51 protein-coding genes (1 of these 51 only partly in view) are annotated in these 57534 nt (G+C 63.6%); 30 read left to right on the forward strand and 21 right to left on the reverse strand.

The features are described from left to right. Positions 1-404: 404 nt before the first annotated feature. Positions 405-1544: an MFS transporter gene (locus tag AC0L23_RS26155; RefSeq protein WP_085384016.1), complete on the forward strand. Its 1140-nt coding sequence runs from the start codon at positions 405-407 to the stop codon at positions 1542-1544. 6 nt (positions 1545-1550) lie between these two features. Here AC0L23_RS26155 and AC0L23_RS26160 read toward each other — a convergent pair whose 3' ends face one another. After that, positions 1551-2540 carry a Bug family tripartite tricarboxylate transporter substrate binding protein gene (locus AC0L23_RS26160; protein ID WP_085384015.1) on the reverse strand — a complete coding sequence of 330 codons (990 nt, stop codon included), beginning with the start codon at positions 2538-2540 and terminating at the stop codon, positions 1551-1553. Between the two features lie 287 nt (positions 2541-2827). Between AC0L23_RS26160 and AC0L23_RS26165 the strand changes: the two genes are divergently transcribed. Beyond that, positions 2828-5668 carry an ATP-binding protein gene (locus AC0L23_RS26165; RefSeq protein ID WP_085384014.1) on the forward strand — a complete coding sequence of 947 codons (2841 nt, stop codon included), beginning with the start codon at positions 2828-2830 and terminating at the stop codon, positions 5666-5668. Positions 5669-5691: 23 nt separating this feature from the next. Here the strand turns inward: AC0L23_RS26165 and AC0L23_RS26170 are convergent, their stop codons facing one another. The 3 genes from AC0L23_RS26170 to AC0L23_RS26180 all read right to left on the reverse strand — a co-directional run bounded on the left by AC0L23_RS26170 (position 5692) and on the right by AC0L23_RS26180 (position 9362). After that, positions 5692-6630 (reverse strand): aldo/keto reductase, encoded by a 939-nt coding sequence (locus AC0L23_RS26170; RefSeq protein ID WP_026234005.1) that lies wholly within the window; start codon positions 6628-6630, stop codon positions 5692-5694. Positions 6631-6723: 93 nt separating this feature from the next. After that, the gene (locus tag AC0L23_RS26175) at positions 6724-8220 is read right to left on the reverse strand and encodes an MDR family MFS transporter (RefSeq protein WP_085384013.1); all 1497 of its coding nucleotides are present in this window, start codon (positions 8218-8220) and stop codon (positions 6724-6726) included. Next, positions 8217-9362 carry an HlyD family secretion protein gene (locus AC0L23_RS26180; protein WP_085384012.1) on the reverse strand — a complete coding sequence of 382 codons (1146 nt, stop codon included), beginning with the start codon at positions 9360-9362 and terminating at the stop codon, positions 8217-8219. The genes AC0L23_RS26175 and AC0L23_RS26180 overlap by 4 nt, the downstream gene beginning before the upstream one ends. A 47-nt stretch (positions 9363-9409) precedes the next feature. Between AC0L23_RS26180 and AC0L23_RS26185 the strand changes: the two genes are divergently transcribed. Continuing rightward, positions 9410-10138, forward strand: coding sequence for a TetR/AcrR family transcriptional regulator (locus tag AC0L23_RS26185; protein ID WP_244561210.1), 729 nt, complete (start codon positions 9410-9412; stop codon positions 10136-10138). Positions 10139-10187: 49 nt separating this feature from the next. Here AC0L23_RS26185 and msrA read toward each other — a convergent pair whose 3' ends face one another. The 6 genes from msrA to AC0L23_RS26215 all read right to left on the reverse strand — a co-directional run bounded on the left by msrA (position 10188) and on the right by AC0L23_RS26215 (position 15340). Then, entirely contained in the window at positions 10188-10703 is a 516-nt protein-coding gene (gene msrA, locus AC0L23_RS26190) for a peptide-methionine (S)-S-oxide reductase MsrA (protein WP_085384010.1), read from the reverse strand. Positions 10704-10874: 171 nt separating this feature from the next. Further along, a complete protein-coding gene (locus AC0L23_RS26195) occupies positions 10875-11297 on the reverse strand; it encodes an OsmC family protein (RefSeq protein WP_018460340.1) in 423 nt (140 codons plus the stop codon). 111 nt (positions 11298-11408) lie between these two features. After that, a complete protein-coding gene (locus tag AC0L23_RS26200) occupies positions 11409-12257 on the reverse strand; it encodes an enoyl-CoA hydratase/isomerase family protein (RefSeq protein WP_018460341.1) in 849 nt (282 codons plus the stop codon). 62 nt (positions 12258-12319) lie between these two features. Continuing rightward, positions 12320-13633: an epoxide hydrolase family protein gene (locus AC0L23_RS26205; RefSeq protein ID WP_018460342.1), complete on the reverse strand. Its 1314-nt coding sequence runs from the start codon at positions 13631-13633 to the stop codon at positions 12320-12322. 264 nt (positions 13634-13897) lie between these two features. After that, on the reverse strand, positions 13898-14635 hold the full coding sequence (locus AC0L23_RS26210; RefSeq protein WP_085384009.1) for a VOC family protein: 738 nt from the start codon (positions 14633-14635) through the stop codon (positions 13898-13900). A gap of 33 nt (positions 14636-14668) precedes the next feature. Then, a complete protein-coding gene (locus tag AC0L23_RS26215) occupies positions 14669-15340 on the reverse strand; it encodes a sensor histidine kinase (RefSeq protein ID WP_085384008.1) in 672 nt (223 codons plus the stop codon). Between the two features lie 329 nt (positions 15341-15669). Between AC0L23_RS26215 and AC0L23_RS26220 the strand changes: the two genes are divergently transcribed. From AC0L23_RS26220 to AC0L23_RS26235, 4 genes are all read left to right on the forward strand, one after another. After that, on the forward strand, positions 15670-18513 hold the full coding sequence (locus AC0L23_RS26220; RefSeq protein ID WP_085384007.1) for an ATP-binding protein: 2844 nt from the start codon (positions 15670-15672) through the stop codon (positions 18511-18513). A gap of 118 nt (positions 18514-18631) precedes the next feature. After that, on the forward strand, positions 18632-19339 hold the full coding sequence (locus tag AC0L23_RS26225) for a hypothetical protein (protein ID WP_085348991.1): 708 nt from the start codon (positions 18632-18634) through the stop codon (positions 19337-19339). Positions 19340-19523: 184 nt separating this feature from the next. Beyond that, positions 19524-20225: a type 1 glutamine amidotransferase domain-containing protein gene (locus AC0L23_RS26230; RefSeq protein ID WP_085384006.1), complete on the forward strand. Its 702-nt coding sequence runs from the start codon at positions 19524-19526 to the stop codon at positions 20223-20225. A gap of 122 nt (positions 20226-20347) precedes the next feature. Then, entirely contained in the window at positions 20348-21304 is a 957-nt protein-coding gene (locus AC0L23_RS26235; protein WP_473357514.1) for an alpha/beta fold hydrolase, read from the forward strand. Between the two features lie 49 nt (positions 21305-21353). Here AC0L23_RS26235 and AC0L23_RS26240 read toward each other — a convergent pair whose 3' ends face one another. Further along, positions 21354-24236 carry an ATP-binding protein gene (locus AC0L23_RS26240; protein WP_085384005.1) on the reverse strand — a complete coding sequence of 961 codons (2883 nt, stop codon included), beginning with the start codon at positions 24234-24236 and terminating at the stop codon, positions 21354-21356. Positions 24237-24590: 354 nt separating this feature from the next. Between AC0L23_RS26240 and AC0L23_RS26245 the strand changes: the two genes are divergently transcribed. Beyond that, the gene (locus AC0L23_RS26245) at positions 24591-25574 is read left to right on the forward strand and encodes a helix-turn-helix domain-containing protein (protein ID WP_473357515.1); all 984 of its coding nucleotides are present in this window, start codon (positions 24591-24593) and stop codon (positions 25572-25574) included. A gap of 83 nt (positions 25575-25657) precedes the next feature. Here the strand turns inward: AC0L23_RS26245 and AC0L23_RS26250 are convergent, their stop codons facing one another. After that, entirely contained in the window at positions 25658-27979 is a 2322-nt protein-coding gene (locus tag AC0L23_RS26250) for a molybdopterin guanine dinucleotide-containing S/N-oxide reductase (protein ID WP_085384003.1), read from the reverse strand. Positions 27980-28266: 287 nt separating this feature from the next. On the opposite strand from AC0L23_RS26250, the gene AC0L23_RS26255 reads away from it, so the two are divergent. After that, the gene (locus AC0L23_RS26255) at positions 28267-28728 is read left to right on the forward strand and encodes a RidA family protein (RefSeq protein WP_473357529.1); all 462 of its coding nucleotides are present in this window, start codon (positions 28267-28269) and stop codon (positions 28726-28728) included. On the opposite strand, the gene AC0L23_RS26260 is transcribed toward AC0L23_RS26255, so the two are convergent. The 4 genes from AC0L23_RS26260 to AC0L23_RS26275 all read right to left on the reverse strand — a co-directional run bounded on the left by AC0L23_RS26260 (position 28725) and on the right by AC0L23_RS26275 (position 33399). Next, entirely contained in the window at positions 28725-29933 is a 1209-nt protein-coding gene (locus AC0L23_RS26260; protein ID WP_473357516.1) for a multidrug effflux MFS transporter, read from the reverse strand. The genes AC0L23_RS26255 and AC0L23_RS26260 overlap by 4 nt on opposite strands. A 180-nt stretch (positions 29934-30113) precedes the next feature. Continuing rightward, on the reverse strand, positions 30114-31289 hold the full coding sequence (locus AC0L23_RS26265; RefSeq protein WP_018460355.1) for a helix-turn-helix transcriptional regulator: 1176 nt from the start codon (positions 31287-31289) through the stop codon (positions 30114-30116). 316 nt (positions 31290-31605) lie between these two features. Beyond that, positions 31606-32397 (reverse strand): methanethiol S-methyltransferase, encoded by a 792-nt coding sequence (mddA, locus tag AC0L23_RS26270; protein WP_473357517.1) that lies wholly within the window; start codon positions 32395-32397, stop codon positions 31606-31608. 204 nt (positions 32398-32601) lie between these two features. Next, complete coding sequence (locus AC0L23_RS26275) at positions 32602-33399, reverse strand: class I SAM-dependent methyltransferase (protein WP_473357518.1); 798 nt, start codon at positions 33397-33399, stop codon at positions 32602-32604. 209 nt (positions 33400-33608) lie between these two features. Between AC0L23_RS26275 and AC0L23_RS26280 the strand changes: the two genes are divergently transcribed. Both AC0L23_RS26280 and AC0L23_RS26285 read left to right on the forward strand, forming a co-directional pair. Continuing rightward, complete coding sequence (locus AC0L23_RS26280) at positions 33609-34559, forward strand: AraC family transcriptional regulator (RefSeq protein WP_473357519.1); 951 nt, start codon at positions 33609-33611, stop codon at positions 34557-34559. A 642-nt stretch (positions 34560-35201) separates the two neighbouring features. Beyond that, entirely contained in the window at positions 35202-35984 is a 783-nt protein-coding gene (locus AC0L23_RS26285; protein ID WP_085348983.1) for a Crp/Fnr family transcriptional regulator, read from the forward strand. On the opposite strand, the gene AC0L23_RS26290 is transcribed toward AC0L23_RS26285, so the two are convergent. Both AC0L23_RS26290 and AC0L23_RS26295 read right to left on the reverse strand, forming a co-directional pair. Then, complete coding sequence (locus AC0L23_RS26290; RefSeq protein WP_473357520.1) at positions 35959-36921, reverse strand: glycosyltransferase family protein; 963 nt, start codon at positions 36919-36921, stop codon at positions 35959-35961. The two genes, AC0L23_RS26285 and AC0L23_RS26290, sit on opposite strands and share 26 nt — an antisense overlap. 12 nt (positions 36922-36933) lie before the next feature. Continuing rightward, positions 36934-37221 carry a hypothetical protein gene (locus AC0L23_RS26295; protein WP_446480060.1) on the reverse strand — a complete coding sequence of 96 codons (288 nt, stop codon included), beginning with the start codon at positions 37219-37221 and terminating at the stop codon, positions 36934-36936. A gap of 354 nt (positions 37222-37575) precedes the next feature. On the opposite strand from AC0L23_RS26295, the gene AC0L23_RS26300 reads away from it, so the two are divergent. From AC0L23_RS26300 to AC0L23_RS26370, 15 genes are all read left to right on the forward strand, one after another. Continuing rightward, the gene (locus AC0L23_RS26300) at positions 37576-38676 is read left to right on the forward strand and encodes an inositol-3-phosphate synthase (protein WP_085348982.1); all 1101 of its coding nucleotides are present in this window, start codon (positions 37576-37578) and stop codon (positions 38674-38676) included. Beyond that, positions 38676-39275 carry a histidine phosphatase family protein gene (locus AC0L23_RS26305; protein ID WP_018460365.1) on the forward strand — a complete coding sequence of 200 codons (600 nt, stop codon included), beginning with the start codon at positions 38676-38678 and terminating at the stop codon, positions 39273-39275. The genes AC0L23_RS26300 and AC0L23_RS26305 overlap by 1 nt, the downstream gene beginning before the upstream one ends. After that, positions 39272-40375, forward strand: a complete 1104-nt coding sequence (locus AC0L23_RS26310; RefSeq protein WP_473357521.1) for a CgeB family protein — start codon at positions 39272-39274, stop codon at positions 40373-40375. The genes AC0L23_RS26305 and AC0L23_RS26310 overlap by 4 nt, the downstream gene beginning before the upstream one ends. 2 nt (positions 40376-40377) lie before the next feature. Further along, positions 40378-41187, forward strand: a complete 810-nt coding sequence (locus AC0L23_RS26315) for a nucleotidyltransferase family protein (protein WP_377791658.1) — start codon at positions 40378-40380, stop codon at positions 41185-41187. Beyond that, the gene (locus tag AC0L23_RS26320) at positions 41184-41951 is read left to right on the forward strand and encodes a TIGR04290 family methyltransferase (protein ID WP_085348979.1); all 768 of its coding nucleotides are present in this window, start codon (positions 41184-41186) and stop codon (positions 41949-41951) included. Before AC0L23_RS26315 ends, AC0L23_RS26320 begins: the two co-directional genes overlap by 4 nt. Continuing rightward, the gene (locus AC0L23_RS26325) at positions 41948-42901 is read left to right on the forward strand and encodes a glycoside hydrolase 5 family protein (RefSeq protein ID WP_085348978.1); all 954 of its coding nucleotides are present in this window, start codon (positions 41948-41950) and stop codon (positions 42899-42901) included. Before AC0L23_RS26320 ends, AC0L23_RS26325 begins: the two co-directional genes overlap by 4 nt. Continuing rightward, positions 42889-44094 (forward strand): phosphopentomutase, encoded by a 1206-nt coding sequence (locus AC0L23_RS26330; RefSeq protein ID WP_085349003.1) that lies wholly within the window; start codon positions 42889-42891, stop codon positions 44092-44094. Before AC0L23_RS26325 ends, AC0L23_RS26330 begins: the two co-directional genes overlap by 13 nt. 209 nt (positions 44095-44303) lie before the next feature. Then, positions 44304-45416 (forward strand): NAD-dependent epimerase/dehydratase family protein, encoded by a 1113-nt coding sequence (locus tag AC0L23_RS26335; RefSeq protein ID WP_085361001.1) that lies wholly within the window; start codon positions 44304-44306, stop codon positions 45414-45416. After that, positions 45416-46480 carry a GDP-mannose 4,6-dehydratase gene (locus AC0L23_RS26340; RefSeq protein ID WP_085360999.1) on the forward strand — a complete coding sequence of 355 codons (1065 nt, stop codon included), beginning with the start codon at positions 45416-45418 and terminating at the stop codon, positions 46478-46480. The genes AC0L23_RS26335 and AC0L23_RS26340 overlap by 1 nt, the downstream gene beginning before the upstream one ends. Beyond that, positions 46477-47763, forward strand: a complete 1287-nt coding sequence (locus tag AC0L23_RS26345; RefSeq protein WP_085384000.1) for a TIGR04295 family B12-binding domain-containing radical SAM protein — start codon at positions 46477-46479, stop codon at positions 47761-47763. Before AC0L23_RS26340 ends, AC0L23_RS26345 begins: the two co-directional genes overlap by 4 nt. Continuing rightward, positions 47760-48863, forward strand: a complete 1104-nt coding sequence (locus AC0L23_RS26350; protein WP_085360995.1) for a glycosyltransferase family 4 protein — start codon at positions 47760-47762, stop codon at positions 48861-48863. Before AC0L23_RS26345 ends, AC0L23_RS26350 begins: the two co-directional genes overlap by 4 nt. Then, positions 48860-49990 carry a CgeB family protein gene (locus AC0L23_RS26355; RefSeq protein ID WP_473357522.1) on the forward strand — a complete coding sequence of 377 codons (1131 nt, stop codon included), beginning with the start codon at positions 48860-48862 and terminating at the stop codon, positions 49988-49990. Before AC0L23_RS26350 ends, AC0L23_RS26355 begins: the two co-directional genes overlap by 4 nt. After that, positions 49987-51075, forward strand: a complete 1089-nt coding sequence (locus AC0L23_RS26360; protein ID WP_085364612.1) for a CgeB family protein — start codon at positions 49987-49989, stop codon at positions 51073-51075. The genes AC0L23_RS26355 and AC0L23_RS26360 overlap by 4 nt, the downstream gene beginning before the upstream one ends. Beyond that, positions 51072-52196, forward strand: a complete 1125-nt coding sequence (locus AC0L23_RS26365) for a CgeB family protein (RefSeq protein WP_085360992.1) — start codon at positions 51072-51074, stop codon at positions 52194-52196. The genes AC0L23_RS26360 and AC0L23_RS26365 overlap by 4 nt, the downstream gene beginning before the upstream one ends. 11 nt (positions 52197-52207) lie before the next feature. Further along, on the forward strand, positions 52208-53275 hold the full coding sequence (locus AC0L23_RS26370) for a UDP-glucuronic acid decarboxylase family protein (RefSeq protein ID WP_085360990.1): 1068 nt from the start codon (positions 52208-52210) through the stop codon (positions 53273-53275). Between the two features lie 43 nt (positions 53276-53318). Here the strand turns inward: AC0L23_RS26370 and AC0L23_RS26375 are convergent, their stop codons facing one another. Next, on the reverse strand, positions 53319-53579 hold the full coding sequence (locus AC0L23_RS26375; protein WP_085348969.1) for a hypothetical protein: 261 nt from the start codon (positions 53577-53579) through the stop codon (positions 53319-53321). Positions 53580-53688: 109 nt separating this feature from the next. After that, complete coding sequence (locus AC0L23_RS26380) at positions 53689-54186, reverse strand: ferritin-like domain-containing protein (protein WP_026234016.1); 498 nt, start codon at positions 54184-54186, stop codon at positions 53689-53691. A 227-nt stretch (positions 54187-54413) separates the two neighbouring features. On the opposite strand from AC0L23_RS26380, the gene AC0L23_RS26385 reads away from it, so the two are divergent. The 4 genes from AC0L23_RS26385 (at position 54414) to AC0L23_RS26400 (ending at position 56749) form a co-directional block, all read left to right on the forward strand. Continuing rightward, positions 54414-55016, forward strand: coding sequence for a NuoB/complex I 20 kDa subunit family protein (locus tag AC0L23_RS26385; protein WP_085348967.1), 603 nt, complete (start codon positions 54414-54416; stop codon positions 55014-55016). A gap of 29 nt (positions 55017-55045) precedes the next feature. Continuing rightward, entirely contained in the window at positions 55046-55915 is an 870-nt protein-coding gene (locus AC0L23_RS26390) for an MBL fold metallo-hydrolase (RefSeq protein ID WP_166517552.1), read from the forward strand. Between the two features lie 73 nt (positions 55916-55988). Beyond that, the gene (locus tag AC0L23_RS26395) at positions 55989-56330 is read left to right on the forward strand and encodes a hypothetical protein (protein WP_247473888.1); all 342 of its coding nucleotides are present in this window, start codon (positions 55989-55991) and stop codon (positions 56328-56330) included. A 182-nt stretch (positions 56331-56512) separates the two neighbouring features. Further along, positions 56513-56749, forward strand: coding sequence for a DUF3551 domain-containing protein (locus tag AC0L23_RS26400; RefSeq protein ID WP_083926601.1), 237 nt, complete (start codon positions 56513-56515; stop codon positions 56747-56749). 109 nt (positions 56750-56858) lie between these two features. Here the strand turns inward: AC0L23_RS26400 and AC0L23_RS26405 are convergent, their stop codons facing one another. Beyond that, positions 56859-57534, reverse strand: partial view of an SIR2 family NAD-dependent protein deacylase gene (locus tag AC0L23_RS26405; protein WP_085383999.1) — the 3' portion only. It continues 185 nt past the right edge of the window; only the last 676 of its 861 coding nucleotides appear in the window; the start codon falls outside the window, past its right edge; the stop codon is at positions 56859-56861.

Below are 57534 nucleotides of genomic sequence, written 5' to 3' on the forward strand. Positions count from 1 at the left end.
AGCCTTGGGCTCACGGAGAGCAATCCGCCCTGCCCTTGGCCTCTCGCACCCGAACGCTGCCGCGTCCACCGCAAGCCCGGCTCGCGAACATGACGACCACAAGATCGCCCCTCAAGGATGAGCCGGGATGGCCAACACATACGCCGTTTCCGAATTTCGGTAAAGCGGAATATTTTCATCAGTGCGGCTTGACACCGGTGCGGGTCGGGCTGTCAAGGTGTTTCGCCCGACGGCGCAGCCCACCGGCGCGCCGAGATGCCGGTGACGAGCCAAAAGGCCTGGTGTCCGCTTGCGGCCGCCCGGGGGCCGCCTGCGACAATCCGAGTCCGCCGCGGACATAAAGACGCGACAATTGCGGGGCTTGTCGATTGCCCCTGCCCTGATTCCCCCTTCCCGGAGTTCCCATGTCTTCTGCCGACAGGCCAGCGACACGCCTTGCGACCAGACTTGCCTTCCTCGTCGCGGGTTTCGGCATGGCGTGTTGGGCACCACTGGTGCCGTTCGCGAAGGCGCGGCTCGCCGTCGACGACGGCATCCTCGGACTGCTCCTGCTCAGCCTCGGCATCGGCTCGGTCGTCGCGATGCTTCTGACCGGCGTGCTGAGTGCGCGCTATGGCAGCAAGCCGATCATCATGGCGGGCGGGATCGGTCTTGCCCTGGTCCTGCCTCTGCTGACAATCGCGAACTCGCCCGCGATGCTGGCGCTGGCACTCCTCGCATTCGGCGCCGCGCTCGGCTCCATCGATGTCGCCATGAACATCCACGCGGTTGAGGTGGAGCGCGCCGCGGGACGTCCGCTGATGTCCGGCTTCCACGCGCTGTTCAGTATCGGCGGCTTCGCCGGGGCCGCGCTCATGACCGCACTGCTCTCGCTGCAACTCGGCGCGCTCGCTTGCACGCTGATCTGCTCCGTCCTGATGCTGATCGCGATGCTTGGGGCCTGGCCGCGGCTGCTTCGCTCCGTGCAGGTGCAGGAAGGACCGCTGTTCGTGCTGCCGCATGGCGCCGTGCTCCTGCTCGCGCTGCTTTGCGCCATCACCTTCCTCGTCGAAGGCGCGATGCTCGATTGGGGCGCGTTGCTCGTCATCGGCGCGGGTCTCGTTTCCGAAGCGCAAGGCGGGATCGGCTACATCGTGTTCTCGGTCGCGATGACGATTGGGCGGCTCGGCGGCGACGCCGTCGTCGCGCGCATCGGAGACCGCACGACATTGTTCTGGGGCAGCCTGATTGCGATCGCGGGTTTCGTGGTCCTGCTCACCGCTCCCGTCGTGGCGGTCGCCATAGGCGGCTTCCTACTCATCGGCCTCGGCGCATCCAACCTCGTGCCGGTGCTGTTCCGCCGAGCGGCGAGGCAGAAGGTGATGCCAACGGGCCTCGCCGTCGCGGCGATCACGACCGCCGGCTACGCCGGCGTTCTCGCGGGCCCCGCCGGTGTCGGCTTCATCGCACGTCTTGGCGGATTGCCGGTGGCGTTCTGGCTCCTGACCGCGCTGATGGGCCTCGTCACGCTGACGGCGCGCATTGTCACGCGCGCCGATGCCTGAGCGGCTTCACAAATTGATCAGCCCGATCGATTTGATCAGGGGCGCGAGGCTTGCGGATGTGGCCTCGACGATGCGCTGGAATTTGTCCGGGCTTGAATCGTTGTCCGGCTCCATGCCCTGGGCGCGATAGCTCGCCAGAAGCGCCCTATCGGCCATGGCGAGCCGCGTCGCCTGCGCGATCCGGTCGATGATCGCATCGTCGGTGTCCTTGGGTGCGAACAGACCGAACCATCCCTCATACCGGATGCCGGACATGCCGGATTCGACGGCGGTCGGGATCTCCGGCGCGCCGCTCAGCCGCGTTTCGGTGGTGACCGCAAGCAGCCTGACTCTTCCCGCTTGGGCCAGCTGCTGCAATTGAACGGACATGACGGCAATGACGAGCGATATCTGGCCGCTGACGAGGTCGTTGGTCGCCTGCGCGATGCCGCGATAGGGCACGTGGACGATGTCCAGCGCGCCGGCCTGCTGCTTGAAGGATTCGCCGACCAGATGGTTTCCGGTGGCGATCCCCGGCGTGCCATAGGACAGCTTTCCTGGATTGGCTTTCGCATAGGTGATCAACTCGCGCAGGTTTGCGGCAGGCACCGAAGGATTGACGGCGAAAACCAGCGCGCTGTTGATCAGCCGGTAGATGGCGCGGAAATCGCCAACGGAATATCCGGGATTTGCCGCCGTCATGGGAATGATGACCTGCGTGCTGCCGTTGCCGAGCAGCAGCGAATAGCCGTCGGGCTCCTCGCGCGCGACCGCCGCGGTCCCGATGGCGCCGCCCGCGCCGCCGATATATTCGACGAAGGTCGGCCCGAGCAGCGACGGCATCCTGTCCACCCAGGGGCGCGCGATCTGGTCACCCGATCCGCCGGCTCCGTAGGGAATCACCAGGCGAATGGGACGAGACGGATAGTCGGCGGCTTGTCCGCTGCGGGGAAGCGCGGCGAGCGCCGCTGCGCCCGACAACGCGTGCACCAATTGTCGCCGCGTGAAAGAGGCCATGCTGGAAATTCCGGAAGTCGGCAGTCAATGTGGTGGCGGGACCGGCTCCCGGACCATGCCATCGCAGCAATCCGGCATCACAGTCAATGCTCCATCCGGCCGTGCCCCGGCGTCATCGCATTGTCATGTCGGCCTAACTCTTTATTTCACAAGCATTATTTCGGCGAGCCATCCGTCCGCGCAAGGCTGTCAGCCCTGCCCACTGCTTTCGACCGGTTTACTGTACGCCTCGTTCTGTTAGATCAGAAAGTAATACCTTTTGACTCCCTTCGAGGGGGCGATGGCGCGTGCCAGATCGTAGCGAAGATTCGGCCATTTCCTTTGGGCCATTTCGACTGTTTCCGAAGTCCCGGCTCTTGGAGAAGGAGGGCTCGCCGCTTCATGTCGGCGGCCGCGCGCTCGACATTCTCATCTTCCTTGCCGGACGCCCCGGAGAAGTGGTCGACAAGAGAGAGCTGGTCAAGCGCATCTGGGCCGGCGTCAATGTCGACGAGGGTAGCCTGCGCTTCCATGTCGCAGCGCTACGCAAGGCGCTCGGCGACACCGGCAAGTCGGCGCGTTACGTCGTCAACGTGCCCGGCCGCGGCTATTGCTTTGTCGCCTCGTTCGCTCAAGCAGCTCCTCCGGCCGCCCCGCTCCCGGCCGAAAGCGCCCCTCCCCGCTCCTTGCCCGCTCAGCTCACCACGATGGTCGGCCGGGAAGGTGTCATCGAGAAGATCTCGAACGGACTTTCGCTCTATCGCTTCATGACCGTCGTCGGCCCGGGCGGCATCGGCAAGACCTCGGTCGCCGTCACCGTCGGGCATCGCCGCTCCCAGGATTTCGGCGGGCGAGTCTTCTTTGTCGATTTCGGTCCGCTGAGGGATGCCAGTCACATCGCGACCACCATTGCTTCGGCGCTCGGACTGACCATCAGCGCGGAGGATCCGACGCCGGCCCTGCTGACGTTTCTGAAGACCGACCCGGCCCTGCTGATCTTCGACGGTTGCGAACATGTGCTGGATCATTTGGCGCCGCTGGTCGAGCGCATCGTTCGCGAAGCACCGCAGCTTCGTGTTCTCGCAACCAGCCGCGAGTCGTTCCGGAGCGAAGGCGAGCGAATTTTCCGGCTGTTCCCGCTGGACTGTCCGCCCGAGCGCGAAGGGCTTGCTGTCGACGAGGTCCTTGCCTACCCTGCGGCTCAGCTCTTTGTGGAGCGCATTGCGCAGAGCTCGGGCCCGTTCCAGCTCAGCGCGGAAGAGGCCCCCCTCGTCGCGAGCATCTGCCGGCGCCTCGACGGCATCGCGCTGGCAATCGAGCTCGCGGCGGGCCGCGTCAATGCTTACGGCATCGCCGGCACGGCATCCCTGCTCGACAGCCGCTTTTCGCTGCAATGGCGCGGCCGACGCACCGCCGTGCCGCGGCACCAGACACTCGCTGCGGCGCTCGACTGGAGCTACGACCTTCTGCCTGCCGCGGAGAGCGCAACGCTGCGACGCCTGTCGGTCTTCGCCGGGCCTTTCGCGCCGGAGGCGGCTGCGGCGGTCGCGTCGGGTGACGGCCTCAACGCCTCCGAGACCCTCGAAGCAATCGACAGCCTGGTGACCAAGTCTCTGATTTCGCCGTCCGGCTCGCGGACGCTGCGCTATCGGCTGCTCGACACCACGCGCACCTATGCATACGGAAAACTCAACGAGCTCGGCGAAGCCGGGCAGTTCGCGCGGCGTCATGCCGAGCATTTTCGCGATTTATTCCAGCGCGCGGAGGCCGATATTTCGACGCCGCTGCCCGAATGGCTGAGCATGTATGGCGCGGAGCTGGACAATGTGCGCGCGGCGTTGGACTGGGCCTTCGGGCCCGACGGCGAGCCGAAACTCGGGATCGCGCTGACGTCGGCCGCAGTCACGCTGTGGGTGCGTCTTTCGCTGTTCGCGGAATGCCGTGAGCGCAGCAGAACGGCGCTCGCGGCGCTCGGAGACACCGCCGACGACGACCGCATCCGCATGCAGCTGCTGTCGGCGCTCGGATGGTCGCTGATGTATGGCGAGGGCCGCGCGCGCGAGGCGCGGCCGATCCTCGAGACGACCCTCGAGCTGGCTGACAGGCTCGACGACAAGGATTTCCGGCTGCGCGCGCTCTGGGGCTTGTGCATCGACCAGTTCAATAACGGACAGTTCGGCAAGGCCCGTGCGCTCGCCGATCGCTTTGCGAACGCAGCCGCGAACTCGCCCGACAGGACCGATGTCATGCTGGGCGACCGGCTGATGGCCGTCGCGCTGCATTATCTCGGGGATCAGAACGAGGCTCGGCTGCGCATCGACCGGGTCAATGCATCGTTGCATGTGTTGGCGGAGAAGCCGAAAATCTTCCCGCTCGATCTGAGAATATCGACGCAATATTTTCGAGCTCGCATCCTGTGGCTTCAGGGTCTGGCCGATCAGGCTCAGGCCCTCACCGCCAGAAACATCGAGGAAGGCCGCGCCAACGGCCACGCGCTGACATTCTGCAGCGTGCTCGGACAAGCCGCCTGCCCGATCGCCTTCTGGTCCGGCGATTTCGACGCCGCCGAGCGTCACGGCATCGAGCTGCTCGAACACACCGAGCGCCACGCCATCCGGCTGTGGGGCCTGTGGGCACGGGCCTTCAACGCCGCAGTCATGGTCAGGCGCGGCGACGTCACGACCGGCCTGCCGCTGCTGCGCGAGGAGCTCAATCGCGCCGGCGATGCGCGCTTCCTGCCGCGCTTTCTGCCCTTGCTCGGCGAGCTCGCCGCGTGTTCCGGAGAGGCCGACCAGGTCGATCGCGGGCTCGACGTGATCGAGGATGTCCTGACCCGCTGCAACGACCGGCAGGAGCTCTGGTATCTGCCGGAGCTGATCCGCATCAAGGGAGAGTTGATGCTCAGGAACGCCCGGCATTCAGAGGATGCCGAGGCGCGCTTTCGCGAGGCCATGGACATTGCCGTCCAGCAAGGCGCGCTTTTCTGGGAGCTGCGAAGCGCGGTCAGCCTGGCGCGGTACATGATCGGGGCCGGCCAGAGCGCGGAGGCCTTGGCAATTCTGCAACGCGCATGCGGGCCGTTCACCGAGGGCGCCGGCATTGCCGAGATCCGCAGCGCCCACGATCTGATCGAGCAGCTCCGGGCTTGACGAGTCGGCTGACCGGCGCCGATTCATCCGGCCCGCGGAATGAATCCGGGCACGCCGGTCTCGACGACCGTGTTGAACCTGATGTTTGTCGTAATCTGGTCCCTCATCTCTCGCATGGCGTCTTCGGGCAAGGCCGAAATATCGAAGTTTTCCTGGATGCGCCGGGAATTGGTCGAAGTCGTCAGGAAAGCGGTGCCGCGCTGGACCGCCCACGCCAGCGCAATTTGAGCCGGCGTCCTGTGCAAGCGCTCCGCGATGGCAGTGATCACCGGATCGGCTAGCACGTTCGGCTTCATGGCGTGTCCCAGCGCTGCAAACGCCTGCAAGACAATCCCGTGCTCTCGACAGAAGTCGAGCAGGTCCCATTCGGGAAGATACGGATGCGATTCGACTTGCACCATGGCGGGCCTGATCCGCGCGATCGAAACGATCTCGCGCAGCTTGTCCAGGGTGATGTCCGACAGACCGATCGACTTGCAGTGCCCCTCGTCGACGAGGCGCTCCAGCGCCCCCCATGTCTCCGCCAGCGTAACCCCTGAATCATAGATGACCCGACCGTGCTCATCCCTCGGGTCCTGCTCGTCGCCGGGTTGAAAGGCAAAGGGCGTATGGATGATGTAGCAGTCGATCTCGTCGAGTTGCAGCCGCCGGCGACTGCCGTCGAAGGCAGGCCTGACCCGTTCCGGCCGATGATTGGTGTTCCATAGCTTCGTCGTAACGAACAGGTCCTTGCGCTGAAGCGTCCCCGCCTTGAATGCCTCCCGCAGCGCATCGCCGACCGCCTCTTCGTTGCGATAGCGCTCCGCGCAATCAAGATGTCGAAATCCGGCCTCCAATGCAGCCTTGGTGGCCCGCCTGGTCACGAGCGGATCCGGAATGAGCGTGCCAAATCCCACCGCGGGAATCGTCCCGGATTGATGAGTTAGAATTCTCGTATAACGAAGCGAATCCGACGTTGTCATGCTGATGCTCCTTTGTTTGCCCTCAGCTCCCTCAAAAGTAAGGGACGAGGTATTCGAAATTGACGATGCGATGTCATTCCACGACTCCAGGCGTTAACCGGTAGGCCGCGGCTTACGGAGAAAAAACACGAGCGGAATCATGACGAGCATGGCGAACATCAGGATCTCGAACTGGTCGATGACCGCGACGGTCGCCGCCTGACGCGTGACCATGCCGTTGAGGGCCGCAAGACCCGGCTTGCCGACCGAGCCCCCGACGTAAGCGGCGACACGATAGGGCGTGAGGTTCTTTGCGAGTGCGACATGCACAGCCTGCGTGTTGGCGTAGAAGAAGAGCTGGACGACCGCGATGCCAATGGTGCTGCCATAGAGGCGCGACAGGTTGATCAGCGCGCTGCCTTCCGGGCGGAGCTTCGGATCGAGCGTGCCGAACGCGGCCCTGGCGAGCGCGGGCAGCAACATGCCGAGACCCGCTCCCTGGAGCAGGCCGGCCTCGACGACCGGCCGCCAATCCATCGCCGGTGAATAGCCAAGCATCAGCCAGTTGGCATAGACCACCAGCGTCATTCCACCCACGAGGAACGGCCGGTAGTCGATCTGCGCCGGGACCAGGCTCGTCAGCACCAGCGCCCCCACCAGCGCGACGCCGCGAGGAACGGTCATGTATCCGGTGGTGTCGACGGGGTAGTTGAGCAATTCCTCCAGCATCGGGGACGTCAAGGCCAGGGTCGGCAGCAGCACGAAGCCAAGCGCGAAGGAGATGACCGTCGAGAGCACGAGATTGCGGTCCCTGAACAGCGCCGTGCGGAGAAAGTGCTCCTTTGTCGTCATGACGTGCACGATGAAGAGATAGAAGCCGAGCACGGAGGCGCCCGCCTCGATCCAGATTTCCGTCGAGGCGAACCATTCGAGGCGCTCCCCGCGGTCGAGCAACATCTGCAACCCGATCATGCCGACGGAGAACGTCGTCAGACCGAAGAAGTCGAAGGACCGGCTCCGCTCCGCCCGCTTCTCGCGGAGCAGCTGAGCCATCGTCAGGAAAATGAAGCCCGTCATCGGCAGGCTGAAATAGAAGATCGAGGGCCAGCGGTAATATTCGCTGAGCCAGCCGCCAATGGCCGGGCCACTGCTGATGCCGAGTAGGGAGCAGACGGTCCACGCCAGGCTCATGCGCGCATGTCGCACCGGCGATGTCGCCTCGAGCAGGATCGCCAGCGAGAGCGGTGCCAGCGGTCCGCTCGCCGCGCCCTGGAGGATTCGCGCCAGCACGAACTGAATCGACGTCGTCGCCAGCGTGTCGAGCGCGAGACCCAACACGAAGATCGTGACGGCGGCCTGATAGACTACCTTCCGACCGTAGCGTCCCGCCAGCCATTGCGTGATCGACATGGTCACGGCGCTCGCCGCGATATACGAGGAAAACACCCAACCGACCTCGTCATTGGCCATCGAGAGCGTCGCCTGAATATGGGGTAGCGCCGCGTTCGGTATCGAGATGTTGACGGCCTGCATGTAGGTCGCCATGAGGGCGGCCGCGGCGATCGCGTGATGACCGCCGGGCGCCGTGGACGATGGGAGGGGCGTACTCATTTGCCCTCCATCGCAAGCGCCGGTTGGAGCAGATGCGCCCAGCTGCGGCGATGGCCTGTATCGACCCGCGCCGTCACGCTGATGCCTGAGAACAACGGCCGGTTTGGATCGAGATCGTCGAGTTCCAAGCGCACCGGCAATCGCTGGACGACCTTGACCCAGTTTCCCGTCGCATTCTCGGGCGGCAGGAGCGAGAAGTCCGAGCCGGTCCCCGGACTCATGCTGACGATGTGTGCCTTGAACTTGCGATCGGGATAGGCATCGACGTCGATCGTCGCCTCCTGGCCAGGGCGCATATGAGTGAGACCGGTCTCGCGAAAATTCGCCTCGACCCAGACGTGCCGGCTCGACAGCAACGAGAACGTCGGTGCCCCGGCATTGACGAAGCCACCAATCTGGAGATCGTCGACCTTGGTCACGATGCCGTCGTCCGGCGCCGTCACGGTGGCGTAGGAGAGATCCAGCCGCGCACGGTCGAATTGTGCCTTGGCTGCGCGGACTGCCGGATGGCGATCGACATCACCCTCAAGCTCGCCGTTGAGTGCGACGATCGTGGTGGCGATCTGCTGCTCGACCGACGCCACGCGCTGGCGAGCGACCTTGAGATCCGTCTCGGCCCGTTCATAGACCGCGCGTGGCGTGAAGTCGGAGGCAACCAGCATCCTCTTGCGGTCGAATTCGTGCTCGTCGAACGTAGCCGTCTCTTTGGCCGACTGCAGCTCCGCCTGCTGCTGACGGTGGGTCGCCTTGAGGGATTCGATCTGGAGCCGCGCACTGCCGAGGCGCGCCTCGGCCTGGTCGACGGCAATTTGATAAGGCTCCGGGTCGATGCGAAACAGCACCTGCCCCCGCCGGACGCGCTCGTTGTCACGCACGGCTATCTCGACCGCCTGGCCGGAAACGCGCGCGTTGATGGTCACCTTGGCGGCACGCACAAAGGCGTCGTCGGTCGAGACATATTGCTCCTGCGCCAGATAGATGAATGCGCCGACCACGGCCACCGCCATCGGCAGCGCAAGCATCAGCGGCCGTCGCAGCGGCTTGCCGAGCCCTGCCCCAAACCATTGGGCGGCTGCCTCGCTCGGGCGGAAGCTGTTGCGAACGCCGAGCCCGCCGGCGATTGGCGCGAAATCGAAACGCATCGGAAGATCCTCGGGTTCAATCTATTTAATAACGCTCGTTACAAATATTGTACTCCGACGCGGCGATCAAGTCCGCGACCTTGATTTTTATAACGATCCATACAAATATGCGTGTGGAACATGGCAACCGGGGTTCTGACGATATGGCACGGAAAAAGAGCGAAACGACCCCGGCGCGCCGGGGACGCCCACCGGCCTACGACGCAGAGACGGCCTTGAAGCGGGCAACGGAAACGTTCTGGAGGACCGGTTATTCCGGTACCTCCCTGGACAAGGTCGCTGCCGCGACCGGGATGAGTCCGCCGAGCCTCTACGCGGTGTTCGGCAACAAGCATGCGCTCTATCTCGAGGCGCTCGCGCGGTATTGGGAGATCAGCCTTGCCGCGACGCGTGAGGCTCTCGCCGGGGACCATTCCTTGGACGAAGCGCTGATGCTGGTCTATGACGCGGCGCTGTCGATCTACTTTTCCGGCAAGGGAGCCGCACGCGGCTGCTTCGTGGTGGGGACGGCGGTGACCGAAGTCGCAGAAGATGCCGCGATCCGGAGCAGCGTTGCGGCGGGACTGCGCATGATAGATGCCGATTTCGAAGCCCGCTTCCGCCTCGCCCAGGACAAGGGCGAGCTGAAGCGCGACGCCGATCCGGCGGCGCTTGCCATTCTCGCTTCAGCCACGATGCACACCATCGCCATTCGCGCCCGTGCCGGCGCCCGCCGCCCGGAGCTGAGGGAGATGGCCCGAAAAGCGGTCGATGTGATCTGCGGATGCCGGCGATGATCTCGCGGATTTCAGCCATGGCTCTCCCCGGCAATAGCGACGACCAGCTTTAGCCTGCCGCGGCAGCCCCGCGCCGCGGCAACTTCCAGTCGGGGCGGATGAAGTGGCAGGTGTACCCGTCCGGATAGCGTTCGAGATAATCCTGATGCTCCGGCTCGGCTTCCCAGAACTCGCCCGCGGGCGCGACCTCGGTCACGACCTTGCCAGGCCAGAGACCGGACGCCTCGACGTCTGCAATCGTATCCCTGGCGACCCGCTTCTGCTCGTCGCTGGTATAGAAGATCGCCGAGCGATAGCTCGTGCCCAAATCATTGCCCTGGCGGTTGAGCGTGGTCGGATCGTGGATCTGGAAGAAGAACTCCAGCATGGTTCGAAAGCTGGTCTTGGCGGGATCGAAGGTGATCTCGATCGCTTCGGCATGACCTTCATGATTGCGGTAGGTGGCATTCTTCACCGCACCGCCGGTGTAGCCGACGCGGGTGGAGACCACGCCCGGCTGCTTGCGGATCAGATCCTGCATGCCCCAGAAGCAGCCTCCGGCCAGAATTGCGCGTTCCGTTGTCATTCGATGCTCCCAATTGATCCGTCTGTCCGTTCTGCATCCGTCGCATATTATGCTTTCGGCGGCCCAGCCGAAAGCCGGGCATTTGCCCATCCGGTTCCTCTCGTGGAGGCCAAAGCTTCGACGACCTCAGCTTCCCCAAGCAGAACCAGATGGACATAAATTGAGCGCGCCTTACGTCAGCTTCGCGTCGAGCGTGATTGCGGCGTTGAGCACCTTCGACACCGGACAGTTCTTCTCGGCCTCGCCCGCGATCTTGGCGAAACCAGCGTCGTCGAGGTTCGGCACCTTGGCACGTAGCGTCAGCGCCGATTTGCTGATCTTGAAGCCTTTGCCTTCCGGCTCGAGGCTGACCGCAGCTTCAGTCGTGAGCTCGTCCGGCGTGAAGCCGGCGAGTTGCAGGCCGAAGGCCAGCGCCATAGTGAAGCAGCCGGCATGGGCCGCAGCGATCAATTCCTCGGGATTGGTGCCCTTCTCGTTCTCAAAGCGGGTCTTGAACGAATAAGGCGTCGCGGCGAGCACGCCGGATTCGCTCGATAACTGACCAGTGCCATCGCGACCGGTGCCTTTCCAGACCGCTGTTGCCTTGCGGATCATCTCAATTCTCCTGGTTGATTTTTTTAGCACCGGCACTCGGTACGGTACGAAAGCGACATTGGCACGACCGCCTGTCGCCGTTCCAACCGGCCGAGCGCCGCAGCAGTTCCGCTAGCTACCGATCTGTCCGACATGGAAGCCGAGCCGGTTCTCGACATCACCGGCGCGGTGGAAGCCGCGCGACATCAGCGCCTTGATGCGGCTCTGGCTTGCCGGGCGGCTGAGCGAGGCCAGGAACGCGTCCCATTCCGGCTTGATCTCGATATCCGGTGGCAGGCTCGCAACGTCGACGAGGCGCTTGGTCTCGGCAATCGCCTCCTTGTCGAAGGACGCGATGCGCATGGCCAGCGCCTCGACGAAGCCATCGAGCTCGGCATCCGGCAACGAGCGGTTCACATAGCCGTAACGTTCGGCGAGATCGCCGTGGATATCGTCGGCGCCAAGCAGAACCTCGAGCGCGCGGCCGCGGCCCATCAGACGCGGCAACCGCGCCATCGGGCCGCCGCCGGGCACGAGGCCCGCACCGACCTCCCATTGCGACAGGACCGCCTTTTCGCGGCTGGCAAAGCGCATATCACTTGCCAGCGCCAGTTCGCTGCCGACGCCGGTCGCACGGCCCCTAATCGAGGCAATCGAAACCACCGGCGCGCGGCTGAGACGCACCAGCATGTCGGGCAGTGCCTGCAGGCCCGTCGGCCCCGGCGGGATACGAAGCGAATCCTCCAGCGGCGCGAGGAAGTCGTAATGCGTGATGAAGAAGCCTTCGACGGCGCTGTCGAACACCACGACCTTCACCTCAGGATCGGTCTCGATCGCCTTGACGACGTCATCAAGAAGCGGAAGCTGCTTGGGGCCGAAGATATTGACTGGGGGCATGTCGAAGGTGACACGCCAATACGACGGCAGCCGACGTTCCAGGCGGATTTGGTCGGTCGTGAAGGTGCGTTCGGGGCGGTTCATGATTGGATTCCTGGTCTGTGGGGAAAGAAGGGAACGCGCGGAAGTGCGCGTCCCCGCAGGTCTCAGATCGACTGACGCAGCGGTCGGAAGGCGGTGCGCATTTCCGCGCAGAACAACGCGGGCTGCTCCCAGGCGGCGAAATGGCCGCCCTTGTCGAGACGGTTGTAGTGCATCAGCCTCGGATAGGCCTTCTCGGTCCAGCTGCGCGGCGCAGCGTAGATCTCGTCCGGGAAGACGCTGACGGCGACCGGGATCTTGATGTGCTTGGGCTCGAAGAACACCAGCTTGTTCTCCCAGTACAGCCGCGCCGACGACACCGCGGTGTTGGTGAGCCAGTAGAGCGCGATGTTGTCGACCACGTCGTCGCGCGACAGCCCTTCCGTCTTGCCGTCGAACACCCGGGCGATCATTGCGGCGCTGCGCGCATCATGGTCGAGCATCCAGGACGCGAGGCCCGCCGGCGAATCCACCAGGCCATAGAGTGTCTGCGGCCGGTTGGACATCTCGATCGCGTAGCCGAGACCGTGCTTGTAGAAGTCATCGAGCTGATCGTAAGCGTAGCGCTCGTCGGCCGAGAGGTTCGACGGCCGCGATCCGCCGGGCTGAAGCGCCTTGGCGATGTCGTCAGGAACGGTCGCGGGCATGTTGGTGTGGATGCCGAGCAGTTCCGGCGGCGCGATCACTGCCATCTGCTCCGTCACGGCATTGCCCCAATCGCCGCCTTGCGCGACATAGCGGTTGTAGCCGAGCCGCTTCATCAGCACGATCCAGGCACGCGCGACGCGCTGGGGATCCCAGCCCAGCTCCGCCGGCTTGCCGGAGAAACCGTGGCCTGGGAGCGAAGGGATCACGAGATCAAAAGCGTCCGCCGCCGTCGCGCCGTGTGCGGCGGGATCGGTGAGCGGGCCGACGATCTTCATCTGCTCGATGATCGAACCGGGCCAGCCATGCGTGACGATCATCGGCAAGGCATTCTCGTGCCTGGAGCGGACGTGAATGAAATGGATGTCGACGCCGTCGATCTCGGTGACGAATTGCGGCAAGGCATTCAGCCGCGCCTCCATCTTGCGCCAGTCGTAGTCGTTCTGCCAGTAGCTCACGAGCTGCTGCACCGTCGTCAGTTGCACGCCCTGCGATTGATCGGCAACGATCTCACGATCAGGCCAGCGCGTCGCGGCGAGACGGCGACGGAGATCGAGCAGATCCTGCTCGGGCACGCTGACGTGGAACGGGCGGACCGCCCCGCTCACGCCGGCCTTCGCAGAATGCAGCGGCAGCAGGCTCGACACGCTTGCCGCGACCGCGGTCATCGCGGCTTGACTCAACAGTTGACGGCGGTCTGGATTGAGAATGTCGGTACGTGCTTGCGTGGTCATGTTCGATCTCCCTGGCTTTGGTCGGTGACGCTGACCGAATTTGACATAAACGCCTCGGTTCGCCATGCCGAGAGATTGGCGCAGGCCCTGGCAATTTGCTCGTTATGGGTTGTTAGAGCGCGTTAGCCGTTGCGAGCCGCGCGACACCGAGGAGAGCGATCGTCGACTCGCGACGCGCGCCGCCAAAACAACACGGCGCGCGATGAGCTCAGTCATCGCGCGCCGTGTCGGCTTGCATCAGTCGAAGAATCCGTGCTGCCCAGCTCAGGATGGCAGCGGCTGGCCCGCCTGTTCGCGGACGATGTAATCGGCGTACCAATCGGCCCAGTTCTCGTCGTGCCCGCCGGTCCGCTTTTCGTGCTCGCCATGGGCCGCCGCCGCGCGGCGCAGTGCTGCGGCCAGCGCAGCCTGCGAAGCGAATGTCGTGCCGTCGCCCGCGATCCGTCCCGGCAATCGCGTCGTGACCTCCTGGAACAACCAGCCATTGCCGTCGGGATCGCTGAACGACGCATATGAGCCGTAGCTGCCGCGCTTCGGGTCAGCACCGCTCACCCGAACGCTGCCGGAGAGATAAGGCTCGTCGGTCCCCGCGTGAACATCGGCGGCACCGTGGAATGGAGCGCTGACCTCGACGCCGCGGTCGAGCAGATCCGTTCGCGCCGCCTCCAGATCGGAGACGATCAGGTACAAGCCTCGCGCCGAGCCCGGCGCTGCCGCCGTCACGTTCCTGCCGAAGATCACCGAGCAGGCCGAACCCGGCGGCGTGAACTGGATCACGCGCCAGTCATCGCCGGAGGCAAAATCGGCGTCCAGTCGCCAACCGAGACGCGCGTAAAAGGCCTTGGCGCGATCGACATCGGACACCGGGATCACGATCACCTCGAGCCGCTGATCGACGCTAGGCGATGTCGAAGGCGTCTTCGTAGACTTGTTGGAAGACTTGTTGGAAGGCTTATTGGAAAGCTTGGCCGCGGCGTCGCGGTCGATTTCGGTAGTGGCCATGTCGAACTCCCTGGGTTGGATCTAAGGCGAGCTTCAAGCAGCTGTGATCGGCATCACGATGGTTACGCGTGTGCCGTCCTCTCCCGCCTCGCCCTGCAGCCGGGCGTGAATGCTGCGTGCGAGTCCTTCGAGAATCCGGCTGCCGGTGCCCTGAAGCGGCCCGGTCGCGCCGATCCCGTTGTCTATTACCGTGCAGAACCAGGCGCCGTCGCGATTGGCCGTCTCGATGCGGATCAGTGCGTCATTCCTGTTCGGGAAGGCATGCTTGGCCGCATTCGTTACCAGCTCCGTCAGCATCAGCGCGAGCCGATGGCATTGCGACGCCGGCAGCGTGCCGCTTTCAATTGCAGCCTCGCAGCGGATGCCCGCCGGCTCCAGCACGGCCTCGGAAATCGCTCCGCACAGATTTTCGAAGAAGGCCGCCACCGGGATCGCCGTATGGTCGTCATTGTCGGACAAGAGTTGATAGAGCCTGCCGAAGGCGACAATGCGCCGCTCGAGCCGGTCCGCTGCAAGCGATACGTCCCTGGTACCCGTTCGGGTGAAATCGCGGCGGACTGACGCACCCAGTATCGTTAGCGTGTTCTTCATCCGATGGTGGGATTCCCGCAGCACGAGCTCCCAGTCACGCGACTGATCGTCTAAACTGGCCACAAATTGAGATCGAACGACGTCGTCATTCGGCCGAGCATTGATACCGGACATCGTAGCCTCCCCGTTGGAATTAGCGTCAAACTCGGAACGGATACTGGATGCAGTTCGCGCGCATTGCTCGTTAGACGTTGCAAGATTCTGTTATGATGGGGGTCCGACGACGGGCACTCCGAACGTGAGCTGGTCGGTCAAGCACACTGCCGGGTTGTCCCGATCGCTCCGAAAGAGGCTCGCGTTGAGTACAATTTGCGACGGATCGTCGCGCGCGACCGGCTTGCCGGCACCCTCCACGCGATTTCGCCACTTTCGACCAGTTTACTCAGGGTTCCCTTCTGCTAGATCAAAGTGCAGAGTTCAGCTCTCACTGGAATGATTGGCCCGTGCCGGACACTAACGACCAGGATTCGGCCATTGCTTTCGGGCCATTCCGGCTGTTCGCAAAGACGCGGCTGCTCGAGAAGGACGGCGCCCCGGTTCACCTCGGCGGCCGTGCGCTCGACATCCTCGTTTTTCTCGCCGAGCGCGCCGGCGAGGTCGTGGACAAGCGTGAGTTGATCCGGCGGGTCTGGGCCGACGTGAATGTGGACGAAGGCAGCCTGCGCTTTCACATCACGACGCTGCGCAAGGCCTTGGGCGATCCGGGCGAAGGGTCCCGCTACGTCGTCAACGTCCCCGGACGAGGTTATTGCTTCACGGCGGCGCTGCTCCGGGCTGCCCCTTCGGAGAACCGGACCAGCCTGCCCGTTGCTTCGCCGCGCTCGTTGCCCTCGCCGCTGGCAAAGATGATCGGGCGGGACGATGCGGTCCAGAGAATTTCCGCCGAGCTCGTTTTGCATCGCTTCGTCACGATCGTCGGTCCCGGCGGGATCGGCAAGACCTCGGTCGCACTGGCCGTGGCGCATGGCGAGCTCCCGGCCTTCGACGGCCAGGTGTGTTTTGTCGATTTTGGCGCGCTGAGGGAGACCCGGCTCGTTGCGGGAACGATCGCGGCCGCGCTGGGCCTGACAGTCAATTCCGACGATCCGGTGCCGGGGTTGCTGACGTTCCTGCGCAACCGGCGGATGCTGATGGTCTTCGACAGTTGCGAGCACATCCTCGACGATCTCGCCCCTCTGGCGGAGCGCATCGTCCGGGAAGCGGGTGAGCTGCATATTCTCGCCACCAGCCGCGAATCCTTCCGCGCCGAAGGTGAGCGTGTCCATCGGCTGTTTCCACTGGATTGCCCGCCACAGCGCGACGGACTCGGCATCGCCGACATCCTTGCCTATCCCGCAACTCAGCTTTTTGTGGAACGCATTGCAGAGAGCCTGAGCGAATTCGAGCTCAGCGAGGAGGATGCGCCGCTTGTGGCCGACATCTGCCGTCGATTGGACGGCATCGCGCTCGCGATCGAGCTCGCGGCCGGGCGTGTGAACGCCTATGGCATTGCCGGCACCGCCTCGCTGCTCGACAGCCGTTTCTCCCTGCTATGGCGCGGCCGGCGCACCGCTGTCCCGCGACACCACACCCTGAGTGCGGCGCTCGCCTGGAGCTATGATTTGCTGCCGGCAACCGAAAGCGCAACGCTGCGCGGATTGTCGGCCTTCGTCGGGCCGTTCACGCTGGAAGCCGCGCTTGCGGTCGCATCCTGTCAGGGCATCGGCGAGGCAGAAGCCGCCGAGGCGATCTCCAACCTGCTTTCCAAATCGCTGATCGCGACCTCGCCTGCGGAGCGGCGGCTGCGCTATCGCCTGCTGGATACGACGCGTGCCTTCGTCGCGGAGAAGCTCGTCGAGAACGGCGAAGCTGACCGCGTCGCACGTGCCCACGCCGAATATTTCCGCGATTTCCTGCGTGACATCGCCCTCAAATCCACGGGCATGCAGAGCGCCGGAGGCTTTCTTCCCTATGCCGACCACCTGCCCAATGTCCGGGCCGCGCTGACCTGGAGCTTTTCGGACGGCGGGGACCGAACGATCGGCGTGGATCTGGCGGCGTCGGCGGCGCAATTCTTTCTCGAGCTGACATTGCTGACCGAATGCTACCGCTGGACCCAGCAGGCGCTGGCGTCCCTCGACGCGAGCGCGGTGGATGGCCGCAATGAAATGATCTTGCAGGCCGCGCTCGGCGTATCCGCGATGTTCACGCAGGGCAATACCGAAGCGGTCCGCTCGGCATTCACGCGCAGTCTCCAACTTGCCCAGGAGCTCCAGGATTTGCACTGGCAGCTCTGGCTGCTCCGCGGATTGCACATCTATCTCACCAGGGTCGGAGATTTTCACGGAGCACTCGGAACCGGGGAACAGGGCGAGAGCGTCGCGCGGAAGCTGAACGATCCCGCCAGCACGCTGAACGTCGAATGGATGCTGGGCGTCGCCCATCATTTGATCGGCAACCAGGACAAGGCGGTGCAGCTCTGCGAGAGCGCGATGTTGCATAATCCCGGCTCGCAGCGGCTGAATATCGGCCATCTCGGCTATGACGACCGCATCGTCGCACTGGTGGCGCTGGCACGCGGGCTTTGGCTCACCGGCCGGCCCGATCGTGCGATCGAGGCGTCGAGATACACCGTTCGCGAAGCCGAGCTGCTCGAACAGCCGCTCACTCTCGGTATTTCCTTGATCTGGACCATCTACGTGTTCCTCTGGGTCGGCGACTTGGCCAATGCGGAAATCCTGATCGAGCGGCTGATCGATCATTCCGCGCGGCACTTCCTCGGGCCCTATCACGCGGTCGGCATCGGCCAGAAGGGTGAGCTGCTGCTTCGCCGCGGCGACGTCGCCGCCGGCATCGAGCACCTCCGCCGCAGCCAGGCCACGCTGTACGCGACGCGACACCGGATCATGACCACGGTGTTTGCGACCGCGCTCGCGGAGGGACTCGTGGCGCAGAACCAGGCCGACGAAGCCTTGCAGACCATCAACGATGCCATCGCAGAGATTCCCGATCATGGCGAATCCTTCGACATGCCGGAGATGCTCAGGGTCAAGGGCGACATCCTCGCCCGGTCGGGCAATGCCGCGGAGGCCGAAAGCTGCTTCCTGGACTCGCTCGATCTGTCACGCCGCCAAAGCGCGCTCGGCTGGGAGCTGCGGGGAGCAATTAGTCTCGGCCGGGTTTGGCGCGGGGCCGGAAAAGCCGCCGACGCACGCGCCCTGCTCGCCCCCCTCGTCGCGCGGTACCAGGAGGGCCTCCAGACCCGTGATCTCGTCGCCGCCAGGGAGCTCCTTGCGGCGCTGAATTGAGAGTATCTTCAATGAGATACCGCAAGGCTATCCGCTCGCAACTCCTAACAAATTCTAACACGCCAAGCCGCATCCGCCCCGCCATGGTGGTGGCACTTCATGGTGGATATGGCGGGACATGGCGCTTCTTGACGATGTAATTGATGCCAGCGGCGGAATGGCCCGCTGGAATAGCTTGAGCCGGTTCACGCTTCACCTCTCCGTCGCGGGAACGCTGTTCTCCAGCACCGGACATGCCAGCGAATTCAAGGACGTGACGGCGGAGGGCTCGACCCGCACGCAATCGGTCCGCTTCACCGGCATCACCGGAGGCGAACACTCCGGCTCGTTTCAGCCGGACGCGATCACGATCGAAAGCCTCGAAGGTGAGATTCTGCGGACCTGGCGCAATCCGAGTCTTGCGTTCACCGAGGCCGGTTCGCCCGCGCTCGCGGGCGAGCTGCATCTCGTCTTCTTCTGCGGCGTCGCGATCTGGAATTATCTGACCAATCCATTCCTGCTCGCCCATCCCGATGTCTTGGTGGAGGAGCTGCCGCCGTGGCAGGAGAATAACGAGTCATGGCGGCGGCTGCGGGCGCAATTCCCACCGAGCCTGATCACGCTCGCGCCCGAACAGATCTTCTATTTCGACGAGAACGCATTGCAACGGCGGACCGACCACGATCTGTTCGGAATGAAAGTCGCGCATTACTCCTGGGCCCATGACAGCTTCGGCGGCATCGTGGTGCCGACGCTCCGACGCGCGCAGACGCTGCGGCCCGACGGAACCGTGGTCGCCAAGCCCGTGCTGATGGATGTCGAGATCTTTGACGCCGTCTTCGAGTAGCGGCCCGCGCGATATCTCCAACTCTCAACGTCTAACAATACATAACGAGCCAACAGTCGGCCTTGAGCGCAGATTGGGGTCGCGAGCAACGAACGACGTGACGTGCTCGAACGAGACCCAGCTCCGCGCATCTCCACCGCAATGGAGCGCGTCATCGCAGCAAACGCACTCAAGGAGAACGGTCATGAAAATATTGATGGTCATCACCTCGCACGATCAGCTCGGCAACACCGGGCGCAAGACGGGCTTCTGGCTCGAGGAGCTCGCCGCCCCCTATTTCATCTTTAGGGATTCCGGGGCCGAGATCACCCTCGCCTCGCCGAAAGGCGGCCGTCCGCCGCTTGACCCCAAGAGCAACGAGCGCGAATTCCGCACCGACCTGACGCTACGCTTCGAGGCCGACGTCGCCGCCGAAGCCCAACTCGACAAGACGGTTCGCCTCGACAGCGTCAAGCAGGAAGATTTCGACACCGTCTTCTATCCCGGCGGTCACGGCCCGATGTGGGACCTCGCCGAGGACAAGGACTCGGTCAAGCTCATCGAATCCTTCCTTGCCGCCGGCAAGACAGTCGCCGTGGTCTGCCATTCGACTGGTGCGCTGCGCCACGTCAAGACGCCCGACGGCAAGCCCCTGGTTCAGGGCAAGGAGGTGACCGGTTTCACCAATGGTGAAGAGGAGGATGTCGGCCTCACCAAGGTGGTGCCTTTCCTGGTCGAAGACGAAATGCTGAAGCTTGGCGCCGTCTTCTCGAAGACGGCAAACTGGGGCGTTCACGTCGTCACCGACGGCCTCTTGATCACGGGCCAGAACCCGCACTCCTCGGGTCCGGCCGCGCAGGCCCTGCTCGCCGCCCTGAAGGGCGAGCCGCTGGCGCGCGCGTCGTAAAGCCCAGATGCGGCACATCGCGAGAGGCGCCCGCGATGGTGCCTCTCGACGCCGCCGTCACAAGGGGATGTCCCCTACTTGCGACACATCTTCACCTCACATGCCGAATTCGGAGCGATGACATGAACATCCCAGCCACTCTTGCCCTATCGGCCGCTTTGGCCTGCGCGACCGTGCAGGCCTCGGCACAGGATCTGCGATCGAGCCGGCGTTCGATCAGCTATCACAAGACCGATATCCGGGGTCTCGAGATTTTCTACCGCGAGGCTGGGCCCACCGACGCTCCGACGGTGCTGCTGCTCCACGGATTTCCCTCGTCGTCGCGGATGTGGGAGCCGCTGATGCCGCTGCTCGCCGACAAATATCATCTCATCGCGCCGGACTATCCCGGCTTCGGCAACAGCAGCGCGCCGCCGCCATGCGACTTCACCTATACGTTCGACAACATCGCCGCCGTGATCGGCGAGCTCACAACGAAGCTCGGCCTCACCGACTACGTCCTGTTCATGCAGGACTACGGAGGCCCTGCCGGCTTCCGCATGGCGCTGGCGCATCCCGAACGCGTCCGCGGTGTCATCGTCCAGAACGCGGTTTCGCACGAGCAGGGGCTGAGCCCGCTCTGGAATGCGCGCAGGAAGTACTGGGCCGACCCGGCGCACGAGGTCGAGGCGCTCAAGGCCAACTTTACGTCCCTGGAGGCGACGCGTCAGCGGCATCTCGGCTCCAGTCCGCGTCCCGAGCGCTATGACCCCGACACCTGGATCGACGAATACGCGTTCCTGACGCGTCCCGGCCAGGCCGAGATTCAGACCACGCTGTTCCTGGATTACCGGACCAACGTCGCCTCCTATCCGAAATGGCAGGCTTGGTTGCGCCAGACGCGGCCACCGACGCTGGTGGTCTGGGGCGAATACGATCCGTCATTCGCCGTCGCAGGCGCGACGGCCTATCGCGACGACGTGCCGGATGCCGAGGTTCACATTCTCGAAGCCGGCCACTTCGCGCTGGATGAAGCCACCGACGAGATCGCTTTGCTTGTCCGCGACTTCCTGGGGCGGCTGGCTGGACACAAGGGTTGAGCGCTGATGGACGCGCTCAGCAGCGAGAAGAGACGGTCGTATCGACTGTTCAGGCCCCCGGTTCGTTCAACATGCGCCGTGCTGCAATGAGATCGGCGGTCTCGAACCCTTCGGAGAACCGGGCATAGGTTTGAGCGAGCTGTTCGAGCGGATTTTGCACATGCTGCCGGGTTCGAAGCCGCGCCAGCGACATCTCGGCTCGCAGCCGCCACGATAGCGCGCCCTGCTGTTCGGCGAGCGAGATCGAGGCGACAAGATCGGCCTCGGCCGCGTCGGGATTGCCGCCCTGGATCTCCAGCTCTCCCCGCAGACGGAGCAGCTCGGGCATGTCGAACGCGCCGCCTTCCCGCTCGACCCGCAGAATGGTTTCGTGAAGAACCTGAATGCCTTCCGTCAATTGTCCCAAGCTGACCAGGCCCCGAGACAGATCCGCGGCGAACGCCGAGGCATAGAGTTCGTAGCGGTCGGCATGCAGGCGTGGAAGCGCACTCCGCATCAGGTCGACGCCGCCGGCCGCCTCGCCCCGAGCGATCATGCTCTGCGCCCGAAAACCCGCCGCGACGGCTTCGTAAGGCACGAGCCCGTGCATGCTCGCATGCGCGGTCAGACGACCGGTCATGACCTCGACCGACGACCAGTCGCCGAGCCAGCCGAATACCGAAGCGGACCAGCATAATGCGATACAATGCATGACCACGTCATGCGGCGCCGAAGCGCCGACCAGCGGCCGGATGCATTCGAGCGCACGATCGGGAAAGCCGCGCAGCCATAGCACGCGCGCGAGCGGAATTTGCGGTGTGCGTGAATAGGCGAAATGCCCGGGTTGGGTGCCGCGGAGCGCAGCGTCGTCTCGCAGGCCCTGGTCGAGATGAGCCTGCGCCGCGGCCTGGTCTCCGGCGAGGTGATATGACACGCCGAGCAGCGCTTTGCTCCCGGCGATGCCCGCGGTATCGCCGATGACGCGGGCAATCCGCTCGGCGTGAAGCGCAGTCGGCACCAGATGCCGATAGCGACCGGTCCGGCGGTAGAACATGTTGAGCCGGGACAACAGCCTGAATGTGTTGGCGTGATCGGAAAGCGCTTCCGCTATTTCCAGCCCGCGCCTGAGCGCCGCTTCCGCCTGCTCGCTGTTACGTTCGGTGAACATCAAGGCGTGACCGAGCGTCGACTGAAGTTCGAGCTCCCATGCGCCGCCCCGGTCGGCCTCGTCCAGCATTGCGAGTGCGCGATCGGACCAGATGCGGGCCTCGTTCAGCAAATTGAGTTCGACGAACAGCCTTGTGCAGCTGCCGGCGAGCGGCACGCGCAAGCCGGCGCCGTCGTCGTTGGCATAAGCCCATTGCAGCGCAGCGCGGGCATCGGCGAGCAGGCTCGCGCTTTCCTGCAAACGTGACGCATGATCGCCGCCCTCCTTGTCCCTCATGCCCGCTTCGAGCGTGCATTGAACATAGAGAGCATGACGATGCGCGATCTGCGCCAGCTGTCCGCCGTCGCCCAGTTTCTGCAGGGCATAGGCACGCGTTGCGTCGAGCAGGCGATAGCGCCGCGATGCGCCGTCCGGCTGGGTGGAAACCAGCGACTTCACCACGAGTTGCTCCAGGGCCTCGACGACGCGATCCTCCGCCATCTCCGCCCCGGCCGCGACTGCTATCGCGCCCCTCAACGTGAAGTGACCTGCGAAGACGGCGAGGCGCTGAAATACGATCCGCTCGCTCTCGCCGATCAGACCGAAACTCCAGTCGAGCGTAGCGCCGAGCGTCTGCTGCCGCGGCGGCGCCGTCCGCCGCCCGCGCCATTCGAGCTGCAGCCGGTTGTCGAGCAGCGCCGCCATCTCGCGCAGTCCATAGAGACCGACACGTGCGGCAGCCAGCTCGATCGCCAGCGCGATGCCGTCGAGCTTGCCGCAAATCCGGGCCAGGACTTCGGCATCCTCGTCGGTGATGTCGTCGCGATGCCCCGCCGCGACGGCGCGATCGACGAACAGGCGCACGGCGGGATAAGCAAGCACCTCGCCGGCACTGAGGCGGGTGCCCTGCGGCGGACCGGGGAGCGAAACGAGCTCGAAAATCTGCTCGCCTTCCACCAGCAGCGATTCGCGGCTGGTTGCGAGGATGACGATGCCAGGCGCCTCCCGGTAGATGTTTTCTGCAAGGCGCGCGACCTCCTCGATGACGTGCTCGCAGCTGTCGAGCACGAGAAGCAGCCGGCGGCCGCGCAGGAAATTGACGATGCTGGCCGAGGGGTCCTCGTGGTGCACGACGAGGCCCAACGCGGCTGCAACCGTGCTCGCGACCAGCGCTCCGTCCTTGAGCGGACCGAATTCGAGGAAATGGACGTTGCCGTCGAAGCTATCGCACATCTCGTGCGCGAGCGCAGTCGCAACGGTGGTCTTTCCGATGCCGCCCGGCCCTCGCAGCGTGACGAAGCGATCGCGGAGCAAGCGCGCTGCCAACTCGGCCACGGCGTCCTCTCGCCCGACCATCCGGTCCAATCGGCGCGGTAGCGACGGTGGCGGCGCGGCCCTTTCAGGCACACGCGACGCCGGTGTAGCCACCTCCGCGCGCCCGCCACGCCGCACGGGCGCGACAAAGCAATAGCCCCGGCCCGGGATGTTGGTGATGTAGCGGGCACCATCCTTTCCGTCGCCGAGCACCTTGCGCAGCTCCGCGACATGGACGCGCAGGCTGACCTCCTCGACGGAAAGTCCGGACCACGCATAGCCGAGAATTTCGTTCTTCGGGACCACTTCGCCGGCGCGACTGACCAGCAGGCGCAAAATATCCATCGCACGGCTGCCGAGCCTGACCGGCAAGCCATCCTTCTCCAGCAGCCGCGACCGCAGCGAAAATGGCCCGAACGCGACGGCATCGAAATCTGGGATCGCCGCGGCGTCGCGGCCGCGGGGGCCCTGTCCTGCCGAGAGCTCGATCACTTTTGACTCATCTTGACGGCCGCTCCAGCGAAATGCGGCGCGACTATACCCGGCGCCAGTGCGAGGTCCAGCGAGGGCAACCCACAGAACTCACACCTCCACATCGATCTCCACGCCATGACCGGTGCTCTCCTGAGTCGTGTCGGGGATACGCAAATGTCTGATAAACTGTACAAAAACGACGCTTCCTGAGACGGGATGCCGCACCTGATGCGCTCCCACAAAAACTAACACATCCTAATCACCACTAACGAGCTTGCAGGTCAGCTCACGCCTATCCTCTCACCATGGAAAACGTGGGCTTTGCGCGTTTGCTGGTTGCAAACAGCGGAGAACGCCCGGAGAGGACGAACGATGTTGACCAATTTGCAGGCAGGTGATGCCTGGATTGAATTTCCGGGCACCTCGGGGGATTGCGAGTTCCCCCGGGCAACACACGCGATCATTCGGGAGCGTCAATGGCGTCAGATCGATCCGGGCACGGGAGCGGCGGCCGAGGACATCGCGATCTCGCGATGGGAAGACCCGCGGAGCACCTCGTCGCACCAAGCGACGACGCCCGAGGATCGCTATTTCGTCGGCATCGCCCTCAAGACCACGCGCGCGAAACTGACCCGGGATCGCCAGGTCATTTTCGACGGGACCATGCCCGCGGGCACACTGTATCTCACCGCGCCGTCAAAGCCCCTCGCCGTACAATTCCAGTCGCCATGCGCCTTCTTGCACTTTTACATCTCCGCGGATCAATTTCCGGCACAATTTTCCGGAACCGAAGGTTTGAATGATCTCGTCCTGTTGCGCGATCCGCTCGCGGCCGAGCTTGCCAAGGCGCTGATCGAACTTGGCGACGCCGCGGACCACGAGTTCACGCGCTGCATTGGCCAAACCCTTGCGATGCATCTGGCGCGGCTGGAATTGCCACGCGCCAAGGTCAATGCCCTGCCGAAATGGCGGCTGCGGCGCGTCGAGCAGTATGTCGCCGATCATTTCCACCGCTGCATCAGCCTGTCCGAGCTCGCCAATGTCGCCGGCCTGTCCAGAATGCACTTTGCGGCGCAATTCCGCGTCGCGACCGGTTATCGCCCCCGCGAATATCTGCTCAATCACCGGATCGAGCAGGCCAAGACGTTGCTGGCGACCACCGAGCGGCCGCTGGCCGAGATCGCACTCGCCGTCGGCTTCAGCACGCAGGCGCATTTTTCGACTGTCTTCAAGCGCATCACCGATCAATCCCCGGCACGCTGGCGCCTCGCCAGCAAGGGCGAACGGCGAGAGGTGCAAGCACTCCCGCCGCGTCGTCCTGCTACGGAGAGTGACTGGATCAGCGCAGCCGCGTAAGCATTCGCTCGCGCCCTCATCCTCCCGGGCCTGCGAGCCACTCGGGGCCGTCCCTGCACCCACACAGGACGGCCCCTTTTTTTCTACACCGGATCGAAAGCCCGGATCGGCGGCAGATTGCCGGTGAACTTCTCGACCTCGGCTGTCGTGAGCTGACCGGTGCAGCCTTGCGCAAAGGACGACGTGCCGACGTCGCGGGTGAGCACGTTCGGATTGCCGTGCACGCAGAGCGGCGCGTCGTCTTCGGGGTCCATCGGGTCGTACCAGGCGCCGGTCGGGAGCTGGACCACGCCGGGCGCGATGCCGTCGGTGACGTGGACCGCGGCGAGACAGGCGCCGCGCGCGTTGAACAGCCGGATGATGTCGCCGTGCTTGATCCCGCGTGCGTCAGCGTCCCGTGGGTTCATGCGCGCGACCTCGCGGCCGCGATGTTTGCTTTGAAGCGAATGTCCGCCGAAATCGAGCTGGCTATGCAGACGCGTCACCGGCTGGTTGGCGACCAGGAAGCACGGCGCCCCCGGCTTGGGCGTGTCGGACTTCTCCAGCCAGACCGGATGGCCCGGGCAATCCGCATCACCATGACCTGCGATCTTGGCAGAGAATATTTCGATGCGACCGCTCGGCGTGGGCAAAGCATGATTGACGGGATCGTCGCGGAAGCGGCGCAGCCGGCCACCGTCGTCGGGCTGCTGCGGCACCACCAGGCTGCCGCGCCGCCAGAACTCTTCGAAGCTCGGCGCTTCCAGGCCGCGCGCTTCGAGCGAGGCGCGGGTCGGCTCATAAAGATGTTCCAGCCACTGACGTGACGTCCGCCCCTCGGTGAAGGGCTCGCGCGCACCGAGACGGTCGGCGAGATCGGCGAAGATCTCGTAGTCGTCGCGCGCAAGGCCGAACGGCTCGGCGATCCGGTGCATCGCGACCATCAGGGGATCGTTGCTGGAATAGCCGATGTCTTCGCGTTCGAGCGTCATCGTCGAGGGCAGCACGATGTCGGCATGCCGGGCCGTGGCAGTCCATGCGAGCTCGTGCACGACCAGCGTGTCGACTTTCGCAAACGCCTTGCGCAGGCGGTTGATGTCCTGGTGGTGATGGAAGGGATTGCCGCCGGCCCAGTAGACAAGGCGGATATCCGGATAGGTGCGCGTCTCGCCGTTGTAGCGATAGGCGCTGCCGGGATTGAGCAGCATGTCGGCGATGCGCGCCACCGGAATGAAATCGCGGACAGCGTTGCGGCCCTGCCCCAATGTCGGCCCCGGCACGTCGTTGACGCGGCGACCGTAATAGCCGATTGCCCCCAACGAATAGGCGTAGCCGCCGCCGGAGAGGCCGATCTGGCCGAGCGCTGCCGCCAGCACCATGCCCATCCACACCGGCTGCTCGCCATGCTCGGCGCGCTGGAGCGAATGAGAGACGGTGATGAGCGCGCGCTTGCCGGCGAGCCGGCGCGCCAGCTTGCGGATTGTGTCGGTGTCGACGCCGCAGACCGCGGCGGCCCATTCGGCGTGCTTGGGTTGGCCGTCGCTCTCGCCGGTGAGATAGCGCAGGAAGACCGGCCAGCCCTCGGTGTAGCGATCGAGGAAGGCCTGGTCGTGCAGGTTCTCCGCGATCAGCGTATGAACGATGCCGAGCATCAGCGCGGTGTCGGTCCCGGGCACGCAGGTCATCCACTCGGCGCCGGCCTCGACGGGCAGGTCTTCGCGCAACGGGCTGACCAGGATGAACTCGCAGCCGCGGCGGCGCGCAGCTTCCATCGCGCCGCGCTCAACATGCTTGCTGATCGAGCCGCCTGCGACCATCGAGTTCTTCAGCGCCATGCCGCCGAACGCCAGCACGATGTCGGTATCAGCCGCGATCTGCTCCCAGGTGACATTGCGCTTGGTGATATCCTCGTAGCCGCAGAGGATCTGCGGCAGCAGCACCGAGGACGCGCCGGAGGAATAGGAGTTCACCGAGCGCACATAGCCGCCCAAGGCGATGTTGAGGAAGCGATGCACCTGGCTCTGGGCGTGGTGGAAGCGGCCCGCGCTCGACCAGCCATAGGAGCCGCCGAACACCGCGCCGGGGCCGCGCGTGTCACGGATGCGTGCCAGCTCGTCGCCGAGCAGATCGAGCGCCTTTTCCCAGCTGACGGATACGAATTCATCGCGGCCGCGGCGATCGTCCGGACCCGGACCGCGTTCGAGCCAGCCGCGGCGGATCGCCGGCTGGGTGATGCGCGCCTGATGGCGTAGCGCGCCGGGAAAATTGTCGATGATGCGGTTCGGATCGGGATCGCCCGCATAGGCCCTGACCTCGAGCCCGGCCTCGCCTTGACGTGCCGAGAACACGCCCCAATGCGAGGTGTGCGGCTTGAAGCCGTCGGACAGGTCGAGGCCGGGGTCGGGGAAGCCAATCGTATCGTCCATCGTCGCATTCCTTGTTCCGGTCGCGGCACTGTCCCGGCCGCACCGATGTCATCCGCGTCGCAGTATAGCGATCCGCGCTTCGATGTCGTCGGGTCAGGGCCGGCGAAAATGCCGGGCGCTCGTGCAAGGACAGATTGGCGAACGTTCGCAGGAACGACCCGGCGGCGATTTTTCGTCCAATTTGTGCTTTTATTTTCAACGCTTTAGTCGGTTGCATTCAGAGCCGCGCGGTCCGTCTTTCGGTGAGACTTGGCGCGAGATCTCTTTGCGACGACACTGACATTGAAATGTGCGATATGCCGCCCGTCACACACAACATCGGTCCCATCATGATCAAGCGCGTCTTGCCCTACGAGGGTCTGCTCCACGAAGTGGTCGAGCATCATGGCGTGCTCTACATCGGTGGAATCGTCCCAGAGGACACGAGCCTCGACATGTCGGGCCAGGCAAATGACGTCCTCGGGCAGTTGGCGCAGCTGCTCAAGACCCTCGGATCCGATCTGAGCAACGTCTTGCAGGTGACCATCTACATGACGAGCCTCAAGAAGGCAGACTTCAACGCGGCCTGGAAGGCGCATTTTGCAGAGGCTCATCTGCCGGCGCGCGCCGCAATCGGCGTGGCGGATCTCGGTCCCGGCGTCAAACTCGAGATCACGGCCATCGCCGCTCGACATAGTGGCATGCCAGGGCGCCGCAAAGAACCTCACACCAAACCCATTGTGTTCTCGGCAAGATCCACCTCAGATTAGCGCCGCTCGTGAAGGATAACCGCCACGAGCGACGTTACTGTCAGCACGATTCCTAGCCCGACGGCCGGATCGCTGGCGACAATCGCCGCGAGAGAGGCACCGCATGCCGCGCCCGCCATTTGCGACAATCCGAACAGGGCTGCGGCGATACCGGCCTTGCTGCCAAACGGCGACAGCGCTGCCGCGCTCGACAGCGGGCTCACTATTCCCACGCCGAACAGAAAGACGGAAGCCGCTAACAGAAATGGCAGCAGCGCGCCGTTCGCGAGCAGCACCGCGCAAAGCAGCCCGGCGCCTCCGAGGACGGTTAGTCCCAAGCCGACCGACGTCGCACGGCAGGAACCAACCCGCGCCGATAGCCTAGGCGCCAGCATGCCGGCCGCAAACACCAGGAAGACCACGCCCGCAAATAGCTCACCAAGTGTGATTGGCAAGAATCCAAACGATTCGAGCAGCACCCGCGGCGCGCTGGAGAAAATCGCGAAAAGACCGGCCATCACCAGTCCAGCGGTTCTAGCAGGCGCAACGAACCGGCGATCCCGAACAAGCTCCAGATAGAAGCCGGCAATTTTGAGCGGATTCAGAGAACGACGCGCGCCGTCATTGGTTTCGCCGACGAAGGTCGCATAGGCCAAAGCCGTGCAGAGCGCGAAGGCCGCGACAAAGGCAAATTCCGAGCGCCAGCCAAAGAATAGATCGAGCGCACTCCCCAGCAGCGGTGAAAAGCCTGGGGCGGCCGCGGTTGCCATGGTGATCGAGGCCATGACCTTTGCAAGTGCCTGGCCATCGAACAGATCCCGGGCGATCGCACGTGAAAGCACCGAAGCCGCACATGCGCCGCAAGCCTGCATTGATCGGCCGATCAGCAGGCTCGATAGATCGCGCGCGAAAGCGCACCAGATCGTACCGGCGATGAAAATTCCGAGCCCTATCAGAATCGGCATGCGTCGCCCGAACCGGTCCGACAGCGGGCCGGCAATCAATTGCCCTATGGCGAAAATCGCCAGAAAGATCGTGAAGGCCGACGTGACCGCCGCGCTGGATACATGGAAATCGGCCGCGATGACCGGCAGCGAAGGCAAGAAGATGTTGGTCGCAAGGATTCCTGTCGCCGCCAGGGCACAAATCACTATTCTGCGCGCCGCCGCCCCTGCTTGACGTCCGTGCCCCGCCGCAGAAACCGTGCCCTCGACTTCAATGGACATGCTGCGCTCCCAAGTCCTGTCCAGATGCGGCGAGGCAGGGACGCCTGATCACCTACCCCACTGCATGCTGGCCGGACGCATACCATCCTGAACAACCACTGCTTGGGTGTCGTCCTGCGAATGTGGGAGGAGCGCGCAAATATTTGCTGCTTCTGGGTGCTGCAATGAGCGCCCTCTCTCCTATCCCGCCAGGGGCGTCGTATAGCCTGCAACCAGCTTGACGAGATCCGCCTGGCGCGCGGTGCCTGTTTTTTCAAACAACCGGCTGACATGCGTCCTAACCGTACTATCGGCGACCCCGAACGCCATAGCGACCTCAGGAACGCCACCGACCTCGACGATGGCCAGCAACACGCGGAGTTCGGTCGGCGTCAGCTTGAACGCGCTGCCGATGGCTCCGGGAATAGAAGCAACCGCCAGCGACGCCTTGCGAACGAACAAGGCCGCCGTGGCGGTGTAAACAATACCAGCACGCCGACGCGCGCCTGACGTGAGGGGCAATGCATGGGCCACATAGCGGTCGCCCTCCCTGCCGGTCAGCGGCAACGCGATGCCCCTTATACCAAGTGCGGCATCGCCCTGCCCCGCGGTGGCGAAGACATCTCGCAGGGTGCGGTCGACCTGAGGATCGCTGGCGACCAGCCGCCCGCCCACGGAACTCAGAATATCACGAGCGTCGAGAATGGCATTGCCGGCCGTATTGGCGTGAATGAGACGTCCACCGGGATCGACGAGATACATGCCAGCACCGAGCCCGTCCAACGTGTCAACGAACGTCGCGAGTTCAGCGGCCTTGAACTCGAACATCTTGCCGATCACGACGGCACGCCTGATATGCGGCGCGATCAGCCTCATTTGCCGGCGCGCGTGCTCGTCGACGAGCCCATTTCGCCGGTGGCGGAAGACCCCGAAAATAGCTGTGCTGACCGTGGTCCTGTCGACAACCGCGCTGACAAAATCGACAAGCCCCTGGGGCTCGGCCCACTGCCGGTATAGTTCACTCTGGGTGAGTGCTGCGAAAGACATCAAATCGGTCGTCGCGATCGGCTGCTCGAGGTCACCGAGAAAGTGCCCCTCCGCGGAGGAATAAATCTGCCGAAAGAGTTCGACCCGCAACGGCACGTCAAATCCAAAGCGATGGGGCACCGTGGCGTGCTGGACACCGACGTCCTTGCAGAACAGCCCGCCTGCTGCGCCGCCAACGAATTGCACGATGCTGACGATGGCGTCTTCCCAACGAGAGGGATCGATGGCGGCATCGTAGATGACGCTGATCAGGTCGCTCAGTTGCTGCTGATCATCTGAATTGTCTTTCGACGATTCCGAAACCGACCGCGGATGTGAAACCCTGTTCATTCGAAGACGCGCCCTCGGTGTGAGGATAGCTGTGAGACAAGTTTAAGCTTTTCCGCTGATAGCGAGCCGGTATCGCGCTCAAATCATTTTGATCGTGTCCCACCGGAGCCGCGGGGAATATCGGCCATCCTTCAAATGGAGGATGGTCATGCGGTCGGTGATCCTCTTGGCCGGACGCCTCAGGTTGAAATGAGTTGATCAGAACGCGATGCGCACGCCGCCCTGGCCGTGTCGATACGGCTGCGACCGGACGCCGCGCCGCTTGAATCCACCCCTGCTTGCGGACTGATTGGCCTGTCTTGACGAGCGTCTCGGGTCAGATGTCGGCGTCCTGGGACGCGGCGAAGCTTCGGCATGAAAGCGGGACGAGCATGGCCGCGTGACGGCGGTAGCGGCGATACCGGTTGCCGAACTGCTGGATCAGATCGTGCTCTTCCAACTGAATGCCGATCAGGATGTAGGCTGTGATGCCAAGCGAATAGACCAGATGACCGACCGTCATCGCAGGCGTGGCCCAGACTGCGAGCAGGATGCCGAGATAGATCGGATGGCGGACATACCGGTAGAGCAATGGCGTGCGGAATTTGGCTTCGGGCGGTTGTTTACCGAACAGGTGCATGAACACCTGGCTGAGGCCGAACAACTCGAAATGATTGAGAAGAAACGTGCTGACCACCAGCACGACCCAACCCAGCCAGAAGACGGCGTCGAGCGCCCCCGCCGCGACCGGGTGGTTCACGGTCCAGACCGGCGTGGGGATCGGCTGCCACTGCCAGTACAGCAACAGCAGTGCAAAGCTGGCGAACAGCACGTAGGTGCTGCGCTCGACCGAAGCCGGCACGATTCGCGTCCACCAGCGCTTGAAGCCCTGACGCGCCATCACGCTGTGCTGGATCGCGAACACTCCGATTAGCAGCACATCGATAACAATGCTTGCCAGAACCGGACCAATGGCCCCGGAATCGATAGACTTTGGAACGACCAGGTTCCCGGTGAAGCCAATGAGATAGAGCAAGGCGACGAGCGTGACACCGTAAGCGGCAGTGCCGTAGAGGACCGCAACTAGACCTGCCATCAATCTTCTCCCAGAGAGTTCATTTTTTTGCATCGATTCGTCCGATCGCGGCGGCGGCTGCGGCGGTGCTTACAATGAAGAGATTTCGAGCAGCGACTGGCGCGGGTACGTCACCCCCGGGGCCGCGGCGGTGATCCCGGATTCTGCGCGGTGACCATCCAAGAGCTTGAATTCATCATCACGCCTTCAGGGCGGACGAATTGTTTCAACTCGTCCTTCAAGGCCGCCACCAGCGTATCAAACAAACGAGCAGCCTTCGGACCGGCTTCGCGATAAACCTCCCCTGCGGGACCGATCGCCGAGCTGAAACGCGACCGCTTCGTCAAGATCTCGCCCGACCAAGAGTTCGGCATCGATCCATTCGAACCTGATGCCGCCGTAGCCGGCAATCATCAATTGCCGAGTCACGGCCTCGGGATCGGTCATAGAAAACGGTCCGGGGCCACAGGTTGCAGCGTCTTCCCTGACGGGGGGCAGGTAGCGAAGCAGAACCTCCTTCGACAGTGTAAGCCACGGATTGTCCGCCCGTTCGCGCCAGACGACCATCGTCATCAGTCCACCCGGCTTGAGCGCAAATCGCATGTTGCTCAAGCCAGCCGTTGGGTTTTCGAAGAACTGGGTTCCAAAGCGAGAGAAGCAAAAATCATGTACCGGCTCGAACGGATGGGTCTGAACATCCGCTTCGAGAAAGCTGAGATTGCTCACCCCTGCCTCCTTCGCATCTGCGCGGCCGACGTCGAGGAAGGCATTGCAGCAATCGAGGCCGAGGACGGATCCGGTCGGTCCGACGCGCCGCGCAAGTTCAATTGCGGTGTCGCCCCAGCCACATCCCACATCCAGGGCCCTGTCGCCGGCTCTGATTGGCAGCGACGGGAAGACTTTAGCGCTATGCAGGTGAAGGCCGCCGGCGAGGATGTTCCGCCACGCATTGAATTTCGGAGCCAGTACCGCGTTCCAGAAATCGATATACGGCGTGACGGTTGCGGTAGCCTGCGCGATGCTCATGATCTGGATATCCGTCTGCTTGGTTGCCATCCAGAACCCCGTCGTGGCGTCCCGCTTTTCCATTCTTCCGCAACCGGTTCCGCGTCCGCCTGACCGTCTGGACAGCGTCTCAAGGAAACGTGGAGGAATCGGTTGCTTGGCAGTTCATTCATGAGCCCCGTATAAGCGCGGGGACCGCCACGGTGAATGATCGCCCAGCCAGATCAGTTGACCGATCGTCCAAATCTGAGATTAGCCTAATGATCGATCCGCTATCGGAAGTGCTTCGATCGATTCGCCTGACCGGCGGCATTTTTCTGGATGCGCGGTTCACCGCGCCGTGGAGCGTCCATACGCAGATCGTCGCTGAGGACTGCGTGACCTTCGCGGTCAAGCCCTCGCTGCTGATCGCTTACCACTTCGTCATCGCCGGAAAATTTCTGCTCAGCGTCGACAGCGAACCTACAGTCGAGGTGCGGGCCGGCGAGATCGTACTGCTGCCCAGAAACGATGTTCATACGCTCGCCAGCGACGCGGGTCTGGTACCGACAAACGCGCGTCATCTCATTCAGCCGTCACCGGATGGGGGGCTGGCAAAAATTATGCACGGCGGAGGCGGTGAGCCGGCGCAAATCGTGTGCGGTTTTCTCGGCAGCGAGGAAACCTATAATCCGTTGATCGCGGCCCTGCCAAGAGTGCTGAAGCTCGACATTCGCGAGGGGGTCGCACGCGACTGGATCGAGGCTTCAGTGCGATATGCAGCCGGCGAACTGACGGCCGGCAGGTTCGCCTCTTCAAACCTGATGTCTCGGCTTTCCGAACTGCTGTTCGTAGAGGCGATGCGGCAATATTCCGTGACATACACCGATCAAGATGGAGGATGGCTGAAGGGGATTGCCGATCCGAAAATCGGACGCGCGCTCGCCTCCATTCATCATAACGTCGGGCTGCCGTGGTCCGCGGAGTCCCTTGCGAGAGAAGTCTCGATGTCGCGGAGCGCCTTCGTCGACCGCTTCACAACCCTGATCGGGGTGCCACCAATCCGGTATCTGACCATCTGGCGGCTTCAGGCAGCCAAGGTGAGCCTACGAGAAACACGCAAGCCGATCGACCAAATCGCAGAGGAAGTGGGTTACGGATCCGGAGAAGCATTCAGCCGGGCGTTCAGGCGTGAATTCGGCCTGGCGCCTGCGCGATGGCGGCAACGCTGACAACGCAATTGATTGCGCACGCGTCAAGTTTCAGAACGAGCCTCCATAGGGGGACGATCAAGAAATGATGCGTCGCCGTCGCGGCGAGAGCCGTAGCGGGTCAAACCGGCCCTGGACGGTCGGAATCGCACCTCTTGTCTATCTCGCACAGCGGAGCATGTGACCAGCTGATACGCACGTCCTAGTGCCCTCGGCGTGGACCTGGAGCACGGGCACGCGTCACGCACGCCAATTTCAGTGCGCACAAACCCGCGCGATATCGGCGACGGGTCGAGATCGGCGAATGCACGCACATGGTCGTGCTGGAGAAGAACCGGTTGCAGGCCTTCGACGCGATCAATCAGTTTCTCTCGGAACAGTATGAGCATGACTAGCGCGATCTCCGCGGATCCCGCCGCGAGAAACACAGATGCTTCGCCTGAGCGCGACTCGCGCTTCCGGTTCCCGAATCGTCCGATCCTTGAGGACGATCGCATGCGCCGTCTACTATTCCGGAACCGTTTGACCGATCGCCCTCGCACTTCTGGGCGCATGCTGGGCAGACAAACAATGACCTGCATGGAGTAAAACTATCAAAGTTTAATGCGCTCTGTCGTTCTCATCGATCAAATTGGGGACGGGTTCTGAGTTATTAGGCGACCAATGCAGGCAGGATTTGCGTTCTCCAAGCTCGCCGACCGGTTGGCGAGCCTCACTCCCGTAACGGCCGACGATCTCCACCTGCTCGCGGACATGGCGAGCACAATCGCGCATCTCGGTTCGCGTCAGGCCGTTTTGCGGCATGGCGATGATGCCACCCAGTGCTGCCTGCTCCTTCAGGGATATCTGTCGTGGCAGGATGCAGAGAGTGCGGACGGGCAGATAACGTCAATCCATGTTCCCGGTGACATCGCCGATCTACACACGCTTTATCGTCCTCGCGTTGACGGCAACCTGATCGCGCTCGGCCCTGCCATCGTCGCTCTCGTGCCACACCGCTTCTTTCACGATTTGTCCGCGCGTTCGCCCGCGATGTCTCGCGCATTGCTGCTGATGCTGCTCACCACCCACGCCATTCAGCGCAACTGGACAGTGAACCTGGGTAGCCGTGATGCATTGACGCGCGTGGCGCATCTGCTGTGCGAGATCACCACCCGGCTGCAAAGCGTCGGCTTGGCGAGAGATTTCAGACTGCCGTCACCCTTCACCCAATCGGACCTTGCGGCAGCATGCAGCATCTCCCCGGTCCACGCCAACCGCACGATTCAGGAACTGCGACGATGCAATCTCCTGCAATGGCAGGGCAAGACGGTAACGATCACGGACTGGCAGGGACTCGTGCGGCTCGCAAGATTCGATCCGACTTACCTGAGCATTTCGTCCAGCCGCGACGATGCGTCGTCCTCGCGTCTCAGGCCACTTACGGCGGACCTTGCGCTCGCTTGAGCTCCTTTCGGACGACACCTTGGAGACTTGCGGAGCGTGCAATCAGGGCCTCCCGCACCTCTTCAAGGACGCTATCCCAGTTGCCTGGTGTCCTCTGATGAAACAGCCGCAGGCTCGGATACCAAAGGGAATGGGCCTCGGATGCCGGCCAGCGCCAGTCGCAATCCGCATGCAATAAGACCCACGCCTCACAGCCGAGTGCTCCCGCGAGATGGGCCACCATAGTGTCGACGCAAATGACGAGATCGAGCCGCTGGAGGAGATGACCGAGAACCGTAACGTCAGGCGTGCTGACGTCCCTCGCGCCGATCTCGGCCAGTTCGCACGTTCGGGCCCCGCGTTGCAGTGAGCAGAGCGTCACGCCGGGAACGGCAAGATGTCCCAACAGGGACGGCGGAACGGTCCTCCGCTTGTCCCAATTGCCGACTTCCCAAACCAGGCCCACGGCAAGGCCCCTGAGTTCGAGACCTCGGTCTTGCGGGAGCGCTGGTTCGACCTTGGTCGGCAACGACAGGTAAGGTGCGCGCATCTCGACCTGCTCTCGCCTCGCCCTTATGGCATGCGGCACCTCCATAATCTCGATATCGACCTCGAAGTCGACCTCAGGTGCACCATCATGGAGCGCGAAGGCCCGATCGACGCCAGCCGCTCGCTCGACCAGCGGCAGAAGCTCGCCCTGGCACCAGACCGTGACGCGGCGCGCGACGTCACGAAGCGGCCGCATGAAGCGCAGGAATTGGATAGTGTCGCCGAGCCCGTGGTAGCAGCGGACCAGCACATCCTTGCCCCTCAGTTCCTCACGACGCCAGATCCGCTGCAGGTGACGCGGCCCGGTGTGCTTGGGTGGATACGCAAGCATTGCCAGATCGCGGTCATTGATTGCCCAGGCGCGTTCGAAGTCGCCTGCCCGCATCGCCTCGGTCCAGCCGCCCGACACGTGGTGATCCAACTAGCGCCGCACGAATTTGTGAAAGCGGCTCGGCTTACCATCCTTGGTCTCTTCCTGATGGAGGAAGGCAATGCCGGCCTCGTCGAACTTGGCGAAGAATTCGTCCCAGCTGATCCGATCGAGACCTTCGTCGGGCGGATCGAAATCGATGCGCAGGATACCGGCGTGTCCGTCCTCCTCCGTGGCCTTGACCGTCGCAGGCTTTCCGCCGCGCTCCTCCGCCCATTTCCGGATCACATCATGGCTGGTGGTCTGCTGGGCTTCGCTGGTTTGTGATTTGGATGACATGTGACACCTCGATTGCTGACAAGGAGCGAGCGACGGATCGGCCCTCGCGTCGGACTGTTTCGCCGTGAACGCCGGGCGCGAGCATTTGTTCTTTCGTAGGCCGGACTCTCTCAAAACATCATCTTCTTCATCTTCATCATGGAAGCTTTTCGTTCCCACCAACCCGCCCGGGATTCTATCCCAGGTTAAGCCCGCGAGATTTTTTCGGCCGGAATCCGACGTGAGGCGGACATAGTGCAGTGAGTTCAGGAACGAACATACGTTCCCCACGTTCGCCGACGTACTTACGTCAACACTGCATCTCTTCAACACTGCATGCCTTAACGCTGCACGTCTTCCGGAGGGCCTCTAGCCATGCATTCTCGTCTTCAGGACAGGCGGCGCGTGCGCGTCGGCATCGTCGGTGTCGGCAATTGTGCGAGCTCCTTCGTTCAAGGGCTCTCCTATTACCGGGACGCCAAATCGAATGAGCCGGTGCCTGGGCTGATGAACGCCGATCTCGGCGGCTACCACATCAGCGACATTCAGGTCGCGTCGGCCTTCGACGTCCATGCCGGCAAGGTCGGACGCGACGTGGCCGAGGCGATCTTCGCAGCGCCGAACAACACGCACCGCTTCTCCGACGTCGCCCCCACCGGCGTCATGGTCCAACGCGGCCCCGTCATGGACGGCGTCGGCCATTATCTCAAGGACGACGTCCCGATTGCGGATGTCCCGGAAGCCGACGTCTCCGAAGTGCTCGCGACCTCGCGCACGGACGTGCTTGTGTCCTATCTTCCCGTCGGCTCGCAGCGTGCGAGCGAATTTTACGCCGCGCGCGCGATCGAGGCCGGCTGCGGCTACGTCAATTGCATCCCCGTCTTCATTGCCTCGAATCCCGACTGGCGGCGGCGTTTCGAGGATGCAGGCCTGCCGATCGTTGGCGACGACATCAAGAGCCAGGTCGGCGCCACCATTCTGCACCGTGTGCTCGCCAATCTCTTCCGCGAACGCGGCGTACGGCTGGACAGAACCTACCAGCTCAACGTCGGCGGCAACACCGATTTCAAGAACATGCTCGAGCGCGAGCGGCTGACATCAAAGAAGATCTCCAAAACCCAAGCCGTAACCAGCCAGTTCGACGTGCCCATGGATGCCGATAATATCCATGTCGGCCCGAGCGACCATGTGCCGTGGCTGACCGACCGCAAGCTGGCCTTTATCCGCCTGGAGGGCACCACGTTCGGCGGTGTTCCCTTGAGCGCGGAAGTCAAGCTCGAAGTCTGGGACTCCCCGAACTCGGCGGGTGTCGTGATCGACGCCGTCCGCTGCGCCAAGCTCGCCATGGACCGCGGGCAGGCCGGCGCGCTGACGGGCCCCTCGAGCTATTTCATGAAGTCGCCGCCTCAGCAGTTCACGGACGAAGAGGCCGGACGGCGAACGCGCGCCTTCATCGACGACAAGGCGTATACCTGATGGCGAAGATCATTCATCTGATCCGCCACGGGCACCATGCCCTGCTCGGCCGCACGCTCTGTGGCCGGATGAAGGGCGTGGAGCTCGATGATCTCGGCTGCGAGGAAATCGCGCGATGCGCCGATACTTTCACGCCCCCGCCGAGCATGGTTCAGTCGAGCCCGCAGCGGCGCTGCATGCAGTCGGCCTGCATCCTGGCGGCGCGCTTCGGCTTGCCGGTCGAGATCGTGCCGGCACTCGACGAGCTCGACTACGGCGAATGGACCGGACTGTCGTTCGAGGCGCTCGCCCGGGATCCCCGATGGTCGCGCTGGAACGAACAACGCGGAACGAACCGCCCGCCGGGCGGCGAAAGCATGCGGTCGCTCCAGAAGCGCGTGGTCGCCCATCTGGAACAGCTGCGCAACGATCATGGTAGCGGCACCGTCGTCGTCGCCGTCAGCCATGCCGAACCGATCCGCGCGGCGCTGCTGCACTATTCCCGGAAAGAGCTCGACGACTTCCTCTCGATCGAGATCGACCCCGGCAGCGTCAGCACCCTCAGCGTGGACAATCGCGGACTCAAGATCACCGGGATCAATCAGCGGGTGCCAGCGTGAAGATCGTCATTTTCGGCCTGACAATTTCCTCGTCCTGGGGCAACGGTCACGCCACCCTGTGGCGAGGGCTTTGCAAGCATCTCGCGCGAGCCGGCCACAGCGTCGTCTTTTTCGAGCGCGACGTGTCCTACTACGCCGGCGCGCGGGATTTGCACGAACTGCCCGGCGGGCAATTGCGACTGTTCTCGAACTGGGACGATGTGCTTGCTTTGGCGCGGAGCGATATTCGTGATGCAGATGTCGCGATCATAACGTCCTATTGTCCTGACGCGGTCGCCGCGACAGAGCTTGTCCTGTCCGAGGGTCGTGCGGTGCCCGTGTTCTATGACCTCGACACGCCGGTCACCCTGGCGAAGCTGATGGCCGGCGAGGCCGTTCCCTATATCGGGCCGCGCGGCCTGCGGGATTTCGCCCTGGTCCTGAGCTTCACCGGCGGCTCCCGCATCTGCAACGAATTTCGCGACAGGCTCGGCGCCTGCAACGTCCGCCCGCTCTACGGACACGTCGATACGGACATCCATCGGCCGGTGCCGTCGCAGCCGCATTACCGTGCGGATCTGTCCTATCTCGGCACATATTCGCAGGATCGCCAGCGCGCACTCGAGGCTCTGTTCGTCGAACCCGCACGTAACAGGCAGGATCTGCGCTTCCTGATTGGAGGTGCACAATATCCGGAAGATTTTCCCTGGTCGCCAAACATCTACTTCGTGCAGCACTTGCCGCCGTCGGAGCACGCGGCGTTCTTTGCGTCATCCCGGCTGACACTCAACGTCACGCGCCGCGCCATGGCCGAGATGGGCTGGTGCCCCTCCGGCCGCCTGTTCGAAGCCGCTGCCTGCAAGGCCCCGCTGCTCAGCGACGACTGGCCGGGACTCGATGAATTCTTTGTACCTGGGCAGGAGATCCTGATCGCATGCGATGCGAAGGACACGCTTGCTGCGTTGACGATGGCCGACGCCGAGCTTCAGCACATTGCCGGGCGCGCCTATGAACGGACCATGGATCAGCACACATCCGACAAGCGCGCAGCCGAACTGATTTGGCTGCTCGAGCAGACGGCATCGCTCGGCGCGCGCCGACAGCAACCCGAGGAGGCCTGATCATGTGGGGCATCGTTCCGGCCGCGGGCCGCGGCAGCCGCATCCAGCCGCTCGCCTTCTCCAAGGAGTTGCTTCCGGTCGGAAGCCAACGGGACGACGGCATCGACCGTCCGTGCGCCGTCTCCGAATATCTGCTGGAGCGGCTGATCCTTGGGGGCGCCGACAAGATTTGCTTCGTGATCTCCCCCGGCAAATCGGACATCCTCGAATATTTCGGCGATCATTATGGCAGCGCCCAGCTCGCCTATGTCGTGCAGCCCGATGCGTCGGGGCTGTGCGATGCCGTCTTCAGGGCGGGCACGGTCGTTGGCCACGACGAAGACGTCCTGGTCGGCCTTCCGGATACCGTATGGTTCCCAAAGGCGGCCCTGCAGGCGTTGCCGGCCGCCGATCTGTCGTTTCTGCTGTTTCCGGTCGAACATCCCGAGTTCTTCGATGCCGTCGTGCTCGACGGCGATCGCGTCACGGAGATCCAGGTCAAGCAGCCGGATGCGGTGTCGAAATGGATATGGGGCGCCTTCAAGATGTCCGGCCACGGATTTCGCGAGCTTCAGTCGTTGTGGACGAAGCGCGACCGCCGCGATGAATATTTCGGGACGCTCGTCAATGCCTACATCGCGGGCGGCGGCCAGGGTCTCGGCGTCAAGGCCGGCGAATCCTATGTCGACGTCGGCACCATCGATGGCTACCGGACGGCAATGGCGTTGCTCGCGGAAAGCTCCGCCGGGAACGGACGCTCTCGACTGCTGGCCGGCGGTTCGCCGGAGGCAATCCGCCCTGCCTCCGCAATGAACAATGGAGTGACCGCATGAGCAGAGGCGCCCTCTCCCGCGAGGAAATCCGCCAGCGCGTCGATGCGCTCGGGCCATGGTTTCACAATCTGGACCTGAACGGCGTGCCGACAGCGCCTTCACACTTTCTCGGCGACTATCCCAACGTGAAATGGCGCCGCTTTTCCGGGATCATTCCGGACCGCCTCGAAGGCAAGACCGTGCTCGATATCGGCTGCAATGCCGGTTTCTACGCCATGGAGATGAAGCGGCGCGGCGCCGAGCGCGTCCTCGGCCTGGACACCGACGACGAATATCTCGCGCAAGCCCGCTTCGCGGCCGAGGTGAACGGGCTCAGGATCGAATTCCGCAAGATGTCAGCCTATGATGTCGGCCAGCTGCGCGAAAAATTCGATCTCGTGATCTTCATGGGCGTGCTCTACCACCTGCGGCACCCTCTGCTGGCACTCGACCTGATCCACGAGCACGTGGCTGGCGATCTCCTGCTGTTCCAGTCGATGCAGCGCGGCGACAGCCGCGTGGATTCCCTCGACAAGAACTATGACTTCTGGACCACCGATCAGTTCGATTCCCCGGGCTATCCAAAGCTGCACTTCATCGAGAACAAATATGCCGACGACCCCACCAATTGGTGGGTGCCGAACCGCGCCTGCGCCGAAGCCATGCTGCGCAGCGCCGGCTTTGCGATCGCGGCGCATCCGGAAGAGGAAGTCTATCTCTGCAAACGGGTGACAAGGCCGCAGGCGGAAGGTCCGGTTTATCCGTCGCGGGAGACTGGCCGATGATCGAAGCCGCCAAGATCTGGAACGAGCCCAACAACAAGTCGCACTGGGACATCCTGATCGATCCGGATTGGACCATGTTCGCGAGCCTGTCGCTCGCTGCCGGAAAGGCGATCCGCAGCGCGCATCCCACACTCCCACGTGTGCTTGGCGGCATATCGCCGATCGATCCGTCCTTCCTGCGCAACATGCAGGCGCGCGGCGTACTCGATCATGTCGATGCCGTGGCCGTGCACGGCTTTCCGCTGGACTGGAACCTGTGGCAGATCGCGGAATGGCCGGCCAAGATCGACGAGATCAAGGCCGTCACCCCGCTGCCTGTTTGGGTCACGGAGGTGGGAGTCTCGTCTTTCGGCGCCGAGGAGGTGCAGGCTTGGGGCCTGACCCGAACGGCGGAGTTGTTGATCGGCCGCGCTCCGCGCATTCACTGGTACAGCCTCTACGATCTGCCTTCGAGTTGGGAGGCCACGACCCGGCACAAGGAGGCTGAAGGTTCATCCTACTACAGGCATTTTCACATGGGCCTGCTACGCGAGGACGGAACGCCGAAAGCCTCGGCGGACCTGTTCGCCCAATATGCACCTGCGATGGGCCTGTGCCAGTGGTTTCACTTCGAGGACCACCGCCTCGACGACGCCGTGCGCTGGATGCGCCGGCTGGGCGTGCAGCATCTCAGGACTGGCCTGTCCTGGGCCGACAGCTTCCGTCCCAATGCGCTCGACTGGTTCGATCGGCAGATGGACGCGCTGGCCGAGTTTCAGGTCACGGTGACCTTCTGCTTCACCCCGGAACATCGGGGTATCGAGCCTCATCACACCAGCCCGCCGCTCGACGTGAACGAGTTCGCCGAGTTCTGCGCGCAGATGGTCGAACGCTATTGCGCGAAAACCGGGCTCGCGCCGTCCGCAGCGTCTTCGCGCCCGGCCATCTCGGAGCCGACATGCGCGCCGTGATCCTGGTGATGGACTCCGTCGGGATCGGCGCCGCGCCCGATGCCATCAATTACGGCGACGAGGGTGCCGATACCGTCGGCCACATTGCCGAGATGTGCATGGCCGGCAATGCCGACGGACCGCACCGGGAGGGGCCGCTTCAGCTTCCCAATCTGGTTGCGCTCGGCCTTGGCCAGGCTTGCCGTCTCGCCACCGGGCGCGTGCCGCCGGGGCTCGATGGCCCAACTGAGCATGCGCGATTTGGCTGCGCGAGCGAGATCTCCAAAGGCAAGGACACGCCCTCGGGCCATTGGGAGATCGCCGGCGTGCCGGTGCCATTCGACTGGGGCTATTTTCCAAGAACCAAGCCATGCTTCGCGCGCGACCTGACGGAGAGCCTGTGCGAACAGGCTCGAGTGCCCGGCATCCTCGGGAACTGTCACGCCTCCGGCACGGAGATCATCGCCGAATTCGGCGAGCGTCACATCAGAACGGGCGAACCGATCTGCTATACGTCGGCCGACAGCGTGTTTCAGATCGCAGCGCACGAGGAGACGTTCGGTCTCGAACGCCTCTATGAGGTCTGCCGTGTTGCACGCCGACTGGTCGACCCCCTCAACATCGGGCGCGTCATCGCACGCCCCTTCATCGGGACGTCGGCAGGTGACTTCAAGCGAACAGCGCACAGGAAGGACTTCTCCGTCCCCCCGCCGGAGCGAACGATCCTCGATCTTGCCGAGAGCGCAGGCCGTGACATCGTAACGATCGGCAAGATCGACGACATCTTCGCCCATCGCGGCACCGGGAGGAACCTGCGCGGCGATGGCAACCAAGCGCTGTTCGATGCCACGTATGATGGGCTGGCCTCTCTCGCGGAGGGCGGGATGTTGTTCGCCAATTTCATCGATTTCGACACGCTGTACGGCCATCGCCGAGATGTGGCAGGCTATGCAGCGGCGCTCGAAGCCTTCGATGCGCGAGTTCCGGATCTTTTGAACCGCCTGCGCGAGGATGATCTCCTGATCATCACGGCTGATCATGGTTGCGATCCGACCTGGAGCGGTACCGATCACACGCGGGAACAAGTGCCGGTTTTGGCGTGGAGCGCGCGGTTAACTTCTCCGATCGGCAAGCGCGCCGGATTTGCGGACATCGGCGCGACGGTCGCGAGCCATCTCGAGCTGCAGGCACCGGGTCACGGCGTGTATTTTTAGCCTGCTGCACCGCGCAGATTCACCTGGGTTATTGATCCAGGTTAGAGAAATTTTCGTTTGTAGGTTTCGCAGGAACGAACATTCCTTGCACCGCTTCTACTTCCAAATGTGACTGGCGCGCCGGTCGCTCGACCAGAACAGCAGCGCGCTTTCATTCTCATCACGGATTGATCCCGCAGGATCGATCTTACGGCGGCACGGAGCGGTGAATGACGCGAGTATTGATCACTGGAGGTGCGGGATTCATCGGATCGCATGCAGCGGACGAGCTGCTCGCGGCCGGCTACGAAGTCCGCCTGCTCGACAATCTCTCGCCGCAGGTCCACGGAGGCAACCGCCAGCGTCCCGCCTATCTTGCCAAAGACGCGGAGCTCGTCGTCGGTGACGTCACCGACGCTCTCGCGGTCGATCATGCGTTGCGCGGCACCGACATGGTCCTGCATCTCGCATCAGCGGTCGGCGTCGGCCAGAGCATGTATGACATCGAACCCTACGTCAGAACCAACGAGCTCGGTACCGCCGTGCTGTTGCAGGCACTATCCAAGCGCCCGGTCGCGCGGCTCGTGGTGGCCTCGTCCATGAGTATTTACGGCGAGGGCCTTTACCGGAGCGCCGATCAGAGCGTGGTCGCCTGCGAGGAGCGGGCTGTCGAGCAGCTTCGCCGCGGCGATTGGGAGCTGCGCGATGCCGCTGGCAACCCGCTCGATCCCGTCCCTACGCCGGAGACAAAGCAGCCTTCGCTGAGCTCGATCTATGCGCTCAACAAATATGCGCAGGAGCGCATGTGCCTGATCACAGGCAAGGCGTATGGCATTCCGACGGTGGCGCTACGCTTCTTCAATGCGTTCGGGCCACGTCAGGCCCTGTCCAATCCGTATACCGGCGTACTGGCCATCTTCGCCGCCCGGCTGCTCAACGGCCGTCCTCCCCTCGTGTTCGAGGATGGCCGGCAGCGCCGCGACTTCGTCCATGTCCACGACGTCGCCCGCGCCTGCCGGATGGCGCTGGAGGCGGAGCATGCGCAGGACGTCTTCAACGTCGGCTCTGGTCAGAGTCGCACCATCTTGTCGGTCGCGGAGGATCTGGCCGAAGTCATGGGGCGCCGCGACATTGCGCCCGAGCTGACGCGGAAATATCGCGCCGGGGACATCCGGCACTGCTTCGCCGACATGGGAAAATCCCGCGACGTGCTCGGCTTCGAGCCTCGCGTCGCATTCAGGGACGGGCTCGAAGAGCTGGCGGAATATCTCGCCGACCAGATCGCCGACGATCAGGCGGAGCGAGCCACCAAGGAGCTGCAGCAACGAGGATTGGTCGCGTGATGAGTGAACGAGACAACAGACCCGTCCTGATCACCGGCGGCTGCGGGTTTATCGGCTGCAACCTCGCCGACCGCCTCGCGGAGCGCGGCGAGCCGGTGCTGATCCTGGATAACCTCGCCCGCGCCGGCGTGCGGGAGAATGCGCAGTGGCTGAAGTCCCGGCATGGCGACCGGGTCACAATCACCGTGGCCGACATTCGCGAGCCGATCCCGGTGATCGACGCCGTACGCGAAGCCCGCGCCGTGCTGCACTTGGCCGCCCAGGTCGCCGTCACCGACAGCGTGAGCGATCCGGCCGCCGATTTCGAGATCAATGCGCGTGGCACATTGAACGTGCTCGAAGCCGTGCGCCTCCACAACAACGCCGCACCGATCGTGTTCGCCTCGACCAACAAGGTCTACGGACGCCTGATCGATGATGGCGACATCGCGCTCACCGGCCGCCGCTACACGCCGACAAGCGGCCTGCTGGCGGCCGGCATCTCGGAAAATGCGCCGCTCGACTTTTACAGCCCCTATGGATGCTCCAAGGGAACGGCGGATCAATACGTCCACGACTATGCGCGGGTCTACGGCCTCCAGACCGTGGTAATGCGCATGAGCTGCATCTACGGGCCCCGTCAATTCGGCACCGAGGATCAGGGTTGGATCGCGCATTTCCTGCTCAGCGCTATCCGCAGCAAAGAGCTGACGATCTATGGCGACGGCCATCAGGTCCGCGATGCGCTTCACGTCTCCGACGCGGCCGCGGCCTGGCTCGCCGTGCTCGATGGCATCGCGCTCGCCCGTGGGCGCGTATTCAATCTCGGCGGTGGTCCGGCCAACGCGATCAGTCTGCTGGAATTGATCGACCGCATCACCGATCTGACCGGCCGCAAGGTGGCCTATCGCTTTGCCGATTGGAGGCCCGGCGATCAGCCCTGGTACGTGACCGACACGCGCGCGCTCTCCAGCGCGCTCGGCTGGGCACCTCAGATTTCATTCGCAGATGGACTCCGATCCCTTCACACCTGGCTGGACGGCCGGTTCGGATCGTCACAAGACAACCGCGAGGCGCTCGCATGACGCGTGTTGCCCTCATCAACCCAAACTGGGACTTTGGCGGCAGCATCTATTTTGGCTGCCGATCGCCTCACCTTCCGCTCGAACTGGGGATCTCCGAGCACTACCTGAAGGCGGCCGGGCACAAGACGCTGCTGCTCGACGCCCACATGTTTGACCTTTCTCTCACCGAGATCGAAGCCGAGCTGCGCGCGTTCGGCCCCGACCAGATCGTCATCACGACAGCGCCGACCTATCTGTTCTGGCGCTGCGCCCCTCCCGAGCTCCGCGTTCCGCAGGAGCTTGCGATGGCGGTGCGCGACTTGGCTCCGATCCTCATCGCGGTGGGCCCCCATGGCTCGACCGTGCCAAGGGCGGCGCTTCGAAAGCTCGGCACCGACATCGTCGTGATGGGCGAGTGCGAGGCGACCTTGCTGCGTCTAGCCAATGGCGAACGGGACTTTCCGGGCTTGTGCTTTGCCGATGGCGCATCGCTCCGCGTCAATGGCGGCCCGCAGGCCGTCGCGTTCATGGATCAGCCGCCGCTCGACTGGCCGGAGGAGATGATCCGGCGACACCACCATCACCATCACCGCTTCGAAGCCGAGCCGCAGGCGCCAGGCGCCGAGGTCGAATCATCCAGGGGATGTCCGTACAGCTGCACGTTCTGCGCCAAGGAGAACTTTCGCAACGCCTACCGCAAGCGGCCCCCCCTTATCGTTCTCGAAGAGATCGACGGTCTGCGCCGTCAAGGCATCGAATATGTCTATTTCATCGACGAGATTTTCCTTCCGAACGCGGAGCTGCTGGAAGGGCTGACCACACGCGGACTGAAGTTCGGGGTGCAGACCCGCATCGACCTTTGGAAGCCGGACATGCTGGCTCTGCTCGGCCGCGCCGGCTGCGTCTCGATTGAAGCCGGCATCGAAAGCCTCACCGTCGAGGGTCGCGCCGCGCTCGCCAAGAACTGCAAGATGACGACCGACCAGCTTGCCGAACGGCTGGTCGAAGCGCGCCGTCACGTTCCTTTCGTCCAGGCCAATTTGATCGAAGTCCCCGAGGACGATGACCCCATCGTGCAGCGCTGGCGCCGCACCATGCAGGATGCCGGCATCTGGGCCAACGATCCGGTCCCGCTGTATCCCTATCCCGGGTCGCCGGATTATCGAAAGCTGTGGGGCGAGCCTGACGATTTCGCCTGGGAGCGCGCACACCGGCACTATCTCGCGATGTTCGACCAGTTCAGCGACGTGCAGAACGATCGCCCGGTCCCGCTCGAGGCTCTCGAACTGCAGGTGGCATCATGAGCCGCAGCTCGCAGCTCAGAATCCTGATGACGACCGATACTGTCGGAGGCGTCTGGACCTACTCGTCCTCACTTGCTTCGTCCCTTGCTGCGAAGGGCGCCGACGTCACCCTGGTGATGATGGGTCCGCGCGCGCGGGCCGGCCAGCTTGAGATGCTGCGTGGCTCGCGGGTCCGCCTGATCGAAACGGACCTTGCGCTCGAATGGCAGGACCCGGAAGGACAAGATCTGGCCCAGGCCAGGCGCGTCCTTGCGAAGCTCGAAGCCGGAATCCGGCCTGACGTCATTCACCTCAACAGTTTTCGCGAGGCGGCCTTCGCCTGGCGCGCTCCGGTGGTGGTCGTCGCGCATTCCTGCGTCAACTCCTGGGGGCTCGCCTGCCGCGATACGAGCTGGCTCGGCGAACCGAAATGGCGCCGCTACACCGAACGGGTGACGGCCGCACTCGACACGGCACAGGCCTGGGTTTGTCCCAGCCAGTCCTTCCACGATGACATTGCGGAAATTTATCGGCCTCGCTCGCGCGGCATCGTGATCTGGAATGGAATTGGCCCTCAGGGCTTTGCGGGACGGAAGCAAGACGTGATCTTTGCGGCGGGCCGGATCTGGGACCGCGCCAAGAACATCGAGGTCCTGGCGGCTGCAGCGCCTGGGCTGGACTGGCCCGTTCAGGTCGCGGGCCCGGCGGATGAGTGCCCTTCGGCTTCCGTCACCTGGCTCGGGCATTTGCCTCACGAAGTCATGCGCGCGCATTTGCGGCAGGCCGCCATCTTCGCCAGCCCCGCGCTCTATGAGCCGTTCGGCCTCTCCGTTCTGGAAGCCGCGGCGGCGGGATGCGCTCTCGTCCTGTCCAACATTCCGACTTTCAGGGAATTGTGGAGCGGGGCCGCGCTCTTCGTCGATCCCACCGACAGCAAGGCGCTGCATCGAGCGCTCGCAGGTCTGTGCACCGACGATCGCGAGCGGGTGAGGCTGCAACGTGCCGCCTTTGAGCATTCCCTGACCTACTCGCTGACCCGAACCACGAGCGCCTATCTCAGCCTCTACGAGGAGCTGCTTGCCGTCCATCACGCGCCTGCCCCCATGGAGGTACGCGCATGAAATGCGTTCTATTCTATCACGCGTTCACCTCCTGCTGGAACAACGGCAATGCCCATTTCGTGCGCGGTTATGCCCGCGAACTTCACGCGCTCGGTCACGAGGTCGTCGTGTTCGAGCCGATCGACGGCTGGAGCCGATTGAATGCGATCCGCGAGGGTGGCAGTCAGACGATGGAGGATATTCCAACGCTGTTTCCCGGCATCGGCATCCGCCGCTACGGCGCCTCCCTTGATCTCGATGAGGCATTGCACGGCGCCGATCTCGTCATCGTCCACGAATGGAATTCGCCTGATCTGATCGCAGACATCGGATCGAGACGGGCTCACGGCGCGCCCTTCACGTTGCTGTTCCACGACACCCATCATCGCGCCGTCAGCGCACCGGACGAACTCGCGCAGTTCGACCTCGACGGCTTCGACGGTGTGCTCGCCTTCGGCGAGGTCCTTCGCCAAATATATATGAAGCTCGGCTGGGCGGACCGAGCCTTCACCTGGCACGAGGCGGCCGACATCGCCCTGTATCATCCGCTGCCGCATATCGAGCGCACCGACGATGTCGTCTGGATCGGCAATTGGGGCGACGGCGAACGCAGCGCCGAGCTCAACGAATTTCTGGTCGAACCCGTGGCCGAGCTGAAGCTGCGCGCGGGCGTCTATGGCGTCCGCTATTCGGACGCAGCCCTCGCGACCATTCAGGCGGGGGGCATTCGGTACGGCGGCTGGCTGCCCGCACACTGGGCTCCCATCGCTTTCGCCGGCGCACGCGCGACTGTCCACGTCCCCCGCGGTCCCTATGTCCGCTTGCTACCGGGCATTCCGACCATTCGCATCTTCGAGGCGATGGCGTGCGGCATTCCACTGGTCTCGGCCCCCTGGTCGGACGCGGAAGGCCTGTTCCCGGAAGGTGCCTATCTCAGCGCCTCCGACGGCACCGCAATGAAGCGGGCGCTTCGTGCGCTCCTCGATGACCGGGAATTATGGTCAGCCACGGTGGAGACTGGACTCCGAGCGATCAAGGAGCGTCACACCTGCCGTCACCGGGCGGAGCAGCTTGTCGGCATCGTGCAGGACCTCAGGGCTTCAAGCCAAGCGACACAGCCCCTGCGATACATCGGAGCCTCCGCATGAAGATCTGCTTCTTCGGATCCAGCCTCGTCTCATCCTACTGGAACGGTGCCGCCACCTATTACCGCGGCATGCTGAAGGAGATTGCGGCCCTCGGCCACGACGTCACATTCTTCGAGCCCGATGCCTTCGAGCGCCAGGCCCATCGCGACATCGACGATCCCGACTGGGCGAAGGTGGTGGTCTACGCCGCGACGCCCGAGGGCTGGCGTAGCTCGCTTGAGGAAGCCGCCCGCTCGACCGACATGCTGGTCAAAGCCAGCGGCGTCGGCGTCTTCGATCGGGAGCTGGAGAACGCGGTCGCCGACATTCCGTCGAATGCAATGCGCATCTACTGGGACGTCGATGCCCCCGCGACGCTGGAGTCCGTGACGGACAATCCAGACCATCATCTGCGCCATGTGATCCGATCCTACGACATGGTTTTGACCTATGGCGGCGGCGATGCTGTCGTATCCGCTTATCGCGGCATCGGCGCGCGAGACTGCGTGCCGATCTACAATGCGCTCGACCCCGCCACGCACTTTCCGGCGCCGCCCAATCCGCACTTCACGTGCGATCTGAGCTTGCTGGCAAACCGCCTCCCGGACCGCGAGCAGCGCGTCGAGCGGTTCTTTCTCGACGTCGCGCGCCAATTGCCCGACAAAACGTTCGTGCTCGGTGGATCGGGGTGGGACTCCAAAGACACGCCATCCAATCTGCATAAGGTCGGGCATGTCGGGACCGGCGACCACAACGCGTTCTTCGGCTCCGGTCTGGCTACGCTGAACGTCAATCGCGACAGCATGGCGCGCTACGGCTTCTCGCCGCCAACGCGCGTGTTCGAGGCCATCGGTGCCGGAGCCTGCCTGATCACCGACCAGTGGGACGGCATTGATCATTTTCTCGAGCCAGATCGCGAGGTGCTGGTGGCCGCGAGCGGGGCGGAGGTCGCAGAGCATCTTGCCGCACTGCGCCCCGAGCGGGCTCAGGCGATCGCAGCGCGCGCTCGTGCGCGCATTCTGAGCCATCACACCTACCGGCAGCGCGCCCGCCAGTTCAACGATCTCTTTGCCGCAAGCAGTTCGCGAATCGAGGCAGCAGAATGAACCTCACCATCGTCGTCGTCGGTCTTTCGGTTACTTCGTCCTGGGGCAACGGTCATGCCACGACCTATCGCGCCCTGATCGAAGCCCTGGCACGACGAGGTCACCACGTCACGTTTCTGGAACGCGACGTTCCCTGGTATCGCGAGCATCGTGATCTTGCCAAGCCTTCCGGTTGGACTGTCGAGCTTTACCAATCCTTGAAGGACATCCCGCAGCGTTTCGGAAAGATGATCCGGGATGCCGATCTGGTGGTCATCGGCTCCTACGTGCCCGACGGCATCGCGATCTCCGAATGGATCACGACCCACGCCCGGGGGATTACTGCCTTCTACGACATCGACACGCCTGTCACGCTTGCGAAGCTCGAGCAGGGCCTGGACTATCTGTCCGCGGCGATGATCCCGCGCTTCGACCTTTACCTGTCCTTTGCCGGCGGCCCGGTGCCCGGCATGATCGAGGAGAACTATGGCAGTCCGCTGGCTCGGGTGCTGTATTGCAGTGCCGACACCGACATCTACGCGCCGCAACGCGCGGAGAAGAAATGGGCACTTGGCTATCTCGGAACCTACAGCGAGGACCGGCAGCCGGTTCTGGAGCAGCTGCTGCTCGCCCCTGCTCGCACTCTCTCACGCGAGCAATTCGTCGTCGCCGGCGCGCAATATCCCGATGAGGTGGTCTGGCCCGCCAATGTCGCCCGGATCGAGCACCTCACGCCCAAACATCATCCGGGATTTTACGCAGAGCAACGCTTTACGCTAAACGCCACCCGCGCCGACATGCGCGCGCTCGGCTTCTCGCCCAGCGTTCGGCTGTTCGAAGCGGCCGCGTGCGGCACGCCCCTCATCTCGGACCGGTGGCCTGGAATCGAGACCGTCTTCGAGCCCTCCCGGGAAATCCTGCTCGCATCGAGCCCCCGCGACGTCGTGGAGATCCTGCGCGACATGCCCGAGGAGCAAAGGCGCACGATCGCGGAAAACGCACGGCGCCGCGTTCTGGCTGACCACACCTCCGACCATCGCGCCCGGCAAGTCGAGACCTACTACGCCGAGGCGTCGGTCCGCCGCCGCCGGAAAGCCCCGCAACTTCCCGCCTCGCGTCCCATGCAGGTCGCTCAAATCTGAAAGGCAGCACCATGACACTTCAGACCCGCATCAACGCGTCCCGCCGCTCTCCCACCGTTCTGGTGGCCGGCGGCGCCGGCTTCATCGGATCCCATCTCTGCGACGCGCTTTTGCAGCGCGGCCACACCGTGATCTGCCTCGACAACCTGTTTACGGGAAGGATCGACAACATCCGCCCGCTGCTCAATCATCCGAATTTTCGCTTCATCGAACACGACGTGCGCGATCCCATCGAGATCGAGGGCGACATCGACCGGATCTACAGCCTTGCCTGCCCAGCCTCACCCAGGCATTACCAGAAGGATCCAGTCGGCACGATGAAGACCTGCGTGCTCGGCACCATCAACATGCTGGAGCTCGCGCAACGGAAAGGCGCCCGGGTGCTGCAGGCATCGACCAGCGAGGTCTACGGCGATCCCGAAGTGCATCCCCAGCCGGAAACCTATCTCGGCAACGTCAATCCGATCGGGCCCCGGGCCTGCTACGACGAGGGCAAGCGGGCTGCGGAAACGCTGATGTTCGATTACCATCGCATGTACGGCGTCGAAATCAAGGTCGCGCGCATCTTCAACACCTACGGACCCCGTATGCTGGAGAATGACGGACGCGTGGTCTCCAACTTCATCGTGCAGGCGCTTCGCGGAGAGCCGATCACGATCTATGGAGGTGGTACGCAGACCAGGAGCTTCTGCTTCGTCGACGATCTCGTGCGCGGCCTCCAGCTGCTCATGGAGAGTCCATCCTCGATTACTGGTCCGTGCAATCTGGGCAATCCCCACGAGGTCGCCATCGAGGCTATTGCGCGCGACGTGCTGGCGTATACGGAGTCAATCTCGCCGCTCCGATTCGAGGAGTTGCCGAAGGACGATCCAAAGCGCCGCAAACCAGTGATCGACACAGCCGTTCGCGCGCTGGGATGGCGCCCGCGCGTGGCGCTCAAAGACGGTCTCAAGGCGACGATCGCCTATTTCGCCATGCGCATGGCCGGGGAAGCGCCGGCACTTGTTCCGGCCATTGCACCGCGCAGGAGCGGACGTACCGGGGCACGCGGACAGCTAACGATCGCCGATGGGCAGTAAACGGCAGAACGAGCCGAGGAACGCGCGGAACCCGCGCGAACTCTCAAGCCCGTGAAGCAGCCGCGCCACGGGCCGGCTTGCAGAAGTTCTCGAGATGGTACTGGTATTCGGAGATCGCGCGATTGGCCATCCGGATCCGGTTTTCCTGGCCTTCCTCGACCATCATGGTGATGCGCTGGGCCAGAAACACGCACGCCTCGAACTCATCGTGGATCGCCCCGCTGCGGGCCAGAAAGTCCCACGCGATCTCATAGGCCTGTTCGGCAGCGGGACTACGGTAGTCGCTGAAAATGATGTGCGCCATTACAGCCAAACGTGGATAAGAGGGTTCCGGTCCTGCGAGCCGATATGAGACCGCAGGCGGACTCGGCGGCCGAAGCCGCCGGTCTCGCCGTGGTGGGTGTGGAGTGCGATCAGGCCGCCTGGCGCTGATGCGCCAGATATTCCATTGTCACCTTCTCGACGTTCGAGTCGATCCAGGCGGCCATGCGCTGCTCCTCCTTCAGCGACGTCTCAAGAGGCTCCTTGGCCTCCGCGAACCCAGCGGCGCCGCAGAGGGCGAGCAAAGACTTGTATGCAGCAATCTCGAAATTCTCGAAGGCATTGTTGGCGAATGTGTTCTTGAGAATCTCGTCGCCGGCGACAGAGTGTGCCATGGCTTGCATGTTCGCCATCATGGATTGCGTCGTATCCTTGAGGCTGGAGGTGCTCTCCCCGCAGGCTTCCAGGCATCTCTCCAGCCGCTTCAGCTGCTCGTTGGTTTCCTGAAGGTGGGCGGCAACCTTGGCCTTGACCTCGGGATATTCGTCCAATCGTTCCGACTGACGTTCCATCAACTCTCGCGCCTGCACTTCCATCGCATGCGCATTGCGTAATCCAACCACGAATGTATCGCGGGCTGCGTTCGTCATTTCATGTTCTCCATTTCACCGGCCTTGTCGCCGCCAACCGCAGTTTCGGTGGATCGTTCCTAGAGTGATCCGTGACGCCGACGCTGGGTTCCGGCCGCCGGACCCGAAGCTAACCTGCGATAACAGAACACAAATCCCGCTACCGCCGCAGGAACGCGGCATGCAAATGACTGTTTTCCCGAACGTGTGGTCGCATCGCCAAACGGCCGCAGCGCTTAGGGACAAGAATGACAGACAGCTCTCCGCACGTCGGCAGCTCAGGCGCTTCGCTTGGCCGGCCTGGACTTGGCCGGCCCGGACTTGGCCGGCCGGGCGAGGGACGGCCCGACAACACTTCCGATCCGTTCTTCATGACGATCCGCGACGATCTTGCGGACAAGGGCTTCTTCACGGCGAGCGCGGAGGAGCTGATCACCTGGGCGCGAACCGGGTCGCTGATGTGGATGACGTTCGGGCTCGCCTGCTGCGCGGTCGAAATGATGCAGATGTCGATGCCGCGTTACGACGCCGAACGCTTCGGCTTCGCGCCGCGCGCATCGCCGCGCCAGTCGGATGTGATCATCGTCGCGGGCACGCTCACCAACAAGATGGCGCCGGCGTTTCGCAAGATCTACGACCAGATGCCCGAGCCACGCTACGTCATCTCGATGGGGTCGTGCGCGAATGGCGGTGGTTACTACCACTATTCGTATTCGGTCGTGCGCGGCTGCGATCGTGTCGTGCCGGTCGACATCTACGTGCCCGGCTGCCCGCCGACCGCGGAGGCGCTGCTGTACGGCGTGATGCTGCTTCAGAGGAAGATCCGGCGGATCGGCACAATCGAGCGCTAGTGAGCTGACCAACTCGGACTTGAATGGACATGACGCAGATCCCGCTTCCCTCTTCCGCCGACGCGGAGCACGCGCAATCCGACCTCGACCGCAATGACAACACGCGGCAGATCGTCGCTGACGTCGCCTATCGTCAGCTCGCGATCGTCAACGTCATTTTCGTTGGCCTCGAAAACGCCGGCGACGGCAATTGGGTGCTGGTGGACGCCGGCATTCCCGGATCGGCTGGCGCCATCCGCTCCGCCGCGAAAGCCCGGTTTGGAGGAAACGGCCGGCCTTCCTGCATTGTCATGACGCATGGGCACTTCGATCACGTCGGCGTGCTCGAAACGCTAGGGAATGAATGGCACGTGCCGGTTTATGCCCATGCGGCCGAGCATCCCTATCTGGACGGAAGCCAATCCTATCCGTCGGCCGATCCCAGCGTCGGTGGCGGGCTGCTCGCTCGGCTCTCTCCGCTCTTCCCGACAAAGCCGGTGGATGTCGCATCGCGCCTTTATGATCTTCCCTGTGATCACAGCGTGCCCTTCATGCCGGAATGGCAGTGGATCCATACCCCCGGCCATACCCCAGGGCATATCTCGCTCTGGCGCGAACGCGACCGCGTGCTGATTGCCGGCGATGCCTTCATCACGACGCGGCAGGAATCCGTCTACGCCGCAGTGACGCAAACGCCGGAGATGCACGGGCCCCCGATGTATTTCACCCCCGATTGGGGAAGCGCCAAGACATCGGTGCGCGCACTTGCCGCACTCGCTCCGGAGATCGTCGTCACGGGGCACGGCGCGGCCATGCAGGGGCCGCAGATGCGCGCGGCTCTCGATGCTCTCGCCCAACGGTTCGACGAAGTTGCCGTGCCTTCGCAATATCGACGCGGAGTCGTCGACGACAGAGCTTGATCACGCTGCACGGCTAGGAACGGTGGATGCTTCACATGATTGATCCGACATCGAAACCTCAAGGAGAAGACAGATGCGTAAGACAATCCTGACGATCTTTACGGCAGCAATGCTTGCAGGCGCTTCAGTCGGCGCAGCGTTCGCGCAAGGTGCTGGCGGTGGCGCCGGTGGTGGCGCAGGCGGCGCCGGTGGTGGGGCCGGAGGCGGCGCTGGCGGCGGCGCGGGCGCTGGTGCCGGGGCTGGCGGCGCAGGCGCAGGCGCAGGCGGTGCTGGAGCTGGAGATGGCGGCTCAGGCGGAACCGGCGGCGGCGGCGGCATCACCCATGTCGAGCGGGGCGGACAAGGTGCTTCCAGTCCTTCCGGCATGCGCAACGAAACGACCCCACCGTCCAACGGCGCCACGCCGCGTCGCTAGCGGTTCGCGGTTAGCAATCCTCCAAAGCGCGCCCTTGCTGTTGCGCGCATGAGAGCGGCCTCGGTGAGATCCTCTCCTCGCCGGGGCCGCATCGCGTTCAGGTCGCAATTAGAGGAGTCGGTAAACGTTGCACTTGGAACGCCGCTTCACGAGGCACGTTCAATGTTGAAATGGAGATTTCCATGAAGCATCGATTGCTCCTGGCCGCCGCCTCTCTCGCGCTCGTGACGGGCCTCGGCTCCCCAACGGCGGCCGTCGCACAAGACCGCTACTGCCTTCAGGGCCGCGTCTGGGGCTATCCGGGCAACTGCCAGTTCGCCAGTTACGCTCAGTGCATGGCGACTGCATCGGGAACGCACGCCTATTGCGGCGTCAATCCTCGCTATGCCTATGCACGGCGATATAGGGGATATCGGTGACCGGCCCAGGTGCGGACTGGTCATCGATCCTCCTTCTGACCGATCCCGCCGCTGAGCCGAGCGGCCCCGCGGCAGCAGAGCAAACGCTCAAGGCGCGCCAGGGACCGCTTTAGCTCTCTCGCTCGATACGCCGGCGGATGTCCAGCAAAAACTGGCTGACACCATCATCTGGGCTGACGCCGTCAGGCGGCGCTATGGTGGTGATGCCCCAGTTCGCCAATACAGCTTCCTGCACCGGATTGCGCTGCGTGACGAACGCGAAGGACCTCGGTCGGTCCTGGCGGTGCCCGGACTCATCCCAACTCTGCCAAATCCGATGCAGCAGGAGCCGAATGTTGGGATCGGACATGCTGTATCCGATGAAAAGCAGCGTGCTGCCCAAGGCATCGGCGCGAAACCGGATATCGAGTGGCGAGTCGAACGCGAGCCGGTTGAGGAAGTCGGTCTCGGTCAAGACGAGCGAGGCATCGTCGTCGAAGTCGCCATGAAATTTGATGATGTGCGTGACGCCGGAACGGGCGCTTGCAATGTCCTTTGCGTTGCTGATCTTGGCATAGGGCTTTTCCAGGACCTCGAAGGCCGTCTCGAGGTTGCGGTCGTAGTTCGTGGTGTAAATGGTCGGAAAATCGAGCTCCACGATCAGCCGGTGGAGCCGTGAGGCCGCGATCCTGTCCGGGTCGACGCGCCAGTTGCGGTCGAGCCAGCTGCGGAGCGGGCCGATTCCGCCGCGCTTCAGCCGGTAGTACTCCGCCAGCATCTGATAGCCGCCGTGCATCCCAGCGATC

It is taken from the genome of Bradyrhizobium sp. MI1.4 (assembly GCF_055811315.1).

Bases quoted from the DNA above. Each gene is read 5' to 3' on its own strand.
- AC0L23_RS26155 (WP_085384016.1), top strand. From the start codon at position 405: ATGTCTTCTGCCGACAGGCCAGCGACACGCCTTGCGACCAGACTTGCC.
- AC0L23_RS26160 (WP_085384015.1), bottom strand. From the start codon at position 2,540: ATGGCCTCTTTCACGCGGCGACAATTGGTGCACGCGTTGTCGGGCGCA.
- AC0L23_RS26170 (WP_026234005.1), bottom strand. From the start codon at position 6,630: ATGACAACGTCGGATTCGCTTCGTTATACGAGAATTCTAACTCATCAA.
- AC0L23_RS26175 (WP_085384013.1), bottom strand. From the start codon at position 8,220: ATGAGTACGCCCCTCCCATCGTCCACGGCGCCCGGCGGTCATCACGCG.
- AC0L23_RS26180 (WP_085384012.1), bottom strand. From the start codon at position 9,362: ATGCGTTTCGATTTCGCGCCAATCGCCGGCGGGCTCGGCGTTCGCAAC.
- msrA (WP_085384010.1), bottom strand. From the start codon at position 10,703: ATGACAACGGAACGCGCAATTCTGGCCGGAGGCTGCTTCTGGGGCATG.
- AC0L23_RS26195 (WP_018460340.1), bottom strand. From the start codon at position 11,297: ATGATCCGCAAGGCAACAGCGGTCTGGAAAGGCACCGGTCGCGATGGC.
- AC0L23_RS26200 (WP_018460341.1), bottom strand. From the start codon at position 12,257: ATGAACCGCCCCGAACGCACCTTCACGACCGACCAAATCCGCCTGGAA.
- AC0L23_RS26205 (WP_018460342.1), bottom strand. From the start codon at position 13,633: ATGACCACGCAAGCACGTACCGACATTCTCAATCCAGACCGCCGTCAA.
- AC0L23_RS26210 (WP_085384009.1), bottom strand. From the start codon at position 14,635: ATGGCCACTACCGAAATCGACCGCGACGCCGCGGCCAAGCTTTCCAAT.
- AC0L23_RS26215 (WP_085384008.1), bottom strand. From the start codon at position 15,340: ATGTCCGGTATCAATGCTCGGCCGAATGACGACGTCGTTCGATCTCAA.
- AC0L23_RS26225 (WP_085348991.1), top strand. From the start codon at position 18,632: ATGGCGCTTCTTGACGATGTAATTGATGCCAGCGGCGGAATGGCCCGC.
- AC0L23_RS26230 (WP_085384006.1), top strand. From the start codon at position 19,524: ATGAAAATATTGATGGTCATCACCTCGCACGATCAGCTCGGCAACACC.
- AC0L23_RS26235 (WP_473357514.1), top strand. From the start codon at position 20,348: ATGAACATCCCAGCCACTCTTGCCCTATCGGCCGCTTTGGCCTGCGCG.
- AC0L23_RS26245 (WP_473357515.1), top strand. From the start codon at position 24,591: ATGTTGACCAATTTGCAGGCAGGTGATGCCTGGATTGAATTTCCGGGC.
- AC0L23_RS26250 (WP_085384003.1), bottom strand. From the start codon at position 27,979: ATGGACGATACGATTGGCTTCCCCGACCCCGGCCTCGACCTGTCCGAC.
- AC0L23_RS26255 (WP_473357529.1), top strand. From the start codon at position 28,267: ATGTGCGATATGCCGCCCGTCACACACAACATCGGTCCCATCATGATC.
- AC0L23_RS26260 (WP_473357516.1), bottom strand. From the start codon at position 29,933: ATGTCCATTGAAGTCGAGGGCACGGTTTCTGCGGCGGGGCACGGACGT.
- AC0L23_RS26265 (WP_018460355.1), bottom strand. From the start codon at position 31,289: ATGAACAGGGTTTCACATCCGCGGTCGGTTTCGGAATCGTCGAAAGAC.
- mddA (WP_473357517.1), bottom strand. From the start codon at position 32,397: ATGCAAAAAAATGAACTCTCTGGGAGAAGATTGATGGCAGGTCTAGTT.
- AC0L23_RS26275 (WP_473357518.1), bottom strand. From the start codon at position 33,399: ATGGCAACCAAGCAGACGGATATCCAGATCATGAGCATCGCGCAGGCT.
- AC0L23_RS26280 (WP_473357519.1), top strand. From the start codon at position 33,609: ATGATCGATCCGCTATCGGAAGTGCTTCGATCGATTCGCCTGACCGGC.
- AC0L23_RS26285 (WP_085348983.1), top strand. From the start codon at position 35,202: ATGCAGGCAGGATTTGCGTTCTCCAAGCTCGCCGACCGGTTGGCGAGC.
- AC0L23_RS26295 (WP_446480060.1), bottom strand. From the start codon at position 37,221: ATGTCATCCAAATCACAAACCAGCGAAGCCCAGCAGACCACCAGCCAT.
- AC0L23_RS26300 (WP_085348982.1), top strand. From the start codon at position 37,576: ATGCATTCTCGTCTTCAGGACAGGCGGCGCGTGCGCGTCGGCATCGTC.
- AC0L23_RS26305 (WP_018460365.1), top strand. From the start codon at position 38,676: ATGGCGAAGATCATTCATCTGATCCGCCACGGGCACCATGCCCTGCTC.
- AC0L23_RS26315 (WP_377791658.1), top strand. From the start codon at position 40,378: ATGTGGGGCATCGTTCCGGCCGCGGGCCGCGGCAGCCGCATCCAGCCG.
- AC0L23_RS26320 (WP_085348979.1), top strand. From the start codon at position 41,184: ATGAGCAGAGGCGCCCTCTCCCGCGAGGAAATCCGCCAGCGCGTCGAT.
- AC0L23_RS26325 (WP_085348978.1), top strand. From the start codon at position 41,948: ATGATCGAAGCCGCCAAGATCTGGAACGAGCCCAACAACAAGTCGCAC.
- AC0L23_RS26330 (WP_085349003.1), top strand. From the start codon at position 42,889: ATGCGCGCCGTGATCCTGGTGATGGACTCCGTCGGGATCGGCGCCGCG.
- AC0L23_RS26335 (WP_085361001.1), top strand. From the start codon at position 44,304: ATGACGCGAGTATTGATCACTGGAGGTGCGGGATTCATCGGATCGCAT.
- AC0L23_RS26340 (WP_085360999.1), top strand. From the start codon at position 45,416: ATGAGTGAACGAGACAACAGACCCGTCCTGATCACCGGCGGCTGCGGG.
- AC0L23_RS26345 (WP_085384000.1), top strand. From the start codon at position 46,477: ATGACGCGTGTTGCCCTCATCAACCCAAACTGGGACTTTGGCGGCAGC.
- AC0L23_RS26350 (WP_085360995.1), top strand. From the start codon at position 47,760: ATGAGCCGCAGCTCGCAGCTCAGAATCCTGATGACGACCGATACTGTC.
- AC0L23_RS26355 (WP_473357522.1), top strand. From the start codon at position 48,860: ATGAAATGCGTTCTATTCTATCACGCGTTCACCTCCTGCTGGAACAAC.
- AC0L23_RS26360 (WP_085364612.1), top strand. From the start codon at position 49,987: ATGAAGATCTGCTTCTTCGGATCCAGCCTCGTCTCATCCTACTGGAAC.
- AC0L23_RS26365 (WP_085360992.1), top strand. From the start codon at position 51,072: ATGAACCTCACCATCGTCGTCGTCGGTCTTTCGGTTACTTCGTCCTGG.
- AC0L23_RS26370 (WP_085360990.1), top strand. From the start codon at position 52,208: ATGACACTTCAGACCCGCATCAACGCGTCCCGCCGCTCTCCCACCGTT.
- AC0L23_RS26375 (WP_085348969.1), bottom strand. From the start codon at position 53,579: ATGGCGCACATCATTTTCAGCGACTACCGTAGTCCCGCTGCCGAACAG.
- AC0L23_RS26380 (WP_026234016.1), bottom strand. From the start codon at position 54,186: ATGACGAACGCAGCCCGCGATACATTCGTGGTTGGATTACGCAATGCG.
- AC0L23_RS26385 (WP_085348967.1), top strand. From the start codon at position 54,414: ATGACAGACAGCTCTCCGCACGTCGGCAGCTCAGGCGCTTCGCTTGGC.
- AC0L23_RS26390 (WP_166517552.1), top strand. From the start codon at position 55,046: ATGACGCAGATCCCGCTTCCCTCTTCCGCCGACGCGGAGCACGCGCAA.
- AC0L23_RS26395 (WP_247473888.1), top strand. From the start codon at position 55,989: ATGCGTAAGACAATCCTGACGATCTTTACGGCAGCAATGCTTGCAGGC.
- AC0L23_RS26400 (WP_083926601.1), top strand. From the start codon at position 56,513: ATGAAGCATCGATTGCTCCTGGCCGCCGCCTCTCTCGCGCTCGTGACG.